We start from the raw sequence: 54,584 nt of genomic DNA, 5'->3' as shown, positions 1-54,584 counted from the left end.
CGACGGCGGCAGCGCGCGCAGCGCCGATCGCCTGCTCGGAGAAATCGTGCCCCGTGAACCGGCTCCGCGGGTACGCGCCCGCGAGCGCGACGAGCGCCCGTCCAGATCCGCAGCCCACGTCGAGGACGGAGATCCCGCTCCGCAGGTCCTCCTCGAGCCCGGGCACGAGGGCGACGATCGCTTCGAGCGCGCCCACGACGCTCTGCCCGCTGTCCTCCGCCATCACCTCGTGGAAGCGGTCGAACGCGGAGTACGGGACGCCGTTCCCCCTGCGGAAGCACTCGACGATCCTGTCCTCGACGGACCCGAGCAGCGCGACGTACTGCGCGTAGACCGCGACGTTGTTGGGCGTGGCGGCGCGCGTGAGGAGCGCCGCGTGCGCGGCGGGCAGGCGGTACCGGCCGCCTCGCGGCTCGTACTCGACCATCCTCGCCGTCGTCATCGCGCCGAGCCACTCGCGAACGTACCGCTCGTCCAGCCGCGCCTCGCGCGCGAGCTCCTCGCTCGTCGCGGGCGGCAGGCGCGCCATTGCGTCGAAGAGCCCCGTGCGGTGGCCGATCGAGGTCATGAGCGCCGTCCCGGCGTCGTCGAGCATGGCGACGAGCCGGCTCCCGAACGCCTCCACCGCCTGCGGGTCCGGTGTGGCCCGCGTGGACGCCGCGGCTCCATGCTGCTGCTCCATGGCCGCCCTCCTAGCCGCGGGATCTAGGCGCGGCGCAACGCCACAGCCATGACGGTGCAGGCAGGAGGTCGGTCGAGCGCCGCCTCGGACGCCATATCGAAGCCAACCAGGGCTTGACCCCGGTGCCACGTCGCCGCCCCGTTCGCGTTTGGGCCTACGAGCAGACCGGCGAGAGGTCGACGAGGGGGATCGCTGAGGTCCGGCAGGCACGTCGCGACCGGATCGTCGATCCAGGGGGTCAAGACCTTCCACTTGCCACTCGTTGACGACTACGTCGAGTTGTCCGTACGCCGCGATCCCTGCGCCACCGCGGGGGCGCACGGGGCGCAGCCGGCCACGTCGAGCAAGCGGCAGGATCCTGAGCCGAGTTGCGACAGAACGAGGCGTCGCGGGACCCGCTGGTAGGCTGGAACGCGTAGTCTCGCGGGTCGTCACCGGTCCTTCGCCGCGGTGTGCGGCGAATACGCTGACGGACAAGTGGAAAGTGGAAGGGCGTGACCCCGGTTCTCGCTGACGGACAAGTGGAAAGTGGAAGGGCTTGACCCCGGTTCTTTCCCACTCCGAGTTGTTGGGAGTGGGTGGTCGGTTGGCGAGGCGGGCGCGCCTACGAACATCGGTCGTATTTCGAAAAGTACCAGGGGACGCTGACATACGCGGCGTGGGCCCAAGTCAGCGAGGAGGGAGAGGAGAGGGCCCAGCGTGGTGGAACCTGCAGTACCCGAGCAGCACCGCGTTCACCGCGGATCGCAAGCGACGCCGCCCGGGCGCTTTGCGACTTCGACGACCGCAGCACCGGCCCGCCCGCAGCGCAGGTTGCGATCGTCAGTCGAGCAGTGCTCTGACAGCCTGCTCGAGCTCGTCGATCTGCGTCGTCGCCGTGTCCCAGACGACCTTCAGCGAGACGCCGAAGTACGCGTGCGCGAGGACGTTCCGCATGTCGCAGATCAGGCGCCACGGGATCTGTGGCGCCCTCGCCGTGACCTCGGCCGGCAGCTTCCCCGCGGCCTCGCCGATGATCTCGATGTTCCGGATCACCGCGTCGCGCGTGCGCTCGTCCACCGCGAACGTGTCGTAGGTCATGCCGGCTACGAAGCGGCGGACCTTGCCGCACGCCTCGATGATGTCGTCAGCGTAGAGACGCCAGTCGCGCTCAGCCTTGGGCGACATCGACCGCCTCGCGCTCGACGATGGGGCGCATTCGCGGCTTCAGGGCGTCGGGCGTGACGAGGTCGACCTTGTGGTCGAGGTGATCCTCAAGGAACGCCTTGAGCCCCATGAACGAGAGGAACGTGGGGTCCTTCTCGAACTCCACGAGGACATCGAGGTCGCTGTCCTCTCGAGCGTCGCCGCGCGCGGTGGACCCGAACAGCGCGATTCGGCGCACGCCGAAGTCGCGCCGGATCGCCGGCAAGTAGCCGCGCAAGGCCGAGATCGCATCTTCACGACGCATCGGCAGGATTATAGGGGCGCGACGCCGGCAGTGCCCATCTGACGTCCCGAAACCTTGTGAAAGGCGGGTCCCGGCTAAGGGCCGTGGTGGAACCCGAAGATCGCCCACATGGCCGGAACGAGCACCGCGGGCAAGAGCGTCACGCCGATCGAGAACCAGATACCGACGCGAAACACGCGTTTCCTGAGCGGAGCAGTGCGGGAAGTGTCTCCGCCGCTCCACAGCAGTTCGGTGACCCAGCCCAAGCAGTAGCAGGCGTTCGCAACGAACGCGTACGCGGCAACCCCGGCGAAGACAGCAACCGGCTCGATGACGTCCTCGCCTGGGTGAACGAGGCGGCCGCCGATGAGCAGAACAGTCAGACCTGACACGATCCCGGCTGCCAGCACGGCCAGGTTGAACGGGATCCGGCGCCGCTCCCACCACAAGACGACTTCCAAGGCGGGGCTCATGAACCGACGGTACAACGGAATGTCCCGGGTCCTCGCTTGTCACGTCACGCCCGCCACGGAGGAGGAGGCCCCTCATCGACGCCGCAGCGATGTCAGATACACGCCTACACTCCTACACAGGAGGCACGACCGGCCTGCGCGAGGCGAACACGTGGCAAACCGAAGGAACACTGCAGCACGCACAACCCGCGGCTCGAACGAAGACGGACGGCAGCTCTCGTTCGTCGTGCGCGAGCCCGAGGCGCGCATCGAATCTCACAAGCTCGCGCTTGTCATCCCACCGTCCCGAGACCCGGTCAGCGCCATCCGCCGCCTCGATCTCGCATCGCGGTGGGCGATGGACCTCGGCGAGCTCGCCGCCGAGCTCGTCGCCGAGGGTAAGCTCGCACTCGAGCAGGGCCGTCCCGCCCACACGACGAAGGAACGCACGCGATGAAACGCGTCATCCGTCAGGGCCCTGCCGCGGTCGCGATCTACGCCCGCTACTCCACGGACCGGCAGGACGCGCGATCCATCGACGACCAGGTGCGTCGCTGCCGAGCATTCGCGGAAGCTCGCGGCCTCGATATCGCCGGCGTCTTCAAGGACGCGGCAGAGAGCGGCGCTCACCTCGAGCGCGCCGACTTGCAGCGGCTCCTCACCGAAGCGCGCTCCCCTCGTTGCTCGTTCCAGACGGTTCTCGTGGACGACCTGTCGCGTCTCTCCCGCGACCTCGGGAACACATGGCAGATCGTATTCCGCGATCTTGCGACTGCCCACGTCCGCGTCATCGACGTAAGCACCGGGATCGCCTCCGACTCCGCCGGCGCCCGCATCCAGTTCGGGGCGCTCGCGCTCGTGAACGACACCATGCTCCAGATCGTCCGGAGCGAGACGCTGCGCGGACTAGAGGGTCGCGCGCTGGCCGGCTTCTCGGCCGGCGGCCGCGTTTACGGCTACAGGACGGTCCGCGAGGAGAACCCCCCCGACCCCGAGCACCCTCGCGCCATCCCGGTCATCGATGAGATCCAGGCGGCGGTCGTCCGCCGCATCTTCCAGCTGTACTCCGAGAACTACGGCCTGAAGCAGATCGCCTACGTCCTGAACGAGGAAGGCGTGCCTGCGCCGTACGACGACGCGTACCGCAAGCAGGGCGGCCGCGGCTGGGGACCCGGCACCATCCGGTTCATGCTGAAGAACGAGCGGTACGTCGGCCGGTCCGTCTGGAAGAAGCGCCAGTGGGTCACGGACCCGGCGACCGGCGCGCGAACGTACCGAATGCGCGGCGAGGACGAGTGGGTCACGACCGAGCAGCCGCAGCTCGCCATCGTCACGAAGGACCTCTGGGGGCGCGTCCAGGCTCGGTTCGCGGAGCGGAAGGGCGCGAAGGGGCGCGCCCGCGGCACCGGCAGCACCGGCCACCTGCTCACGGGACTCCTCCGCTGTGGCGAGTGCGGCGCGACGATGCGCGTCGTGAGCCTCAAGCGGAAGGCCGGACGCGCCTACGCGAACTTCGGCTGCTCCGCCCACCACGGGAAGGGCGCATCGATCTGCGGGAACGGCCTCGTCGTCTCCGAGCGGAAGCTGAACCGCGCCGTCATCGACGAGCTGCGGAAGCTCCTCGCCTCGAAGGAGATCCAGGCCCGGTTCATCGACGGGTTCACGAAGCGACTCCAGCACAAGGACCCGCGCGACGACCGCGAGCGGGCGGCGCTCGAAGCGGAGGTGAAGGCGCAGGAGGCACGGGTCCGCAACGTGACCGCCGCGATCGCCAGGTCCGGGTTCTCCGAGGCGCTCGCGGAACAGCTCGGCCTCGAGGAAGAGACGCTGCTTTCGCTGCGTCAGCGCCTTGCCGCGAAGACGCCGGCCGGCGAGCGGTCGGCCGCGGTGCTCGACCCGGACGCTGTGGCGCGGTTCCTTGAGAAGGTCCTCGAGATCGCGGAGACCGCCCCCAAGCGGGCGAGCCTGTCGCTCTCCCGCATCCTCGTGCCGATCACCCTCGTTCCCGTGCAGGATCGAAACGGAACGCGGCGCTACGAAGCGCGCGGAGCCCTGAATACGAACCCGGCCGTCCTTTCGGACGGCCGGGCCGGGTCTGCTAATGATGGTTGCGGGGGCGTGATGGAGGACTTCTCTCCTACTGAAAACGCCCTGTACACGCGAAGAATCAACCCCTCCGGCGCTTGCTCCTTCCCCGGGTGCGACCGCCCTCTCCATGGCGCCGGGTTATGCGACGGCCACCGGAACCAGGTGCGGCGCGGCGTGGCCCTGACGCCCCTCCGACCGCCTCGGCGGAGGCCGAAGAGGGCGGCGTGACGACGCTCTCCGGGGCATCGAACCCCTTCCTGTTCGGCGCGCGCTCCGCCGCCAAGAACGGCTGCAACCAGTCGTACAACGCCGGGAAGTCGAGGTGCTTCGGGAAGGGGTCCTGTTCCAGCCACTCGCACAGCATCGTGCGCCTGAACACCGCCTCCCCGCTTCGTCGTGGATGGGTTCCCAGCGTGGAGTCGTAGAAGCTGGAGTGGACCGAATAGTGGTGGGAGAAGAAGAAGGGCTCCCAGGTTGCCTCGACCTCCTCCTTCGGCTTCACGTCGATGACCTCGGTCTCCAGGAACTCCCTCGACGAGTTCGAGTCCCACGCGCCGTGGAGCAACGCGACCGCCTCCACGTCGGACTTCGGTGCGCTGTACCCGAACACCGTGAACATGTAGGCGTCCTTCAGGACCAACCTCACCGCCTCCCACTCGCGCGCGATGAACGGGCTCGCCGAGTACTCCTTCTTCTCGACCGGGAACAGCAGCGGCGTCCGAACGAAGCCGTTGCGGCACTCGGGGCACCGAAAGCCGACCGGTCCAACCTTCCCCAGGTGGTCTGGGCAGTGCCCAACGGCAACCGAGCCGTGCAGGAAGAGCATGGTCGGCAGTTCGCGTAGAACCTTCCGGTTTCGGATGTACGCCTGGACGAGCAACGGGTCCCAGTTGAACGTCGCGATGAAGTCCTGCTCTCGAAGGCTCAACAGGAGGTGGTCGTACAGCGTCGGGGTGTCCGGCAACTCGAACGCGGCGAAGTACTCATAGACTCTTTGCTCCAGTTCGGGGAGCAGCGACTGGTACTCGGGCTTGCCGTGGAGCGAACTGTAGAGGGCCTCGAAGTTGTCGGGGATGTGCTTCACCCCGTGGTCTCGGAGCAGCGGTTCCAGCCCGAGCGTCGAGATGAAGTTCGTCATGAGCGGTGGCTTCACGCCTCGCTTGTCGCCGTTCGGAAGCGCCGCGAGGCTTGCCCCTGCGCCGAGAAGCACGACGTGCGGCCGCCCGATGCCAACCCGCTCCCTCTGGTCCGAGACCAAAACGATGGTCAAGCTGTTCCTCCGTTCGTAGCGTAGCGCATCGGTGCGACGGGGAGGTGTTGGCACCGAACCAAGGTCCGCCCGGGAATCCCCTGACACCGGGCCACCCATGCAGCAGCCGAAGGCTGCCAGAAGACGAGTGGCTGGGTGGTCACCCGGCCAGAAAGAACTGTGCCAGCGTGCGGTCGAACGCGGGAACGTCGGGGTCGCTCGCCGTGATGAGCGCCCGTACCGGCGTCTTCAGCCCTTCGACATCGCTCATCGGGTGCATCGCGACGTACGCGCTGCCACCCTTCACGAAGCGCAGATAGTCTCGGTCCCAGTTCCCCGCCCGCAGGTAGTCATCTCCCTCGACGCCCGGCCTGGCCGCCCACGAGTAGCCGAGGTCGATGTCTCCGAGCGTCTCACCATCCGGGTCCAGGTAGCTGCTGAACACGCACAGGTTCGAGATGTACTTCACCGTAGCTCGACACCGCTCTTCATCGACTCGACAGGCGGAGAGCCGCTCGCGGATGACCCGAGTCTGGGCGTGTACCAACGGCGTGCCCAGGAGCAGGTCAGGAATGAGCAGAAGCGGTTCGACGACGCGAACAACCGCCTGATGACCGTGACCCCGGCAGAGCACGCGGAGGCGCTGCGTGAACTTGAAGCAACCAAGGAGGCGCTCCGCCAGACGGTAGAGAGGTCTGACGCCCTGACACGGCGGTGACGCTCACGGGAATGGCGTCTACACGGCCCGCCTGTTCCCGGACGCCTGCGCGCGAACGAACGTGAAGAATTTCTCGGCGGTGGCCGGACCAACGACCGCCGCGAGTTCCTCCAGCGTGGCGTTCACAACGGCAGCGGGCGTCCCGAAGTGCTCCAGCAGGTCCCGCGCGCGCCCCGGGCCGATGCCGTTGATGCCCTGGAGCATCCGCATCTGCTGGCCGGCGAGGTCCTTCGGCTTCGGCACGCGGGGCTCCTGCGCACCCTCCAGGACGTGGCGGGCGAGAGTCTTCAACCAGGCCGCCGTGTCCTTCGCGTCCTTGCTCTGGATGAACGACACGGTCCAGTAGCGCGCGACGAACAGCGCGGCGCCCCGCCTCGCCTCGTGCGCGATGAGGCGGTACTCGTAGAAGTCCCCCTCGACGATGAGGACGGGCCGGTGGCTGACGCGCCGGAGTTCATCCACCTGCGCGAAGAGCCGGCCGCTCCGGAGGGACCCGACGAAATCGGCCATGCTCTTCCGCTCGACGAGGACGTGGCCATCCGCGACCGCGTAGTCGCCCGGGTCGAGGCGCTCGCGGCGCATTACGACCTCGGGGTCGCTCTTCAGGAGAGCCGGGACCGCGCTCTTCTCGCGGTCGTCCACGATGATGGTGACCGGCGTGAACGCGCCCTCGGTGTGGGCGGGGTCCTTCAGAGTCGGCATGCTGACCTCGGTGTTCGGCGGCGTCTATTGCGGCGTCATCTTCGCCTGGAAGGTCTCGACGAGGAACATCGCGACGCTGCCGGCGAGGTTGACCGCGAGCGCGGCGTGACGCGCAGCGGGCGTCCCTTGCCCGGTGCCCGGCCGTGCGCGTCGCTCATCTTGTTCCGCAGGGTGCCGAGCCCCGTCACGACGGTCTGGCAGCCGCCCAGGATGCGCTTGAACAGGTCCTCGTGGTGCTGCTCGGGCGCGAGATTCAGCGTCATGGCCGCCGACCGGTAGAGTTCGGGAGGTCCGCCTCCTCGTCGAAGGTGACGCCCTGCTTGTGGAGGATGGACTTGCAGGTCGTCTCCAGCAGCGTCCGCGCCGCCGTGACGGCGCCCTCCGGGTCGGAGTGGCGGCGGTCCAGCGCCTTCTCCCAGGCCGCATGGACCTCGGCAGTGCCCCAGGTCTTCAGCGACGACGTGATGGGCTGGTCGGCCGGAGCGGTCTGCTTGGTTTCCAGGTGCTGGAGGACGGGGGTGAACTCGGTCCGCAGGAAGTCGCGGCGCTGCTGGTACGTGTCGAACCCCTTCAGCTTGATGAGCGCCCAGAAGTCGTCGAGCGTGAAAGTCGTCTGGATGAACGTCGGCAGCTTCTCCTTCAGACCGGGGATGGCGAGCAACTCCTGCCTCACCAACGTGTACTGCCGACCGTTCCAGGGCCCCGGCGTGGTCGCGCGCGAGACCAGCAGGTTCCGGAGCATCTCGACCTTCATGAACAGGTCGTTCGTTCCGTTCGACATCTGCCCAGGCTAGCCCTCGCGCCGCGCCGCCGTCGATGGCCTTGTAGATGCTCTCGCAGCCGATGCTACCCTCGATGGCACATCAGACCGGAGGGGCCATCCCGATGAAGCGGAGCCGCAAGCCGTCGCGAACCCGGCGAAGCCGCCGCCCGTCCTCGAAGGGCGAGTGCGTCATCCCTCCGCCGGTCCCGCTGGAGGTCCTGCCCCAGTTCGCCTTGAACACGCCGGACTACAAGGCGCGCGGCATCAGGGAGTACGTCGAGTCGCAGGCCAAGGACGAGAAGGTGAAGCACGCGGAGAGGGTCACGACGGAAGCCGTCTTCGGGCGCCGGCACGAGGTCTGGGATGTCCACACCGACAAGAACAGGTGGTGGGTCATCACGCAGCCGACGAACTTGTACTCCCAGGCCGTCTTCCCGAGCATGGACTACACGCTCTCGTTCCATATCGGCCTCATGGCCCGGGTCGAGGCGGCGGAGCGCGGCCGGGCACCCGGCGCGAATCGTGACACGCTCGCTCCGGGGCGGCGTTCGAGGCGTGCGTGACCCAGTTCGGGCGGTGCTGGCCGCGTTCGGGACCGCCTCGGTGCGAGACGAGTTGGGTCGACCGACGCGGTGCCCGAGGTGCAGGTCCTACGCCCTCATCCCCGATGAGACCGAGGACGGCCGGCCGGCGCTCGTCTGCGAGTCGTGCGGGCTCCGGGGGGAATGGGTGCCTGGGGTTGCCGTCCCGAAATCCTCCTCGTCCGGCGAGCCCTGATTCGCCAGTCCGAACGAGGTCGAGCCGGGGGCGGTCCGGTAGGATGCTTCCGGGACGTTTAGAATCGGTTCTCTGGAACCCACGGAGACTACGCATGCCCTACGCCATCGACGAGGTCCTGAACAAGCCCGGTGTTCACGTCGTCCAGCGCCCCACAACAGAACTCGGGACGTACGTGTTCAAGGTCGGCTCGCTCACTCCCAACATCACCGTCAGGCTGTACCCAGCGCCCCACGGTCACGGCGTCTCGTGGGAGCAGAGCCACTTCATCAAGACCCCGGTCCAGGGCTCGCCGTACGCAACGAGTCGTCCCTGGGGCGACGACGCCCCCTACGCGCTCCACCTGGCAGTCACCAGCATCACGCAGTACTACGACCAGGCCGTCCGCGAGCATCACACGCCCGAGGACTCCTGGTTGGTCCGGAACGAGGGGTTCACCCGCCCTGCCGACCCCGCGACGCTCGACGCCGTCGAGGCTCTCCTCTACGTGACGCTTCGCCTCGCCGCCGATGGCGGGGACCAGGTGAAGTTCGCGGACGTTGCCAAGGACATGAACGCCGACTTCGTCGGCCGCGATGACACCTGCCCGGAGTGGACAGCCATGGAAGTGCACGGCCTGTGCGAACAGGCCAAGCCGCTCATCGACCTGGCGCGGCGCCTGGTGCGGTCGCGGTAGCATGCTCCGGGAGGGCGCTCTCGCAGTGCGTCCCGTTGCGGTAGGAGTTGGAAGTGGCCACTCCGCTAGCACCAGGTGAACCGCTGGCCCTCGCGCGTGCGCTCTACGCCGAGGCCGGGGCGGTCGCCCGCTTCATCGACGAGAACGTCCGGACCCAAGTGGAAGCGCGCGTCCCCGCCATCCCGCACGGCGTGGTCTTCCAAGGGCAGCTACTTCGTGCCATCGCCTGGCTCAGAAGCATCGGGAAGCTGGACCACCCCGCCGACTTCCAGGCCGTCACGGCGGGCGCCAGGGCCATCTTCGAGGGCGCCGTGGACGTGACCCTGATGCACTTCGACACGGCCGCCAACGGGCCCGAGAAGATGGACGCCTGGGAGGAGTCGGCCAAGTTGAAGCACGCCCAGACCGCCGCCGGCTACATCGCGGCGGTAGGGCGCCAGCCCACCGAGGCCGAGCAGCACATGCTGACCTTCATCAGCAACAAGAAGGTCGGCATCGAGAAGCAGCGGCTAACGCTCTGGCCCAACCACAAGGGCAAGCACCCGCCGCGCTGGACCGGCCGTGACCTCGCCCGGGATGCGGAGGAAGCCGAGAAGGTCCTGGCGGAGGGCTTCGAGGAGTTCTACCGCCTGCGCTACCCGGAGTTGTGCTGGAACGTCCACGGCTCGGGACTAGCTGGCATCGCCAACGTTGCCGCCGAGGCCGTCCCGTACCTCGGTGGCCGCGCCGCCTCGGAGGCGGCGAAGTTCGCCTGGGTAGTGGCCGAGGTGGTCGCGAAGCACATGGGCTGCTGGGACGAGGAGAGGTTCAGGAACCTCCCGCAGCAGGTGAAGGAGGCGCGGGCACTGGCCTACGTGGCGGCGATGCACGGCGTGGGGGCGAGAACATGACCAGCGAGAACGCCCCCGCCATGAGCGAGGAGGTCCGGCGCATCGTGACGGCGGCCCACATGTTCCGAGGCTCCCGCGACTTCTTCCTCGCGTACGAAGTGCTGGGCGCGTTCATGCAGAGCCCCGAGGCTCGGGAGGGCCGCGCTCCGAACCCGATTCAGTCGCAGGCCACCTGCGCCGCCCTCGCGCTCGAACTCGCCTTGAAGGCCCGCATTGTCCTCGACGGCGGGGACCCGCCGTCGAAGGGGCCGGACGGCCACAAGTACGTCGCGATGTTCGGCCTGCTCTCCCGGGCCGCGCAGGAGGACATCGTAAGACCGCTGTTGCTGGACGGCGCCGCCGCCTCGGTCGAGGGCTTGGCGAAGGTCCTGGCGGAGTTCGAGGGCACCTTCCAGAAGTGGAGGTACATGCACGAGCACCGGGAGGTGGCGTTTCACGAGGGGAACATGGTCGCGGTCGTCCAGGCCGTGTACGAGTCCCTCGTGCGGCTCCGCCCCGACTTCGGCCCATGGCCGGGCGTCATCGTGGACCCTGACCGCCCGGTGCGTTGGCACATCACACCGCGACCTTGATGGCTAGAAGCACGAGAGCCGACCTCGCGGGCGACTCGCCATCGTCCGTAACGGCCGGCCGAGGGGAGGGGATTACGCCGCCGTCCTGGGCCTCGGGATGGCGGCGGAATTGTAGAACCTTTTCAGCGTCGCCACGTCGTGGTTCGTGTACGCGGCGACGGCCTCCAGCGGCGCGCCGTTCGCGACCATCCACGACACGAACGAGTGCCGCAGGCCGCCCGGGACCCAGCCGCATGCTGCCGACCACCAAGCGAACAGGATTCGCGCGCAGGCGTCGCCCCCCTCAGCCGCCCCCTCTCCGCGCTCTGTTACAGTAGTGGGTGAACATCGAGGACGACACGAACGCGCTCGACGTGCTCGCGAACATCCGCGACCTCGATGCGGCCGGCGTCCGCTTCCTTGCAGCGACTCAGGGCATCGACATCCGGCCGGGCGGCGACGCGATGTCGCGCCTCATGTTGACGATGCTCGCGGCCGTCGCGGAGTTCGAGCGCGACCTCATCCGCGAGCGCACGCGGCTCGGGATGGCGAAGGCCCGCGAGGCCGGAAAGCGCATCGGGCGCCCGCAGTCCGAGCGCCCTGAGCGCGCCGACGTGATGCGACTCCGCAAGGACGGTAAGTCGTGGCGCGCGGTCTCGAAGGCGTTGGGCTGCTCGACCTGGGCGGCGCGGCAGGTTGTGGAGGGGTGATGGTGTAGCAGCGCCCCTTTTTCGGCGGCAGGCACGCTCCCCGTCGCCCTTCCAATAGAACGTCACGAAGCTGCCGCCGCGCGCCATCCCCGAGAAAGCGCGGCCGGGCCCACGGCCGCCGTTCGGCTCGACAGGTCCGCCCCGTCCAAACGGTTCTGGTAGGCTGACGAGATGAAGCTCGTGGCCATCGTGCGCGCCGTAACGCGCCCCGACGAGGCCGCGCAAGCAGTGGCCGACGCCGCGGGTCTCACGCTGGCAGAAGCCCGCATGCGCCTTGCGCCTGAGCCGCCTGCTCTCCTGGCTCGACTCGAACCGGCCAAGGCCAACCTGCTCGTCGTCGCGCTGCGCAAGGCCGGGCTGGCCGCGCTCGCGGTCGATGCCCGTTGCCCGACCGACAAGGACCGCACTGTCGCCCACTCCTTTGCCATCGACGACGCGGGCATCACGTTCACGCCCCGCTTCGGGGACTCGATGGTGTTCGAGTGGACCAACGTGATGGCCATCCTGCGCGGCGTCCGCGCGTCGCGCTCCGAGGTCAAGCGCACCGAGAAGTCGAAGAGCTTCTCGGTCGGCACCGCGGTCATGACGGGCGGGCTCAGGATGACCCGCACCTCCACGAAGACGGTGCGCTCGTCGGAGGAGGCCATCGAGCAGGTGATTTTCGTCTACGCACGCGGTGGACGAGCAGCAACGCTCGCGGAAACCCAACTTGATTTCTCGCGCCTGGGGACGGGCATGCAACCATCCAGCACCGGGAACATGGTCGAGCTAGCGCGGCGACTGCGCCAGAAGGCGAAGAGCGCGTTCTACGACGAGCGACTGATGCGCCTCGGTCGTCGACCGCTGCCATTCGTGGTAGGCGGCGAGTCGCGCTCGCAGACGCCCACGATGGCGACGACCCACACCGACACGAGCGGCTCGCTCGATACGCTTGCCGAGGTGATGCGGCAGGGCCTGACCGAGGCACTGCTCCCGTGAGGATGCAGATAGCCGTCGTGGGGCATCGCCATCGGACCAAGCCATCGTCGCCCCGGGCGGCGCCTGCACTCGATGAGAGTCTCGCGACCGTGAAGCTGCGGGAGCGGCCCGCCGTACTCGATGAGCAGACGATGCGGAGCGTATGTCGCACGCTCGTCCCGTCCGCAGGTGACAAGTGGGAGCCAAGCTCAGGGGTCGAGTCGTCTCACCGCCGGCGACGCTGCGGCTCGTGGGGAGAACGGGACCAATCAGACTGAAGTGATAGGCTTCTCAACGCTGCCGCAGACCGCACCGCAGGAGACCGCTCTTGGCACGTTCCGCCGCACCTCAATCCATCGCCGATGCCATCCATGAAACTGTGCGTTCCGTCGTCGCGGGGGCGCTGCCCAGCCTACAGCGCGCCATCAACCAAGCCGTGGATGCGCGACTGCGGAGAGAGGTTGTTCCTACAGCCAAGCGGGGTCGCACCGCGGCAGGCCGGAAGACTACCCGCGAAGAAATCACACGCTGGGCCGGAGACAGGCGCGCTCGCCGCGTGCCGAACTTCGTCATCGAGGCGACCGGGCTCGATACGAAGAAGGCCATCGTTGCGAAGTTCGGTGCGAATGCAGCGTTCGCAAAACGCTGCCGGCCTTGAAGGCGGAAGCCGCTGTGACGGAGGCGCAGGTGCCGGCTACGCGCGTCAAGGCGAAGCCTCCCGTGGTCCGGAAGCGTGCGGCGGTGGGTAAGTAGCGCCTGAGAACGGCACGACGGTGTGCGGACCATACGAGTCGAGGTAGGTAATGGACTAGGAAGGACCGCAACGGGGCTTCGTCGACAACGCTGGTGGGCGGTTCACGTAATCCGAGCACCACCCGAACTATACCGAAGCCTTCCAAAGCGGCGCCCAGGCTCGCCGCATTCACGACGCGGAGGACACATGCTCGCGAGCGGTCCCCGATTCCAGGTTCTGCGGCACGTCACCATGGGCGCGCTTCTGCTCGTGGTTGCAGGCTGCAACGGTGCGCTGCTTGCGGGCGGGCGAAGCAGCTACTACGCGACAGTGCAAGCGTTCCACCGACTTGCCCCCGAGTCCCGGTTTCAGTTCGCGTTCTTGCCCATAAGAGACCAAGAAGACAGCCTCGAATATGCCACATACCAAGACATCGTCCGCTCTAAGCTGTGCGCACGCGGTTGGACTGAGGTCGCCCCGGAGCGTGCGGAGGTAGTAGTTGCATTCGATTACCTCATAGACGACGGCAAGCCGTATTCCGTTCAGATTCCGGTATTCGGGCAAACGGGTGTCCGCAGCGCGACAACGAATGGGTACGTGAACTCGTTCGGAGGTTTCTCAGCAACAACGACGTATTCGCCCCAGTTCGGCATCGTGGGATTCGCCTCGCGGTCATACACCGTATTCACTCACCGGCTGTACGTGATGGTTTTCGAGAACAGTTCAGGCGTGAACGGAAAGTTGAGACCTCTGTTTCAGGCCACTGCCGCGAGTGAGGGAAGGAGCCAACACCTCAGCCCCGTGATGCCATTCCTGATTTCTGCTGTCTTCCTCGACTTCCCCGGAGAGAGCGGGGCCATCAACAACTTCCACTCGCGTGAGTGAACTCGGACGTCTGCGCGCGAAAATCGACCGGTTGTCGCGCACCCGCTGACCGACGCGCAGGTAGCCTTCCCGAAGCGCGGAAGAGCAACCGTTTTCTACGCGGGTGCTGGAGCCGCTGCTGGGCTCGCCGCCGCACGCCTCTTGCCGCCGGGAGCCCAGCGGGTCAGAGTTCCACGGCGGGGTGGGGCCCAGCCCGCATCTGCTTCAGATACGCCCTCAGCGCCGCCTCAGAGATGCCCCGGTTCCGGGCCGCCGCACGCTGAGCCATGCCGGCCTCCACGTCCGCTGCGGCAGCGGCGAGTTTCACTGGCGAGAGCCGCGGCCGTCCGAGACGCTTCCCCTGCCGGCGCGCCCGCTCCAAGCCCGCCTTCGTCCGTTCGATGAGACGGGAGCGTTCCTGCTCCGCGACCCAGCCGAAGACGGCGACCAGCAGCGGTCGCACCGGACCGCCCGTGTCCAGCCAGGGCGCGTACTCCCTGAACGATTCCGTCTGCCAGGGTTGTCGAGCGACCGCCTCTGTACGCAGCCGAGAAGCCATTGCGGCGGCCATCCGTCGCGACGTGAACTAGGTGAACACCATGGCCCCGAAGAGTCAGAAGAAGCAAACCGTTCGCCACTTCCAGAATGGCCACTACAGCGTCACCCCGAAGCTCCTTCGGAAGTATCGAAAGGAACTGGGCCTCCCCATCACTACTGTGTTGGTGGTGGAGTCCATCTTCGCGTGCATCGGCGACGACGGAACCGCATGGCCCAGCCAGCAGACCATCGCTGACGAAATCGACAAGTCCGTAGATACGGTGCAGGAGCACATCTCTTACCTGAACGACCACTGCTACCTGCCGATTCGGAGCATAAAGCGCGGCAACGGGAGGGTCCACAACGTCTACGACCTTAAGCCCCTCATCGAGTTCAACGCCAAGCTCGCCTCCGTCGAGGAAGTGCCCTCAATGTTTCCGGTGAGCTTCACGGAGTGGAGGCAGGCGAAGCGGGCTGCTGGCAAGGGTGGGAAACGTGGCCGTCCGAAGAAGGAGGACTGCAGTCAGCCGCGGTTCGGCGAGCCGAAAATGTTGTTTCAAGAGAAGCCCCGCACCGGGTTCGGCAAGCCCAACCACGAGCACGTCCCTGATATCCCGGACTTCGTGGATGGGCACCTCGACTATGAACCGCTGTTCGCCGACAACATCGTGCGGAAACCGAGTGTCGGCGAGAGCATCGAGATGGCCGCGCAGCCCTCGGTGCAGCCGCTACTGGCTGTTCCGCGGTTCAACCCGAACGCATGGGAAGCTCTCAGGAAGGAATTCCACGTGAGCGACATTGTGAAGCTCGTTCGGCACATCCCCGAAGAGTGCGACTGGGTCCAGGCAAAGCTTCGCCTCAGTAACGAGGAGTTCGCGGTTGCCGTCGAGGCCGGTGAGGCGAGCAATAAACTCGTGCGCTTTGACATCGACGGCCACCAGTTCCTGCACACGCGTGTGCTCGGCGAATACGATGACGACGCCATCACTCTGCAGGTGCTACGAGACACGCTCCGGTGTGGCCCGGAAGACCTGCCCGAGGTGGTCAAGAACCCGAAGATGCTCGCTGCGGCTGTGCAGGAAGGCGTCTTCCAGAGCGTCTGCAGCGACTATGAGATTCTGCCTCAGCTTTTTGCGGAGGTGTGCCCGCCCCAGGACCTCATTGCCGCGCGCGACCGCCTCTGCGGAGAGGATGTACACCCCGAACACCTACTTAAGAGAATCATCCGAGAGATGGCCGCCCGTTACGTGCAAAGAGCGAAGAAAGTAGCTTAACTGCTACCGAGCCGTCGCGGCAGCTAGGGCGAAACTTCTGTTTCGGCCGGCAAGCATCGCGGGTATGCGACGGCGCCACTCTGCGCGGCGCCTCCACGCTAGCGGGAAGCGACTGCGTGCGGTGGAGCCCGCGGCTGAAGAACGCCTCGCACCCAGGGCAGCGCCGGCCTTTGGGCAGCAGGTGCGGTGGTGCTGACAGCATCACAAATCCGAGAAGTAGCTTCCGCTCTTCCGAGGGCCACCTGCCGCCGACAAGCGTCGCTCCCAGTCGTCCACATCGCCGATGATGTCGGGCGCAGGAGCCGCCGCTGCCGCGTGGAGCCGGACCTGCGAAACGTCCGCGTATCCTTCCGGCGCTCCCTCGTGGAGTCTCGCCGTCGCTGCCGCCTGAAGCAGGTCCTGCGGGACGGCGCCGCAGACGTCTGAGGGTTCGGCGGCGGTTGATACATAGGCTGCCGGTGGCGCCGATGGCGGCGGCGGTCTGCCGGGCGGCAGCCGGTCGAGGATGCCTCGAAGCTGGTCTATCGCGTTCTGGATAGACGCCCTGAGCCCCTCTACGGAGTCGGCTGGGATGTCGGCCGTGCCGCCCGGCTGCCGCGCGGAATGCCGACGGCGCCACGCGCGCAACGTGCGTGCGCTGATTCCATGCTGTTTCGCATAGGCGTCCTGGGTGAGGCCGGATGCAGCCCAGCCCCGAGCGACGCGCGCGCGATGTCCGTCGGCTCTGCCCATGACCTATAGATTGCCGCTGGCGTTTTGATAGCCGAAGCATTCCGAGGAGTCCGCCAGAAGCGACACGCCGTTGTGATATAGATTGGTATGAGCCCCAGCGAGAATGACGCGAAGGTCAAGGCAAGCGAAGGAAGCAGCGCCCGCACTTCCAATCGGGCGGGGCCCGTTGGGACCATCAAGGTTCGCATTGTGCCGCTCGAAACTCCCGAGGCCACCGCGGCCGCCATCGGTCACCTCGTGGAGGAGTGGGCGGCTCTCACGTATTCCTGCATGGTCGAAGCTGCGATGGTCGCACCGGCTGCGAACGAGCCGATGCACCCTCTCGATGACGCGGCTGCCGGTGCAGTCGAAGCCGATGTCGGACTGGAGTGAGACAATACGTCATGGGAGAACGCGAAAACCTCGACTGCGCTGTGGTGTATGCAAGGTTCTCGACGAAAAAGCAGGACCCCCGCTCGATTGATGACCAGTTCCGGAGGTGCGAGGAATACGCTGGCGCCGAGGGGCTGAAGGTCGTCTCCCACTTCAAAGACGAGGGCATCAGCGGGTCCCGACAGGACCGCCCTGGACTCGAACTGTTGCTGTCGTCCCTTCGGAAGCGCCCCCTCCCGTTCTGTCACGTTCTCGTCGACGACTCGTCCCGACTCTCCCGCGACGACATCGACGCCAAAACCATCGTCTTCCGGACCCTGCGAGGGGCTGGCGTGGTGGTCCACGATGTCTCCAGCCGAACGCGCTCGGATGACGACAACGCCGAGTTGCTCTGGGGCGTCAAGGGCCTCATCGACGCGCAGTACGTCCGCGACCTCCGCAAGAAGACGCATCGCGGGCTCGAAGGCCGGGCCTTGGCAGGGAAGCACACCGGCGGCCGGTGCTTCGGATACATCAGCATCGAAGAGGAAGCCCCCGCCGACCCCGAGCACGCTTGCTCCATTCTTCGCGTGGACGATGAGCAGGCAAAGCTCGTCCGGCGCATCTTCCAGATGTACGCCGATGGAGCCGCCCTCGGGACAATCGTCGAGACCCTGAACCGGGAGGGCATCCCGGCTCCATATGATGGCAAGGGATACTCGAAGCCGACCGGAGGCGGATGGTCGAAGAATCAGGTCTCGTCGATGCTACGGAACGAGCGGTACATCGGCGTCATCATCTGGAACAGGCGAGAGTTCTACCGCGACCCCGTAACGCGGAAACGTCGCGCCCGCTTGCGCGACGAGTCCGAGTGGAAGCGGCTGACGAATCCGGAACTACGTATCGTCTCCGACGACCTCTGGGACCGCGTCCAGACGCGACGAGGCATCCGTTCGAGCCCGAAAGGCGGACGCCCGCCGGGCACCGGTCGTCACGTCTCCATCCTCTCCGGGCTGCTGAGGTGCAGCGAGTGCGGCGGGCCGATGAGCATCGTCGGCGGAACAGTCCGCGGCGACAAGCGGCTCGTGAACTACGGCTGCTCAACGAACCATGCCAAGGGCACTACGGTGTGCTCGAACTCGAAGCGCATCTCCGAGCGAAAGGCGCGCCACTCCATCGTTCAGTTCGCCATCGAGTTCCTTCAGTCGGACGACTTCAGGACCTGGGTCGAGGCCGGACGCCGTCGCGCACAGGAGGCGCAGTCCGCCGCCGTTCGCGCGAACGACCACGTTGCGGCGCTGGAGGCGGAGGTGAAGGCGCAGGAACGCAAGGTCGACCGGCTCCTCGATGCCCTCCTGGGAGACCTGAAGGGCTCCGAGGGCGTCAACAAGCGCTTGAAGGCCGAGGAGGCGAAGCTGGTCGAAATGCGGGGGAAGCTCACTGCCCTGGCCCGCACCGGCAGGCCCAGGCAACCGCCAGTCATCAGCATCGACGCCCTCGTCGCGGACCTGCGGTCCCTCGGGACCCTCACCGAAAAGGACCCGACGGCTGCCCGGGACGCGCTACACCGAGTCGTCGAGAGCGTCACCCTGAAGCCCGTGGGCGACGAGTACGAGGCCACGCTGGCCTTCAGAAACACCACGGCCGCCATCGCTGGCGGCCGTGTAGGAGCTAAGGGAAGTTGCGGGGGCAGGATTTGAACCTGCGACCTTCGGGTTATGAGCCCGACGAGCTACCTGGCTGCTCCACCCCGCGTCAGTTGGGAAGGTCGAAACGAGGCGCGTTTCTACTGGCGAACCGGGGTGGGGTCAAGAGTTTTCGAGCGGCGTGCTCGCGGCGCTGCGCCCGCGGCTGCGGCGGAGAGAGCGGGCGCCCGCAGCGGGCGCTCTCTCGTCGAGCCCTGCGGGCGGCGCGATGATCTCGCTAGGCCTTCCCTTCGCGGCGGCGAAACGCGTCGAGGCTCCAGGGTCCGCCGCCGGCCGCGGAGAGGTACAGGAACAGGAACGCATACAGGGCTGCGGGCGCGCCCTGGTTGAGCACCGGCCAGAAGCCCTGCGGGGCGTGCGCGTAGAAGTACGCGACCGCCATCTCACCGGAGAGCAGGAACGCGACGGGCCGGGTGTAGAGCCCGACGAGCAGCAGGAGGCCGCCGAACGTCTCCAGCACGCCGGCGATGCCCGCCAGCGACGCGACCGGCGCCGTTCCCCCCTCCGGCATGATGGCGCCCGGGAACGCGAACAGCTTGGCCGTCCCCACCTGAATGAAGAGAAAGGCGGTGACGATCCTGAGGACGCTGAGCAACTGCGGCGTCCAGGATCGCCAGCGCGTGTCCGGACCGGGAACGTTCAAGGGGTCCTCCGCGGCTCACCGAGGTTCACCCTCGCGACGAACGCGAGGCCTGAAGATCGACACGGGCCGCCGGCGCCTCTCGATGAGCCGCATCGAGAGGATCACGCCCGGGCGGCGAAAGGTGGAGCCTCCGGTCCGCGGCGCCGTGCGCGCGAGGCGACGGCGCCGCGAACGACGGAGCTCACGCGCCGGGGCGCCGCCTCACTTCCAGCCCGGGAACGGGTAGACCGGCTTCGCCTTCGCGATCTGCGGCGGGTAGACCGTGACGGCCTTGCCGCCCTGGTACTGGATGACCGGCATCTTGTGCTGGTTCTGGTTCGTGAAGCCCTCGTACGTCTGGAACTTCACGTCGCCCATGATGCTCGACCAGGTGCCCGTCGCGAGGGCGTCGCGGATCTTCTTCCGGTCGGGTCCGACCTTCGCGACGGTCTCCGCCATGATGGTCATCGCTGCGTACGCGGTCGCCGCGTGGTAGGTCGGCCGCTTCTTGAACCGCGCCTCGTAGCGCTTCGCGAAGTCGGCGGCCCCCGGCCAGCCGGTGTCCGGCGTCCACTGCGTCACGGAGAACACGTTCGTCGAGATGTCCTTCTCGCTCTCGAACTGCGCGGTGTCGAACCCGGCGCCGCCGCCGAGGAACGCCTGGGGCTTCAGGCCCACCTCGCGCGACTGGCGCATGAGCAGGATGGCGTCGGCCACGTACGAGACCATGAAGACGAGGTCCGGGTTCTGCGCCCTGATCTTCGTGAGCGTGGAGCGGTAGTCGGGCGCGCCCTTCTGGTAGGCCTCGTCCGCCACGACCTTGAGCCCCTTCTTCTGCGCCAGGTCCTTGCCGAGCGTGCTCACGGACGTGCCGAAGTCGGTCGACTCGTAGATGAAGGCGATCGTCTTGGGCTTCCCGGCCGCGAGGACCGCGTCGAGGAGCGTCTCCGCGTACTCGTGCGCGGGGGCGCAGAGCCGGAACACCCAGTCGTACCCCTGCCGCGTGATGTCCTCCTTGGACGCCACCGGGATGAGGAGCGGAACCTTGTACTGCTGCGCGAGCTTCGCCATCGCGTTCGCGGGCGCCGACGAGTACGGGCCGACGATGGCGGGCACCTCGTCGCCGGACACGAGCTGCTCGGTCGCGCTCATCGCGACCTGAGGCTTCCCCGTGTCGTCCTGGCGGATGGCCTTCACGTCGATGCCCTTCGCCTTGAGGTCGGAGATCGCGAGGTCGGCGCCGTTCGTGAGCGCCTCGCCGATGGGTGCCTCAGGCCCGGTCACGGAGTTCACGAACCCGAGCGTCACCGAGTTCGCGGCCGCCGCGGGCGCGGCGGCGGTGAGCGCTGCGAGGAGCGGAACGACACGCTTCGTCATCACGAGGAACCTCCAGAGAGAGAGACCGACCAGGAGTCATGCGACGGACCGTGCGCGCGCGCCGCCCCACTCGCGAGGAGGGCCCCGCGCGGGATCTGCGTGGAGGCTGCCGGCCACCCACGGTTCGCTCCCGCCTCCTCGCTGCCCGCTCGGGCACGAGAGCGCCCGGGGGCGATGCATGCGGGGCCGCCGGGCCTTAGGACTCATGCGGTGGCCTCCCTGGACCTCGACACACCGCTCGTCCGCGCCCTCCTGCAAAACGCCCCCGTGGGGATCGCCATCCTCGACCGGGACGGGCGACACCGCGCGGTGAACGCGGAGTGGTGCCGTCAGACTCGCCGCTCGCCCTCGGAGGTCGTCGGGAAGACGGCCAGCGAGGTGTGGGGTACGCCCGAGAGCGTGGCTGCCGAGCGGGAGCAGCTGGAGCGCCTTCGCTCGGGCCGACCGGTCGAGTGGCAGGACTACACGCACCGGGAGGGCGAGGAGACCGTTCATTACCGCTGGGGCTTCACGCCGGTGATCGCGGACGACGGCAAGGTCGTCGGAGGGGTCGCGTTCACGCTGAAGGTCACGGACCAGGTGAACGTCGAGCGCGCGCTCGAGGCGCTCCAGCGCGCCGAGCAGGACCGCGACCTCTTCCTCGCCGCGCTGGGCCACGACCTGCGCGGCCCCCTCGGCGTCATCCGGACCGGCGCCGATCTCCTCCTCCGCTCGTCCGCGGCGCTGCAGCCCGACGTCCAGCGGATCGCCGCTCGGACCGTGCGGAGCGTGAGCCGGATGACACGCCTCATCTCGCAGCTCCTCGACTTCGCGCGGAGCCGGTCGGGGACGATGGCGCTCCACCCGAGCTCGTTCGACCTCCGCGAGGTGTGCGAGGAGGTCGCCACCGACGCCGCGGTCTCCGACACGCCGGCGACGCTCGAGCTCGCGCTCGGTCCGGCGTGCACGGGCTTCTGGGATCGCGACCGGCTCGAGCAGCTCGTCCACAACCTCGTGGCGAACGCGATCGAGCACGGCGCGCCCCCGGCGCGCGTGACGCTCCGCTCGGACGGCGGCGACGCCGTCCTGGTGGTGGCGAACGCGAACCGCGGTCCGCCGATCGCGCCCGAGACGCTCCCGCGCCTGTTCGAGCCGTTCCACCAGCCCGACCGCGAGCACCGCTCCGGCCTCGGGCTCGGCCTGTACATCGCGCGGTCGATCGCCGAGGCGCACCGCGGCGCGCTCACCGCGGAGTCCGACGCGCAGGGGACCCGCTTCACGCTCCGGCTGCCGCGATCGTGAGCGCGGTTGCGCGGCGCCCGGGTCGGGTGCGCCGCGCCGCGCTCGGACCATCGAGCGGCTCCGGGCGATCCGACGAACGTCAGCTCCTGCGAGCGGCGCTCGCCTCCTGCTCGGCCGCGGCGCGGAGCGGCTCGACCGCGTAGCGGCGCATCTGCGCGCGCATGACGGGCCGCAGGAACGGGGAGAGGAGGCGGTAGGCGCCCTTCATCCGCACCGCTCCGTGGAGCGTGTAGCGCATCCCGCCTGGCTCGGGGATGAACTCGCTCACGAAGGTCGCGTCGTAGCGGCGCTTGGACTCCTCGAGCGCGAGGCAGGTGGGGGAGACCTGGCGGAGCCGGTTCGGCACCTTGCCCTCGCGCCGGTGCTGAACCTCCACGACTAGCTCCCCGCCCTCGGCGCGCACCACGCGCGCCGCCACGATGGTCGCCGGGAAGATCGTCGGCCAGCGGGCGGGGTCCGCGTACAGCGCGAGCACCTGCTCGGCTGCAGCGTCGATGTGCGTCGAGATCGTGACCCGCACCGGCGAGCCCGAGCGCCCGGACCCGAGCTCGGGGTCGCCCTCGGCGGGCCGCTCGGAGCGCGCGCCGTTCGCGCGCGGGAACATCCGTCTCGGCATCGTCACGCCTCCCGCGCGCTCGGCGGCGCGCCCTCGGAGCGAGCCCGGCTGCGCGAGGGAGCCACGCTCGCGCCGCTCGAGACGTAACGGCGGGAGCGCGGGAAGCGAACGTCAGTCCCCGCTCGGCACGCACCGCGTCGAGTCGAGCGTCACCGCCTGCCCGGTGCCCTCGTGCACGAGCAGGCACGCGTCGCCGCGCATCACGAGGCGAAACCGTTCGGGCATCCCGAGCTCGCGTCCGGAGACCGGCAGGCCGCAGGGATCGCGCAACGGCGCTCGCTCGACGCTGAGGGCGCTCGACCGCGTGAGCGCGTCGTCCGCGAGCGTGACCGGCGCACCGTGGAGGGCGGCGCTCACGGCCGCGGCGAGCGCGGCGCGGCTCGCGGGGGTCGGCTCGACGATCACGGCCGGCACCTCGTGGGGCTCGGAGCGCACCGTCCGGCAGCCGGCCGCGAGGAGCGCGGGCGCGAGCACGAGGAGAGTCGTCAGGGCGCGCATCGCGCTCACCTCGTCACGATCCGGTTCTGGCGCCAGGGCGACTTGACCACCTCGCCCTCGCCCGCGAGCGCTTCCTGCGACACGAGCGCCCGCGCCGCGGCCGTCGTCGCAGCCGCCGTCAGCGGGCAGCTCCCGGTCGCGCGGTACGCGAGCGCCGCCGCGAGGCGACCCTCGCGGGCGTCGCCGAGCGCGTGGTCGAAGTCGTCCGACACCGCGCAGCCGGGCACGCCTGCGCCGCCGCTCCCGCCCGGCACGAAGCCGTCGCCGTAGCTCCCGAAGCCCTGGTCGTTCACGCCCTGGACCTGGATGGCGAAGTAGGTCGTGCCGCAGTTGTCCTGCGGCGAGAAGCTGTACGGCTTGCCGCAGGTCGTGGCGCCGATCTGGATCACGCTCACGCCGATGCCGCGGAGGCCGTTGATGATGGACTCGCTCGCCGAGCACGTCCCCGAGCCGGTGAGGACGAAGACGCGGTCGAGCCCGAGGAAGGGCAGGGCGGCGCCAGGCGCGCTCGAGAAGCCCTGCGTCGCGTCGAGGAACGGCATGGGGGGGAACGGCAGCCCCGTGGCCGGATCCCGCGTGGCGATCTTGTCGTTGAACACGAGGCGCTCGAACGCCTTTCCGGACGTCGCGGTGGGACCCGCGATCATGTAGGCGAGCTCGCTCGCGATGGCGAGATAGCCGCCGCCGTTGTACCGGAGGTCGAGCACGAGATCGGCCACCCCCGCGCCCCGGAGCTGCTCGATCGCCGCGACGAGCTGCGACTCGGCGGTCGCGAAGTGGTCGTTGAAGAGGACGTACCCGACGGTGCCGCCGCTGGTCGGGATCGTGAGGGTGGTGGGGACGGGCGCGCTCTCGACGTTCGCCGAGGTGATCCACACCGTGCGCGTGCCGAGCGCGTCGGCGAACGTCAGGCTGTGGGTCTCGCCCGCCGCCGCCGGGAACAGGCCGGCGTTCAGCGTGGCGACGTCGCTGCCGTTGACGAGATCCACGCCGTCCACATCGAGGACCTCGGCGCCGCGCGCGATGCCGGCCAGCGCGGCGGGCGAGCCCGGCTCCACGTACGCGGCCACGATCCGGCGCGGCGGGGCGGGCGCCAGGACCACCCACTGCACGCCGTAACCCGCCTCCACGCCGGACTGGGAGAGCGCCACCCAGGCGTCGGTCGGATAGGTGAAGTGGAACCGGTCCTTCGGGCGCCCCGACTCGGTCAACGCGGGCGTCTTCAGCACGTCGAAGTAGCTCACGGCCGTCGCGTAGTGCGCGGGATCCGCGTCCGGGACCTCGCGGTACCAGAGGTAGAGCTCGTCGATCCAGGAGCGGAGCCAGGCCTTCTCGTCGGCGAGCGTCCCCTGCCGGTCGGCGTACGGCGCGCCGGTGGAGGGGTCGATTCCGGCTCGCGGCGCGGCACATCGCGCCGCGAACTCCGTGGAGGGCGGAAGCGAGGCGCCATCGCCGGACGAGTGGCACGCCGCGGTCGCCGCGAGGATCGCAATCGCGATCGGCAGGAGAGCAGGGAGGCGCGGCGCGCGGGCCAGGGAGCTGGGCATGGGAGGTCTCCTCCGGAGGTGCTCGAGCGGCGGAATGCTTGCACGGAGCGTGCGGAGCCCGCAAGCGAGGTGACCCCACCGGATTCCACGTACCGTGGGTCCTGCCCGCCCTCTGCTGCGCTCGTGACGGGGGCGCGCAACTCCTCACGCGCCACGCGCCGTCGGCCATCTCTTCGCGGGTGTACCATCCCACCGGAACGGGTCGGCGGACGGCCCGGCGACGAGGGGGCAACGTGAAGATCGTTCTCTTCGGGGCGACCGGGATGGTAGGGCAGGGTGCGCTCCGGGAGTGCCTGCGCGATCCCGACGTCGAGCGCGTCCTCGCGATCGGGCGCAGCCCGACCGGTCGGCGTGACGCGAAGCTCCGCGAGGTCGTCCGGGCGGATCCTTCGGATCTCTCCGGTCTCGAGGGCGAGCTCGCCGCCTGCGACGCCTGCTTCTTCTGTCTCGGCGTGTCGTCGGCGGGGATGTCGGAGCGCGACTACCGGCGCGTCACCAAGGAGCTCACCCTCGCGGTCGCGCGGACGCTCGTGGCGTGCAATCCCCGCATGACGTTCGTCTACGTTTCGGGGGCGGGGACGGACAGCACCGAGCGCGGGCGGTCGATGTGGGCGCGGGTGAAGGGGGAGACCGAGAACGCGCTGCTGCGGCTCCCGTTCGCGTCGGCGTACATGTTCCGGCCGGGCTTCATCCAGGCGCTGCACGGCATCACCTCGCGGACGAGGCTCTACCGTGCGCTCTACCCGCTGCTGTCGCCGCTCTTCCCGGTGATGAACGCGCTCTTCCCGGACCTCGTGACGACCACGGAGCGGCTCGGGCGGGCGATGCTCGCCGTCGCGAAGGGCGGGGCGAAGAGCCCGGTGCTCGAGACCCGCGACATCAACGCGCTCGCGCGCGGAGCGGCGTCTCCCTCGACGCGCTGAGCGGGGGCGTGGGCGCCGCGCCGCTCGTGGACCGGACGCTCCGACGGCGCGCGGTCCTCCCGGCGCCGGCATCGCCGCTCGCGCACCGTCGCCGCGCGCGATGGGCCCGGCTTCACGAGGCAGGCCCCGCGAAGCGTCGGCGTGATCGCGCCACCGCACATACAAGGCGCCGGAGAGGAGGACACCGCGATGGGAAACCCGTTCGTACACGTCGAGCTGAACACGACCGATCCCGAGAAGGCGAAGGCGTTCTACGGCAGGCTGTTCGACTGGAAGCTGGAAGACGTCCCGATGGGACACGGTGGGTCGTACACGATGATCAACGTGGGTGAGGGGACGGGCGGCGGGCTCATGAAGCACCCGATGCCCGGGGCGCCCTCGTCCTGGCTCGCCTACGTCCTCGTGGACGACGTCGCCGCGGCGACGAAGAAGGCTCAGTCGCTCGGCGCCACCATCCTGAAGGACGTCACCGAGGTGCCCGGCGCCGGCTGGTTCAGCCTGATCGTCGATCCGACCGGCGCCGCCCTGGGCCTGTGGAAGTCGAAGTAGAGGACCGATCCCAACTTCCCGGACCCGACTCCCGTCCTCGCCGCGCCCCGCCGCGGGCGCCCCTGGCGCGGGATTCGCCGGGAGCGCACATTCACTCTGGGGCGCCTCGCTTCGCGGGGCTGCAGGAGGCTCGGGCGAGGGGGCGCAGGCATGGCGAGGGGCACGGCGAGCGTCGGGCTTTGGGCAGTCGTTCTCCTCCTCGCCGCGTGCGGCGGCGGTCCCTCGACACGCGAGCCCACGCCTGAGCCGACTCCGTCCCCGGATCCGACCGCGCCCGGCCCGAGCGCAACGCCGGAGCCGCCGGCGTCGCAGCCGTCGCCGCCTCCCGCCGCGACGCCGCCGTCGTCTCCGGAGTCGCCCCCTCCGCCGGCGCCGGCCGCCGACGCGTGCGCGGGCCTCGTGCCCGCCGCGCTGGGCGAGGCCGTCGAGCACAGCCTGCCGCTCGACGGCTTCTACTTCTGCCGCGAGCCGATCACCGACGGGACGGGGGACTGGATCGGCGTCGGCACCGGCTACAAGCAGAGCGCGTACCGGTTCCTCGACGCCGCGACCGGCGCGGGAGACGACACCGTCGCCTTCCAGGTGTCGCTGCTCGCAGAGGGCTTCCCCATCGCGCCGCAGCCGCACGGCTATCACCTGAACCACGGCGGCGATTACCTGCCGGGCCTCTTCGAGCGTCGTGACGCGCGCGGAGCCCTCCTCGGCGGGGACGGGCCGCTCGGCCGCGTGCGCCAGCTCCACCCGGTCCCGGGAGGCGGGAGCGCGCTCCTCACGACCACGGAGGGCATGATCACGAACGACCGCCACCCGGACGGGAGCCCCATCCTGCGGCTCGAGTACGTGCGCGAGGACGGGTCGCGCGCCGGAGCGGCGGAGCTCGATCGCGCTCCCTATCAGCTCGGCGTCGCCCGCACCGGCGAGGCGCTCGTCGTCGCTCTCGACGGCGCGCGCTGGTTCGGGCGGGACGCCGCCCCGCTCACGGGCTGGTTCCCGCTCACGCCGCCGCTCGGAGCGACGAGCGTCGGCGACGACACCGCTTCGCTCGCGGACGGGACGGTGGCGCTGCGCGTGAGCGGGGTCTGGACGCACGTCTTCGCGCCGGGGAACGCGGCGGCGTCTCCTGCCCCGCAGTGGCTCGCGGATCGGCCGGGGACGCGGGTGTACGTGGTGCGGGGAGGGCGCGCGAACGCGGTGGTCGGGCCCCAGCTCGCGTGTCCCTCCACCGCCGAGATCGAGATCCTGACGCCGTCCGGCACGTCGTGCGGGAAGATCCAGCTGCCGCTCGAAGGCTGCGCCTGGGCGTTCGTCGGGGCGGACGGCACCGCGATGGCGATGAGCCACGAGGCGAACGTCTGCGCGTGGCGCTGGTGGCGCGGGCTCCTGAGGTAGCCGGACCGCCGCCCCCCTCTGTCACCGCGCCGCGCGCTCACACGCCGCCGCGCGCTCGAGCAGCAGCTTGCGCTCACAGGTGAACGGTTTTTTGCGGCGGCACGCCCCGACAGGCTTGCGGGCGTCGGGCCGCGCGTCTCCCGGTGGGCTCCTATATTCGGCCGCGATGCGGGTACACCTCGTCGACGGCACCTTCGAGCTCTTCCGGGCGCACTACTCGAAGCGGCCCGGCCACGTCGCGCCGGCGGGCTGGGACGCGAAGGCCACCGTCGGGCTCGCGAGCTCGCTCCTGGCCCTCCTGCACGACGAGGGCGAGGCGGTCACCCACGTCGCGGTCGCGTTCGACAATCCCATCCGCTCTTTCCGGAACGACCTCTGGCCGGGGTACAAGACCGACGACGGGGTGCCGCGGGAGCTGCTCGCGCAATTCGACGCCGCCGAGGCGGCGGTCCGTGCGCTGGGCGTGACCGTCTGGTCGATGCGCGAGTTCGAGGCCGACGACGCGCTGGCCACCGGCGCCGCCCGCTTCCGCGACGCGGCGGTCCAGGTGCGCATCCTCACGCCCGACAAGGACCTGGGGCAGTGCCTGTGGGGACGCCAGGTCGTGCAGGTCGACCGCATCCGCAAGCGCGAGATCGACGAGGAGGCGCTCCTCGCCCGTCGCGGCATCCGGCCCGAGAGCGTCCCCGACTACCTGGCGCTCGTGGGCGACGAGGCGGACGGGATCCCCGGGCTCGCCGGGTTCGGGGCGAGGACCGCCTCGGCGCTGCTCGCACGGTTCGTCCACCTCGAGGACATCCCCCTCGACCCGGGGCGCTGGCCCGCCGGTATCCGCGGCGCGGCGACGCTCGTGCGCGCGCTGGACGCGGGACGGGAGGCGGCCATCCTCTACCGGCGGCTCGCCACGCTCGTCCGCGACGTGCCGCTCGCAGAGTCGCTCGAGGACGTGCGCTGGCAGGGCATCCCGCGGGCGCGCTTCGAGGCGTGGTGCGACGAGCTCGGCGCTCGCTCGCTCGTCCCGGCGCTGGACGCGCGCCGCGCACGCTGGGACGGCGGCTGATCGCCGCCGCGCCGGGGCAGGGGGCGCCGCGGGCGTAACGGGACGCCACACCCGAGAGGGCGGATTATTCCGGGTCGGCGGCCCGTTCCCGATCGGCGGCCGGTGCGGGGTCGAGGAGCAGTCCTCGCCCCCGGCACCGGTGTGTCCATCGCGCAGAAGCTGCGCTCGCCGCGGCGCCCGGGCACCTCGGATCGGCTCCATCCGGCGGTCGTCGGGGAGATCGACGGCCTCGGCGGGCAGCGTCGGCGGCGCATCCCCTGCGCGCTGGCGCTCGCGGACGCGCGAAGTCCACATCCGCCGGCCGACGTGAAGACAGTCGCCTGACACATCGTGTAATTTCCACGGCTTCCAGGAACTGTCCGGCGCAGACGTGAAAGCAGCCCAGGGGCGGGTGCCGGAGCCTCAGCTCTCTGGGCCGAAGAATCGCCCCGGGCGAAGATCAGAAGCAGTCGAGTACGAACAGTGAAGGTTCCCCGCTCGTGAGATGCAGGGGCACCAAGGAAGAGGACATGACGACGAAGACCTCCACGATCATCTGGACGGATATTGACGAAGCGCCTGCGCTGGCCACGTACTCGCTGCTCCCCATCGTCCAGGCCTTCACCCAGGGTACCGGCGTCGCCGTCGAGACGCGGGACATCTCGCTCTCCGGCCGGATCATCGCGAACTTCCCGGAGAACCTGACCGAGAGCCAGCGCATCCCCGACTACCTGGCCCAGCTCGGCGAGCTCGCGCGGACGCCCGAGGCCAACATCATCAAGCTGCCGAACATCAGCGCCTCGATCCCCCAGCTCAAGGAGGCGATCAAGGAGCTGCAGGGGAAGGGCTACAAGCTCCCGGACTACCCCGAGAACCCCAAGGACGACGCCGAGAAGGCGATCCAGGCGCGCTACGCGAAGTGCCTCGGCAGCGCCGTGAACCCGGTGCTCCGTGAGGGCAACTCCGATCGCCGCTCGCCGCTGTCCGTGAAGGCGTTCTCGAAGAAGCACCCGCACAAGCTCGGCGCCTGGACGTCCGACTCGAAGGCCCACGTCGCGCACATGACGAGCGACGACTTCTACGGCCACGAGACCTCGATGACCGTCCAGCAGGCGATGGACTACCGGATCGAGTTCGTCTCCGCGGACGGCAAGGCCACCGTCCTCAAGAAGAAGGCGCCGCTCAAGGCGGGCGAGATCATCGACTCGACCGTCATGAGCATTCGCGCGCTGCGCAAGTTCTACGAGGAGCAGATCGAGGACGCGAAGAAGAACGACGTCCTCTTCTCGCTGCACCTCAAGGCCACCATGATGAAGGTCTCCGACCCCGTCATGTTCGGCCACGCCGTGACCGTCTTCTTCAAGGACGTGTTCGAGAAGCACGCGGCCGCGCTCAAGCAGGCGGGCGTCAACCCGAACCTCGGCCTCGGCGACCTCTACAAGAAGATCCAGGCGCTGCCGGCGGAGACGCGGGCGGAGATCGAGGCCGACATCAAGGCCGTCTACGCGAAGCGCCCGGCGCTCGCGATGGTCGACTCCGACAAGGGCATCACGAACCTCCACGCGCCGAACGACATCATCGTCGACGCGTCGATGCCGGTCGTGGTCCGTGAGTCCGGCAAGATGTGGGGCCCGGACGGCAAGCTCAAGGAGACGAAGGCCGTCATCCCGGATCGCTGCTACGCGACGATGTACCGGGAGATCATGGAGGACTGCCGGAAGAACGGGGCGTTCGACCCGGCGACCATGGGCAGCGTGCCGAACGTCGGCCTCATGGCGCAGCAGGCCGAGGAGTACGGCTCGCACGACAAGACCTTCATCGCCCAGGGCAACGGCACCGTCCGCGTCGTGAACGACGAGACGGGCGCGACGCTGCTCCAGCAGTCGGTCGAGGAGGGCGACATCTTCCGCATGTGCCAGGCGAAGGACGCCGCGATCCGTGACTGGGTGAAGCTCGCGGTCACCCGCGCCCGGGCCACCGGCGCGCCGGCGGTGTTCTGGCTCGACAAGGCTCGCGCGCACGACGCGCAGGTCATCGCGAAGGTCGAGAAGTACCTGAAGGACCACGACACGGTCGGCCTCGAGATCCGCATCCTCGAGCCCGTCGAGGCGATGCGCTTCTCGGTGAAGCGGATCCGCCAGGGCCAGGACACGATCTCGGTCACGGGCAACGCCCTCCGCGACTACCTCACGGACCTGTTCCCGATCCTCGAGATCGGCACCAGCGCGAAGATGCTCTCGATCGTCCCGCTCCTCGCCGGTGGCGGCCTGTTCGAGACCGGGGCGGGCGGCTCGGCGCCGAAGCACGTGCAGCAGTTCGTGAAGGAGGGCTACCTGCGCTGGGACTCGCTCGGCGAGTTCTCCGCGCTGGGCGCCTCGCTGGAGCACGTCGCGGCGACGTCGAAGAACGAGAAGGCCGCTGTCCTCGCCGAGGCGCTCGACAAGGCGATCGGCAAGTTCCTCGACAACAACAAGTCGCCGGCCCGCAAGGTGGGGCAGATCGACAACCGCGGCAGCCACTTCTACCTCGCCCTGTACTGGGCGGAGGCGCTCGCGGAGCAGACGAAGGACAAGGACCTCCAGGCGCGCTTCGCCAAGCTGGCGAAGCAGCTCGGGGAGAACGCCGCGAAGATCGACGCGGAGCTGATCGCGGCCCAGGGGAAGCCGGTGGACACGGGCGGCTACTACCGGCCGGATCCCAAGAAGACGGCTGCGGCGATGCGCCCCAGCCCGACGTTGAATGCAATCGTTGACGCTATGGCGTAGTAGCAGGGAATCGAACCAGATCTTCTCGAGGAGATAGAAATGGCTAGACCGAAGATTGCATTGATTGGTGGCGGTCAGATCGGCGGCGTGCTGGCGCAGCTCGCCGCGCTGCGCGAGCTGGGCGACGTGGTCCTCTTCGACATCGTCGAGGGGCTGCCCCAGGGCAAGACGCTCGACATCGCCGAGGCGGCGCCGGTCGACGGCTTCGACGTGAGCCTCAAGGGCACGAACAGCTACGAGGACATCAAGGGCTCGAACGTCGTCATCGTGACGGCCGGCCTGCCGCGCAAGCCGGGCATGAGCCGCGACGACCTCATCGCCGTGAACTCGAAGATCATGACGTCGGTGGCCGAGGGCATCAAGCAGTACGCCCCGGACGCCTTCGTCATCGTGATCTCGAACCCGCTCGACGCGATGGTGACGCTCTGCCAGCGCATCACCGGGTTCCCGCACCACCGCGTGGTCGGCCAGGCCGGCGTGCTCGACTCGGCGCGCTTCGCGGCGTTCATCGCCTGGGAGCTCGGCGTCTCCGTGAAGGACGTCACGGCGGTCACGCTGGGCGGCCACGGCGACGACATGGTGCCGCTCGTCCGGTACACCAGCGTCTGCGGCATCCCGGTGATGGAGCTCCTCGAGCAGAAGTACGGCGCCGCCAAGGCCGCCGAGGTCATGGCCGCGATGGTGAAGCGGACCCGTGGCGCGGGCGGTGAGGTCGTCGCCCTGCTCAAGACGGGCAGCGCCTTCTACTCGCCGGCCTCCAGCGCCATCGCGATGGCCGAGTCGTTCCTCAAGGACCAGAAGCGGGTCCTCCCGACCTGCGCGTTCCTCAAGGGCGAGTTCGGCGTCGACGGGCTCTACGTCGGCGTTCCGGTCGTCATCGGCGCGGGCGGCGCCGAGCGCATCCTCCAGCTGAAGCTCAACGCGGAGGAGCAGGCGATGATGGACAAGTCGGTGAAGGCGGTCCGGGATCTCGTCGGCAGCATGAAGTAGCGCGCTCCCGCGACGAACGAAGCTCGAGGCCCCGGTCGCCGAAAGGCGGCCGGGGCCTCTTCGCTTCAGGCCGGGCCTGCGCGGGAGAGGGCAGGGCGGCTTCAGGGCGAGGTCGCGCCGGAGCTTGCCGCGCGCGGGGCGTCGGAGAGCCCCGCCTCCTCCGCGGAGATCCGGGCGAAGACCGACCAGTCGAGGTCGCCCCAGCCGCGCGCGAGCGCCGCCAGCATGCGATCGCGCACGAGGCTCGCGAGGGGGAGGGGGACCGCGAGCCGCTCGCCGGCCTCGAGCAGCAGCCGGTTGTCCTTGATGCCGAGCGGCAGGGCGAACCCCGGCGGCGAGAACCGCTCCTCCACGAGGAGGCTGCCGTACCCGCGGTAGACCGGCGCATCGAAGAGCGTGCCGAGCAGGACCTCCAGGAACTTGCGCCGATCGACGCCCCCCTTCGCGACGACGGCGGTCGCCTCCGCCAGCCCCTCGATGGCGGCGGTGATGAGGAAGTTCCCCGCGAGCTTCACGAGGTTCGCCTCGGGCGGGCGCGCGCCGACCACGAGCACCTGCCGGCCCATCGCCTCGAACAGCGGCCTGGCGAGGGTGATGTCTGCCTCGCGGCCCGCGGCGACGATGGACAGCTTCGCCGCCGCGGCGGCGTCGGGTCGGCCGAACACCGGCGCCGACACGAGCCGCCGGCCCGCCTCCTCGTGCCCGCGCAAAAGCCGCTCCGCCGTGGCGACGCCGATCGTGCTCATCGACACGTGGAGCCCGCCGCGGGGGAGCCCGGCGAGGAGTCCGTCCGGGCCGGAGACCACCGCCTCGAGCGCGCGGTCGTCGGAGACCATCGTGAGCACCACGCCGCCGCGGGCGGCCTCGGCGGGCGTGCCCGCGACGGTCGCCCCGTCGCCCGCGAGCGCCTCGGCGCGCGCGCGGGTCCTGTTCCAGACCGTCACGTGGTGACCGGCGCGCAGGAGGTTGCGCGCCATGGGCTGCCCCATCGAGCCCAGCCCGACGAATCCGACGTCCATGACATTGCCCCGGCGCTCACCCTAACCACCGGCACCGGCCCCGGCCCGCGCGACCCTGAGCGAAAGGCGCGTCGCCGGACGCTCGCCCGGAGGGATGGCGCCGGAGCGCCGCGCTACGGCCCGACCGTGCCCGCGCCGGCACGATCCGGGACGAGCCCGGCCCCGCGCGCCTCCTCCTCGAGGAACGCCCACAGCGCCGCGATGCGCGGGACGTCGCGCAAGGCGCGGTGCGCCACGAGCCAGAGCGCGCCCCCGCGCAGCGGCGGCAGCGAGCGCCGGAGCGCCGGCGCGAGCGGGATCTCCACGAGGCCGCAGACCTTCGCCGTGTGCGGATCGGACAGGAGGACCCCGGCGCCAGCGGCCGCGGCCGCGAGCTGCGCCCCCATGTGGCTGGTCCTGAGCACGATCGCCGCCGGCGGCACCCGCTGCGTGACGAGCTGGGCGGGCGGCAGGTGGCCGAGGTCGTCGCCCCAGGTGATCCAGCGGGCCTCGTCGAGCCGGCGCAGCACGCCCAGCTCGACCGCGTAGGCGGGGGCGCCGTACACGCCTCCCCGCGTCTCGCCGAGCTTCTTCACGACGAGGTCCCCCGACGCCGGGCGGGTCGTCCGCAGCGCCAGGTCGGCCTCGCGGCGGGTCAGGTCCGCGTACGTCACGCTCGCGTCGACGGAGAGCCGCAGGCGCGGGTGACGGCGCAGCAGCCGCGGCAGCGCGGGCGCGACGAGGAACTCCACGACGCCGGGCGGCGCGGTCAGCCGCACCTCGCCTTCCGCCAGCGCCTCGCGCCCCTGCGCGGCGAGCGCGAGCCCGGTGGCGGCCCGCTCCATCGCCTCCGCGTGTGGCCCCAGCTCCTCTGCGAGCGCGGTGGGGAGGACGCCGTCCGGCGTCCGATCGAACAGGTGGGCGCCCAGGGCCGCCTCGAGCGCGTCGAGCCGGCGCGAGGCGGTGGAGGCGTTCACGCCGAGGCGCGCGCCGGCGCCGGAGAAGGAGCGCGCCTGCAGGAGCGCGAGCAGGACCTGCGCGTTGTCCCAGCGGAGCCTTTGCATGGATGCAGAGGTAGCCCGCAGGACTGCGCGTTGCCATGCGTTCGCGCGGAGGTCAGATCGGAGACGAAAGGACCTCGAAAGGACCTCCACCCATGACGCTCCTCCGGAACCCCTCGCAGTCCCCCCTTCACGCCGACGGCCCCGTGGAGCTCGCCCCGCCCCCGCTGCACGTCGTCTTCGGCGCGGGCCAGATCGGTACGCGCCTCGCGATGGAGCTCCTCTCCCGCGGCCTGCGGGTCCGGATGGTGCGGCGTGGCCAGCCCGGTCGCGCGCTCCCTGGCGTGGAGTGGCGGCGCGCCGACGCCGCCGATCGCGAGGCCGCGACCGAGGCCGCCCGCGGCGCGGCGGTGGTCTACGACTGCGCCAACCCCGCGGACTACCACCGCTGGGACGAGGTGCTCCCCCCGCTGAAGCGCGGCGTGCGCGACGCCGCCGCCCGGGCCGGCGCGCGGCTCGTCGTGCTCGACTGCCTGTACATGTACGGTCGGCCGGACCGAGCGCCCTTCGACGAAGACACGCCCATGAACCCCTGCAGCCACAAGGGCGAGCTGCGGGCGATGCTGGCGCGCGAGCTCGTCGAGGCGCACGCGCGCGGCGAGGTCCGGGCGACGACCGGGCGCGCCTCCGACTACTTCGGGCCGGAGGTGCCGACGGCGCTCCTCGGCGCCCGGTTCGCCGAGCGGATCCTCGCGGGGAAGCCCATCGAGATGGGCGGCGACCCCGACCAGCCCCACGGATACAGCTACGGACCCGACGTGGCCCGGGGCCTCGCGGTGCTCGGAACGAGCCCGGCGGCGGACGGCCGGGTGTGGCACCTGCCGCTGGCCTGGACCGGCACCACGCGCGGCCTCGTCGAGGCGATCGGGGCGGCGCTGGGCCGGCGCGGCCGGGTGCGGGCAGTGCCGGACTGGGTCATGCGCGCAGCGGGCCTCGTGAGCCCCGTGCTCGGCGCCGCCGCCGAGATGACCTACCAGTGGAAGGTGCCCTACGTCATCGACGACCGGCGCTTCCGCGAGGCCTTCGGGGTCGAGCCGACCGCTCGAGAGCAGGCGGTGGCCGAGACCGCGAGCTGGATCCGCTCGCTCGCTGGCGCGAAAGCGGCCTGAGCGGCGACCGGGCGCGGCGCGCGCTATGCTGGAGGCCCGCCGCGCTTCCGAGCTCGCTCATGACCCTCGACGAGACCACGCGTTACCTGCACGACCACATCCCCCTCACGCGCCACCTCGGGGCCGTGGTCGAGGCGTACGACCGGACCTCCGTCCGCCTCGCGGCGCCGCTCGCGCCGAACCTGAACCACCGGAGCACCGCGTTCGGCGGCAGCCTCTCGGCGCTCGCCATCCTCGCGGGCTGGACGCTGCTGCACCTCGCCCTCCGCGAGCGCGGCATCGAGGCGCGCCTCGTCATCCAGCGCAGCGAGGTGGACTTCGACGAGCCCGTCGGCGGCGACTTCACCGCGACGGCGTCCCTGCCGGGCTACGCCGACTGGGAGCGCTTCCTCGCGACGCTCGCGCGGCGGCGGAAGGCGCGCGTGCGCGTCCGCGGCGCCATTCACTCGCAGTCGGGGGTCGGCGGTACGTACGAGGGGGTGTACGTGGCGGCGCGGCTCGACGGCGCTCCCGCCGCGTAGGCCGCCCGAGCGTCTCGCCGTCGGAGCCGGGAGGCTCAGGCGGCGAAGACCATCTCCTCCGCGGGGCAGGGCGCGAGGACCGCCTCGGTGCCCTTGTAGAGCGGCGTGAGGTCGGGGAAGGGCGCCGGGACGTGCGGGGCGGCGGGGTCGAAGGCGTGCCGCAGCGTCTCCTTGCCGTGCGCGAGCGCGGTGAAGACGAGGCCGTGTCCGAACGGAAGGTCGTAGGCGGGCAGCTCGACGACCGCCCCGTGCCAGATCGCCTCCTCGAGCGCGTCGAACGCAGCCTGGACGTCGGAGAGCTCGAAGCCCGCCGCGGACCGCTCGCGCGCGATCCGCCGCACGTAGGCGAGCAGCTCGCTCACGTCACGCGCGCGCACGGCGGCGGTCAGCCGGTGATAGAGCTCCTCGATGCGCCGCCGCGTCGCCTCGTCGCCGTCGCGCCCGTAGCGCTCGTTCTCCTCGGTCGCGTGCACAGCCTCGTCCACGATCGCGGGCTCGTACGCGATCAGCAGGTCCTCGACGTTCATGGCGACCGTTCTCCTCGGCGCGGGTCCACCCGCGACAGGCGCAACATAGCGACCAGCGCCCGATAAGGAAAAGTCATTCTGGCTATGGCGACGATAACCGCGACGCATGAGTCGCGCAGAGACTGCGCGACGCCGTGATTCCGACCCGAGCACGCAGGCCCGCAGTGTCATTCCAGCCGTACGGAGCGCGCCGACGTGGCTTGCGAAGCGGCGTCCCGGGGTGCGACTGTGGCGCCTCGCCACGCCCATGGAGAGCCGGTGAACGTACTCGTCCTGAACTGCGGCAGCACCTCGGTGAGGTTCGCCGTCGTCCACTCGTCGAACGGCCACGAGCACGTCTCGGGCACGGCGCAGCACCTGGGGACCCCTCAGGCGATGCTCGAGCTCCAGCACGAGGGGCGCAAGCGGTCGCGGCCTCTCGCCGGCGGCGACCACGAGGCGGCCCTGCGCGCGGTGGTGGACGTCCTGCGCGAGGTGGGGCTCGCCGACCGGATGCTCGGCATCGGACACCGGGTCGTGCATGGGGGGGCGAGGTTCTCGGGGTCGAGGTTCATCACCCCCGAGGTCGTCGCCAAGATCGAGGAGTGCGTCCACCTCGGACCTCTCCACAACCCGCCCAACCTGCTCGGCATCCGCCTCGCGCAGCAGCTCTTCCCGGGGGTGCCGCAGGTCGCGGTGTTCGACACCGCGTTCCACCAGACGATGCCGCCGCGCGCGTACCTCTACGCGGTCCCGTACGAGTGGTTCGAGCAGCACGAGGTGAGGCGCTACGGGTTCCACGGCACGAGCCACCACTACGTGTCGCTGCGAGCGGTGTCGCAGCTCGGCCTGGATCCGGACGACCACGCCATCGTCACCGCGCACCTCGGCAACGGCTGCTCGCTCGCGGCGGTCCGCAACGGCAAGAGCCTCGACACGACGATGGGGCTCACGCCGCTCGACGGCGTGGTCATGGACACGCGCAGCGGCTCCATCGACCCGTCGATCATCGCGCACATGAAGACGTCGCTCGGGTGCGACGCCGACCACGTGATGGACGAGCTGAACAAGAGCTCCGGCCTGCTCGGCCTCTCGGGGCTCAGCGCGGACATGCTGACCCTGCAGCGCGCCGCCGAGGGCGGGCACGCCCGCGCAGCGCTCGCCATCGACAAGTTCTGCCACTCCGTCGCGAAGGCGGCGGCGGGGATGACCGTGGCGCTCGGCCGGCTCGATGCGCTCGTCTTCACGGGGGGCATCGGCGAGAACGCCGCGCAGGTGCGCGCCCAGGTGGTCGAGCTGCTCGGCTTCACCGGCCTCGTGCTCGACCCCGACGCGAACGCGTCCCATGGCAAGGCGCTGTGCGGCCGGATCACGCGGACCACGCGGCCCATGGCGGCCGTCGTCGCGACGAACGAGGAGCTCATGATCGCGATGGACACCGCCGAGGTCATCGAGCGGACGCAGGCCTCCGGCGGACGCCGGGCGAGCTGACGTCCCCGGCGCGCCGGGAGCTCCGGAGGGTGCGCGCCGGTGGGTCCGGGTGGGATCGCGTGCGCTCCGCGCGCGGAGCCGTTTGCTCGCCGAGCCCGGACCGGCTCGGCTACGATGCACGGGCGGTCGAAAGCAACCGTCCGTGCGCGGAACGCCCGACGCGTTGAGCCGCGCATCCCCTGGGAGAGAACATGAACGTCACGTGTCGCGGCGCCGCCGCCCTCGCGCTCTGCACGCTCGTCGCCTGCAGCAGCAGCGACAGCAAGCCCGCCCCCGTCGTCCCGGGGAACCAGCCGCCGATCGCGCAGGCCGGCTTCGATCGCTCGGTCGGCAAGAACGCCGTCGTCACGCTCGACGGCTCGGCGAGCGTGGACCCCGAGGGGTTCCCGATCGCGCACCTCTGGACGATGGTCTCGCGGCCGGCGGGGAGCAGCGCGCGCCTGCAGAGCCCCACCTCCGACGTCACCCAGTTCACGGCGGACGTCCCGGGCGCGTACGTCGTGCGCCTGCAGGTCTCGGACGGCGTGAACCCGCCCGTGAACGACGAGGTGACCATTACCTGCGAGAACCAGGCGCCGGTCGCCAGCGCCGGCGCGGACCGCGAGGGCAGCCGCGGCCTCGAGCTGTCGCTCTCAGGCTCGGCGAGCTACGACCCCGACGGCGATCCCCTCGTCCTCGGGTGGACCCTCGTGACGCGGCCGATCGGCAGCGCGGCCGCCCTGTCCGCCCAGGCCGCCGCCACCACCTCGCTCACCCCCGACGTCTTCGGTACCTACGTGGTCCGGCTGACGGTGAGCGACGGCGTGGTGTCCTCCTTCGACGACGTGACCATCACGGTGCGCAACCACGCCCCCGTGGCGAACGCCGGCCCGGACCTGGAGTCGAACGAAGACGCCACGCTGGCCCTCTCCGCCGCGGCCTCGTCAGACCCGGACGGCGACACGTTCACCTGCGCCTGGACCCTCACCGCGCGCCCGACCGGCAGCGCCGCCGTGCTCTCCGATCCGACCGCGTGCGCCCCGACCGTCACCTTCGACGCGGAGGGCGTCTACGCCTTCTCGCTCCTCGTGAGCGACGGCTCGCTCCAGAGCGTGGCCGCCGACGCCGTCCAGGTCACGGTGCACAAGAAGGTCTGGCTGCTGGGCCACTCGGTCGTGGACGCCGAGTACTCGCGGCCGCTCGATCGGGTGGTGACGGTGGGCACCACGCCCAACCGCCTCTACGTCGCCGATCCGGTCGCAGGGACCGAGCAGTCCGTGGATCTCTCGCTCGCGCCCACCTCGGTGAGCGTCTCGCCGGACGGGCTCCACGCCGCCGTCGGCCACAACGGCTACGTCTCGTACGTGCGGCTCTCCCCCGCGCCGCTCGCGGTGGAGAAGGTCATCCCCACCACCTCGGACGTCCTCGACGTGGTGCTCGCGGGGAACGGCTTCGTCTACGCCTTCCCGCGCGTCGATCAGTGGGTCGAGATCCACTGCCTGAACGTCTCGACCGGAGCCGAGACGCTGAGCTCGAGCTGGTCCATCCGTGCCGGCACCAAGGCGAAGCTGCACCCCGGGGGAACGTTCATCTACGGCGCCGACAACGGCCTCTCCCCCGCGGACATCGAGAAGTACGACATCGCCGCGGGCACCGCGAAGTACCTCTACGACTCGCCGTACCACGGCGACTACGCCATGTGCGGCGACCTCTGGATCTCCGAGGACGGGCTGCGGATCTTCACCGCCTGCGGGAACACCTTCCACTCGAACACGACGACCGGCTCGACGTCGGGCGCGGACATGACCTACGCCGGCGCGCTGGAGGCCACCACGCGCGTGCGCTGGGTGGACCACTCGCTCGCCGCGGGCCAGGTCCTCGCCATCCCCGCCGTCGACTCGTGGACGTATCCTCCGCAGCCGGCGGGCGATACGGAGCTCCGCGTCTTCGGCGACGACTTCCTCGCGAGGCAGGACACCGTCGCGTTCCCGCGCGTCGGCGTGGGCGGCAAGGGCTTCCTCGCGCACGGCCGGTTCGCGTTCTTCTCCAGGGACGGCACCCGGCGCTTCGTCCTCTTCGAGGTGGACGCCAGCTCGGGGCTGCTCGCGCCGTACGGCGTCGTCGCGTACTGACGCGCCCGCTCGCCCGGGACGGCCTCGTCCAGCTTCAGCGGACGGGGCCGTCGCCGGCCGGGTACCGGAACTCCATCGGCACCTTCACGTCCGGGTGGAGGCTCCGCGCCACCGGGCAGGTGCGCGCGATCTCCTCGAGCCGCGCCCGCTCCTCGGGGCGCGCCTCCCGAGGCATGTCGATGACGAGCACGAGCTCGCCGATGCGCCGCGGCGGGGGCGTCATGCGCTTCTCCACCGCGGCGCGGGCGTCGCCCCACGCGAGCCCCTCGCGCTTTGCCACGAGCGCCATCGTGCTGAGGGCGCACGCGGCGAGCGCCGCGCCCACGAGGTCCGTCGGCGAGAAGCTCGAGCCGTCGCCGCCGTTGTCGCGGGGCGGCACGGTGGTGAGGCTCGAGCCGGAAGGGCCGTGGGCGAGCTGGCAGGTGAGGCCCTGGATCGCTGCGGTCATCGGTACGCCGGACATGGGCGCTCCTCGGTAGGAAGCCTGGAAACAGAAGGCGAGTCTAACCGGCGCGAGCGCCGCGCGCGGCGGGGTTTCCCCGCTCGAGGTCGCCGGTGTATGGCAGAGGGATGCTCGACGCCCGCGTCCTCGCGTTCACCGGCATCGCCGCGCTCGTCACCCTCACCCCGGGCGCCGACACCCTGCTCGTCGTCCGCAGCGCGCTCGTCCGCGGGCGCCGCGCCGGCATGCTCACGGTGCTGGGCGTCTGCGCCGGCCTGTTCGTTCACGCGACCCTCTCCGCGCTCGGGCTCTCCGTGATCCTCGTGCGCTCGGCGAGGGCCTTCGAGCTCGTGAAGCTCGCCGGCGCCGCCTACCTCGTCTTCCTGGGGCTCCAGGCGATCTGGAGCGCCGTGCGCGGCGTCCCCGCGGCGGCGCCCGGCCTCGAGCCCGTCGGCGCCCACCGCGCCTTCGTCGAGGGGATGCTCAACAACGTCCTCAACCCCAAGGTCGCGGTCTTCTACCTCGCGTTCCTGCCCCAGTTCATCGGCCCGGGCGACCCGGTGCTGGCGAAGTCGATCCTCCTCGCCGGCATCCACTTCACGGAAGGGATGATCTGGCTGTCGCTCGTCACCCTGTTCGTCGGCCGCATGCGCGGCGCGCTCGCGCACCCGAGGGCGACCCGCGCCCTGGAGAGCCTCACCGGGCTCGTGCTCATCGGGTTCGGCGTGCGTCTGGCCATGGCTCGGCGCTGAGCGCGCGCGCCTCCGCCGCCCCCGCCGGCCCCTCGCTCGCGAGGACGAGCGCCTCGAGCCAGCGCAGCACCGTCGCCACGCGCGCGGTGGATCGCAGCTCGGGGTGTGTCACCGCCCAGATCTCGTTCGCCGGGGGCCGGAGGGAGGGCAGCACCGGCGCGAACGCCGGGTCGTCCCGCACCGTGCTCACCGTGAGGAGCGCGATGCCAGCGCCCGCGGCGCAGGCGGCGTGCATCATGGTGGTCGTGCTGGCGCGGACGGCGACGCGCGCGCCGGCCGCGGTCTGGCGCACCCAGGCCTGCGTGCGCATCCGGTCGAAGTCCTGGTCATAAAGGATGAGATCGTGCCGCGCGAGGTCGCGCGGGTGGCGCGGCGTGCCGCGCCGGGCGAGGTAGGCGGGCGCGGCGAAGAAGGCGTAGCGCTCGAGCCCGAGGCGGCGCGCCACGAGCGATCGCTCCCGCGGGCGGAAGAGGCGGACCGCGACGTCCGCCTCGCCGCGGGTGAGATCCAGGGCGCGGACGTCGGCCCGGATCTCGATGGTGAGGCCGGGGTGGGCCTCGAGGAAGGCCGGCAGCGCGGGCGCGAGGACGAAGGAGGCGAAGCCGTCGCCGGTCGTGACGCGCACCGAGCCCGTCGGGCGCGAGTCGGCGCCGGAGAGCGCGCGCTCCGCCTCGAGGAGCTCCGCCTCGACGCGTTCCGCGTAGGGCAGGAGCCGCTGCGCGGCGGCGCTCGGCGCGAGCCCCTCCGGCGTCCGCGTGAAGAGGCGCGCCCCGACGGCGGCCTCCATGGCCGAGAGGCGCCGGCCGACGGTGGTGGAGGCGGTGCGCAGCACGCGCGCGGCGCCGGCGTGGCTGCGCGCGCGGTGCACGGCGAGGAAGATGCGGAGGTCGTCCCAGGCGAACATGAGCCCATCCTGTCCAAAGCCGTGCATCCGTGCACGCCCGGAGTGCACAAACGTGCAGATACGCCGCCAGTCGGGGAGAGCAAGATCAGGCTCGACGGGGAAGGGAGATCCGCCCCGGAAGCGAGGAAGGCGTCATGTTCGGAGCTTGGCCGTTCGGGTGGAGCGTTCGAGAGACGGGGAGCCGGGAGCTTCCGGCGGAGGCGACCACGCGGGTGCGCCCGGGCCGCCGCGGGGTGGTGCTGCGCGCCGAGGCGGGGCTCGTCCACGTCACGCAGTCCGGCGATCTCGAGGACCACGTCCTCGCGGCCGGCGAGGAGCTCAGGCTCCCGGCCGGCGGGCTGGTCGTGGCCTTCGCGCTCGCTCCTTCGCGCCTCGCGGTCCGCGAGCCGCGGCGGGAGCGGTCCGTGACCATCCCGTGCCCTGCTATCCTCCCGGCCTCCCACCAGCGAGGGTGAACCGCGTGCTCGAGATCGTCATCGGCAACAAGAACTACTCGTCCTGGTCGATGCGGGGCTGGCTCGCGCTCGAGCTGACGGGGGCGCCGTACCGGGAGCTGCTCGTCCCGCTCGACCGGCCCGACACGGCGCGGCGGATCCGCGAGATCTCGCCGGCCGGCCGCGTGCCGGTGCTCCGCGACGAGGGGCTCCTCGTCTGGGACTCGCTCGCCATCTGCGAGTACCTCGCCGAGAAGTTCCCCGCGGCGGGGCTCTGGCCCGCGGAGCCGGGCGCGCGGGCGGTGGCGCGAGCGGTGTCCGCCGAGATGCACTCGGGCTTCCAGGCGCTGCGCTCGAGCCTGCCGATGAACCTCCGGCTCCGGCGGACGATCGCGTCGCCGGCGGAGGACGTGCTCGCCGACGTTTCCCGCGTCCGCGCGATCTGGCGCGAGCTCCGCGCCGGCGCGCGGGGCGGCGAGTTCCTGTTCGGCGGGTTCGGCATCGCCGACGTCATGTTCGCCCCGGTCGTCGGGCGCTTCCGCACCTACGGCATCGCGCTGGACGGGCCGGAGGCCGAGTACGCCGAGGCGGTCTGGCGCCACCCCGCGGTGGTGAAGTGGGTCGCGGGCGCCGCGGCCGAGCAGGACGCCATCCCGAAGTACGACCTGGCCTGACGCTGGGCCGGATCGATCCCGAGGTGCGGCCGGGCGAATCGCCCGGGCGGCGGCCGTCTGCCCGCCGCGCGAGGACGAGGTGACCAGGATGCGGCGGCTCCATCACGGTTGGTACGTCTTCGGCGCGACGTTCGGCGTGCTCCTCGTCGCCGCCGCCATCCGCGCGACGCCCGGCGTGGTGATCGTGCCGCTCGAGCACGACCTCGGGTGGTCGCGCGCGACGATCTCCGGCGCGATCGGCGTGAACCTCCTGCTGTACGGCCTCATGGGCCCGTTCACCGCCGCGATCGCCGAGCGGATCGGCCTCCGCCGGACCATGGCCGTCGCGATGACGCTCCTCGCGGGCGCCCTCCTGCTCGCCACGGAGATGCGGGCGGCGTGGCAGCTCGTGGTCCTGTGGGGCGTCCTGGTCGGCGTCGGCTCGGGGATGGCGGCCACCGTGCTCGGCGCGGTCGTGGTGGCGCGCTGGTTCCACGCCCGCCGCGGGCTCGTGATGGGGGCGCTGACCGCCAGCACCGCCACCGGGCAGCTCCTGTTCCTGCCGCTCCTCGCCCACCTGACGGAGGCGGAGGGGTGGCGCTGGGCCGTCCGCGCCGTGGCGGTCGCCGCCCTGGCGATGGTGCCGCTCGTCCTCGCCGTGGTGCGCGAGTCGCCCGCCGCGGTGGGGCTCCTGCCCGTCGGCGCGACGGAGGCGCCGCCGCCCCCCTCGCGGCGTGGCAACCCCGCGGTGCTCGCGGTCACCACGCTCGGCCGGGCGATGCGGCACCGCGACTTCTGGCTGCTCGCCGCGACGTTCTTCGTCTGCGGCGCGAGCACGAACGGCCTCGTCGGCACGCACCTCATCCCCGCCTGCCTCGACCACGGGATCCCCGAGGTCCGCGCGGCGAGCCTGCTCGCGACGATGGGGCTCTTCGATCTCGTGGGCACCACCGCCTCGGGCTGGCTCACGGACAGGTGGGACAGCAGGCGCCTCTTGTTCACCTACTACGCGCTGCGCGGGCTCTCGCTCGTCTTCCTCCCCGGCGCGCTCCACCACGGCGACGGGCTCGGCCTGTTCAGCGTGTTCTACGGGCTCGACTGGATCGCGACGGTGCCGCCGACCGTGAGGCTCGCGACCGACGCGTTCGGCAAGGACGACGCGCCCATCGTGTACGGCTGGGTGTTCGCGTCCCACCAGGTGGGCGCCGCGCTGGCCGCGCTGGGCGCCGGCCTCGTCCGGACGGAGCTCGGCGACTACCGCCTGGCGTTCCTCGCCTCCGGCGCGATCTGCATGGCCGCCGCGCTGCTGGCGCTCGCGATCGGGCGCGGCCGCGCCCGGCCCGAGGTCGAGCTCTCCCCCGTGCGCACGGCGTGACCGAAGCGGCCCGGCCGCCCGCCGCCGACCGCCCGCGGCCGCCTCGTCCGGCTCGACGCGCCGGGCCGGGCGTCCGGCGTCCCGCGACCGATTGACAAGCGCGCCCCACGCGGGCTACCACCCCGCGCCGAGGTCCAGGGGCGCGCCCCGCTCGCCCCCCACCGAGACCTCGTGTGCGTCCGGCGCGGAGGGTCCGCGCAACTCCGACTCCAGGGAACCGCGCGATGAAGACCCCCATGAAGCTCCTCGCCCTCACGCTGACCCTCGCCGCGCTGCCCGCCCAGGCCCGCACCTTCGAGGAGATCAAGGCGTCGGGGACGATGGTCGTCGCCTCGGAGGGCGCGTTCCCTCCTTTCAACTTCTTCCGCGGGCCGACCCTCACCGGCTTCGAGATCGACGTCGCGGAGGCCCTCGCGAAGAAGCTGGGCGTCGCGATCGAGTGGCGGGCCCTGTCGTTCGACGCGCTGCTCGCCGGGCTCCGGCAGGATCGCTGGGACATGGTGATCGCCTCGTTCGGCGTGAGCGAGGAGCGCGCCAAGGCGGTCACGTTCACCGATCCGCACTACTGCTCGGGCGGCGTCATCGTCGCGAAGGACCCCGCGATCCGCACGGTGAAGGATCTCGCCGGGAAGGTCGTCGCCGTGCAGACCGGCACGACCTACCTCGCGCACGTCCAGAAGATCCCCGGCCTCAAGGAGGTCAAGAACTTCCCCAAGGACACCGACGCCCGCTCCGCGCTCGCGGCCGGGCGGGTCGACGCATGGGTGACCGATCGCTTCGTGGCCAAGGCGGCGGTCGAGTCCGCCGGCGGCGCGGGGCTGAAGATCGGCGACTTCGTCTTCGTGGAGCGCATCGCCATGGCCGTGAAGAAGGGCAACGGCTCGCTCCAGGCGGCGCTGAACAAGGCCCTCGCGGACATCATGGCCGACGGGACGTACGAGAAGATCTCCAGGAAGTATCTGAACGAGGACGTCCGCTGCCGGTGAGCCGGCGTCGCTCCGACGGCACCGCCCTCGAGCCGGTCCCATGAACGTCGCACTCGGCGTCTGGCCCGCGCGCTGGACGCGCCAGCAGCGCAGCACCGCGACCATCGCCGCGTCGGCGGTGGTGCTCGTGCTGTTCATGTGGGGCGTGGCGAAGCCGCTCTCGTGGATGCCGGACCCCGTCGGCCCGGTCGCCGACGAGTTCGCGAGCGGCACGCGCGTCACCGTCTGGCTGACGCTCGCCTCCGGCCTCGCCGGGATCGCCATCGGCGTCCTCACCGCCGTGGCGAAGCTCGCGCCGTTCCCGCCGATCCGCTGGGCGGCCGACCTGTACGTCTGGGCCGTGCGCGGCACGCCGCTCCTCGTGCAGGTGCTGTTCGTGTACTTCGCGCTGCCGGCGATCGTCCCGGGCCTCCAGCTCTCCGACTTCACCTCGGCGGTGGTCGCGCTGGCGGTGAACGTCGGCGCCTACAACGCGGAGGCGATCCGCGCCGGCATCGTCGCGGTGCCGAAGGGGCAGACCGAGGCCGCCCGCGCGCTGGGCCTGTCCCCCTTGCAGACCTTCCGCGACGTGGTCTTCCCCCAGGCGTTCAAGATCGCGCTCCCGCCGCTCGTGAACAACGTGGTGGCCCTGCTCAAGGACTCGTCGCTCGCCTACGTGATCGGGGTGGTGGAGCTCTCGAACGTGGGCAACCGGCTCCAGGCCGCCACCTTCGAGCCGGTGCCGACGCTCGCCACGACCGCCACGATCTACCTCGTCCTCACCACCGTGCTCACCCGGATCTCCGGGGCGATCGAGCAGCGGCTCGACCTCGAGCAGCGGCGCTGAGCGGCAGGACGGACCTCATGTCGCTCGTACACTCCGCTCCTTCGCTCGCCACCGACCGGCCGCCGCTCATCGTCGCCGAGGGCGTGAACAAGCACTTCGGCCCGGCTCACGTGCTGCGCGGCGTGACGACGCGCTTCTTCGAGGGCGAGGTGGCCGTGATCATCGGCGCCTCCGGCTCCGGCAAGTCCACCTTCCTCCGGACGCTGAACCGCCTCGAGAAGCACGACTCCGGGCGCATCGTGGTGGACGGGATCGAGCTCGACGACAACGTCCGCAACCTCGACGCCATCCGCCGCGAGGTCGGCATGGTGTTCCAGCAGTTCAACCTGTTCCCGCACCTCACGGCGCTCGAGAACGTGGCGCTCGCGCCGCGGCGGGTCCGGGGCACGCCGCGCGCCGAGGCGACCCGCGCCGCGCTCGAGCTGCTCACGCGCGTCGGCCTCGCCGACCACGTCCACAAGTACCCCTTCCAGCTCTCCGGCGGCCAGCAGCAGCGCGTGGCCATCGCCCGCGCGCTCGCGATGAACCCGAAGGTGCTGCTCTTCGACGAGCCGACGAGCGCGCTCGATCCCGAGATGATCAACGAGGTCCTCGACGTGATGAAGGACCTGGCGCGGTCCGGCATGACGATGATCGTCGTCACGCACGAGATGCGGTTCGCGCGCGAGGTCGGGGACCGGATCCTCTTCTTCGACCACGGGGAGCTCCTGCAGGACGCCCCCGCGGACGAGTTCTTCGAGCGCCAGCGCAACGACCGGATCCGGGCGTTCCTGGGCCAGATATCTCACTGACAGTGACATCTCCACTCGGGCGCTTCGCCCGCGAGCGGGAGCTTTCGCAGAGGACACGGATGAGCACGCGCAACACGATCTTCGGCATCTCCCTCCTGACCCTGCTGCTCGGCGGCGCCGCCCGCGCCGAGGAGGCGGCCCGGCCGGACGACGTCCAGGCCCTGCGGGCCGAGGTGAAGCGGCTCGCGGAGGAGCTCGAGGCCCTGAAGGCGAGGGCGGCCGCGCCCACGCCCGCCTCCTACACCCCGCCGCCCGCCCCGGCGGCGGAGCAGGTGGCCGCGCTCGCGGAGCGCGTGGACGTGGTCGAGATCCAGCAGAAGGACGCGGTGGTCGCGGGGGACGTCCCCGGCTCGTTCCGGGTGCCCGGCACGGAGCTCTCGCTCCGGCTGTACGGGTTCGCGGAGCTGAACTGGGTGCACGCGTTCGGCCCCGACAACTCGGACATCGACTACGCGACCTTCGCTCCGTACCTGCCGCTCGAGGGGACGGCCGCGGGGCGGCGCACGAACCGGGACTACCTCACCGCCCGCACCTCCCGGCTCGGCATCGACGCGGCCACGCCGACGCGGTACGGCGTCCTCGGCGTCAAGATCGAGGGCGACTTCAACAACGAGCCGCGCACCGGGAACACCGCCCAGTACGGCGCGCCGGAGAACCTCTTCACCCAGCAGCAGACGAGCAGCTACGGCTTCCGGGTCCGCCACCTCTACGGCGTCTTCGGCGGCCTCCTCGTCGGCCAGACGTGGTCCACGTTCATGGACGTGGACAACTACCCGGAGACCGTCGACTACAACGGCCCCACGGGCGCCACCTTCATCCGCCAGCCGGTCATCCGCTACACCTACGCGACGCAGTCGGCCGGCGGCTTCACCGTCGCGCTCGAGAACTCCTCGAGCTACGTGCTCGACTCCCGCGCCGGCCCCGCCGACAGCCCGAACCCGGACTACGGCCTCCCCATCCCCACGAGCCTCTCGCGCGTGCCGGACGTGGTGGTCCGCTGGGACAAGGGGTTCCAGTGGGGCGCGCTCGGCGCCCGCGCGATGACGCAGGAGCTCCGCTTCGACGACGGCGACGGCACGAAGGCCGCGGCGCGCGGCTGGGGCGCGGCGGCGAGCGCCTCGTTCAAGGTGCGCGGCTCCGACTGGCTCGCGCTGCAGGTCACGGGCGGCGACGGCATCGGCCGCTACCTCAACTACATCGAGGGGGCCCTCTACGACGCGGCGGCCGGCCGGATCCGGACCGAGCGCGCCGTCGGCGTCATCGCCGGCTACCAGCTCAAGCCCGCGGGCTGGGTGCGCGTGAACTTCGTCTACGGCGCTACGCGGGACCTCGACGGCTCCTACACCGACGTGGCGAAGGCGACCGGCCTCGACGGCGGCCGGTACGGCGTGAACCGCTCGGTGCAGCAGCTCCACGTCGGCCCGATCTTCACGCCGGTGAAGGGCGTGGACGTCGGCGTGGAGGGCATCTGGGCGCAGCGGAGGACGCTCGCCGGCGAGCGGGGCGAGGATCAGCGCCTCGACTTCTCGGTGAAGTACTACGTGAACTGACGCGCGGTCCCGCGCGCCTTGCCCGCCATGAGCCGGCGTGCAACCCTGCGCGGGTCCTCATCCCGGCGGTACCCAACCGAGACCCGAGCAGCGGCGTCTCGACTTCGGCAGGAGGCAACAACATGCGCACCCTCGGTCTCGTCCTCGGCGCCCTCGCGCTCGTCTCGCTCGGCGCCTGCCAGAAGAAGTCCTCGACGCCCACCACCGTCAAGATCGGCGTGTTCGAGCCGATGACCGGCGCGAACGCGGCCGGCGGGGCGATGGAGGTGGAGGGGATCAAGCTCGCGAACGAGATGTTCCCCACCGTGAAGGTCGGCGACAAGGAGCTCAAGATCGAGCTCGTCGTCTCGGACAACAAGTCCGACAAGGTCGAGGCGGCCAACGCCGCCCAGCGGCTGGTCGATCAGGACAAGGTCGCCGCCGTCCTGGGCTCGTGGGGCTCGTCGCTGTCCATGGCGGCCGGCCCGATCGTCAAGGACAAGAAGGTACCCGCCATCGCGCTCTCCGCGACGAACCCGCTCGTCACGAAGGGCAACGAGTACTACTTCCGCGTCTGCTTCATCGACCCGTTCCAGGGCACGGTGATGGCGAACTACGCCTTCAAGGACCTCAAGGCCAAGAAGGCGGTCATCATCCGCGAGGTCTCGAACGACTACTCGGTGGGCCTCGCCCGGTTCTTCTCCGACAGCTTCAAGAAGCTCACCGGCGACGAGGGCGCGATCCTCTCGGAGCTCAACTACAACACGAACGACCAGGACTTCACGGCCCAGCTCACCACCGCGAAGTCCATGAACCCCGACGTGATCTTCGCCCCGGGCAACTACACGGAGAGCGCGCTCGTCATCAAGCAGGCGCGCGAGCTCGGGATCACCGCGCCCTTCCTCGGCGGCGACACCTGGGAGACCCCCGAGTTCGTGGACGTCGGCAAGCAGGCGGTCGAGGGCGCGGTGTTCTCGACGTTCTTCGCGACCGAGGTGCCCATCACCGAGACCAGCAAGACGTTCCTCGACGCGTACCGCAAGCAGTACAACAAGGAGCCCGCCGCGGTGACCGCGCTCGGCTTCGACGGCTACCTCGTGGTGCGCTCGGCCATCGAGAAGGCGGGCAGCCTCGACGGCGTGAAGATCCGCGACGCGCTCGCCGCCACGCAGCGCTTCCCGGGCGCGGCCGGCCACATCACGTTCGACCAGAACCGCGACGCCACGAAGAGCGCGGTCATCAAGGTCGTCAAGGGCGGGAAGTTCACCTACCTGACCACGGTTCAGCCGTAGGGCCAGGAGCTCATCGCGGCGGCCGGGGGGCGGGTGCAGCCCCCCGCGCCCGCCGCAGAGGCCCCGAGGCGTCATGACACTCGCGCTCTTCCTGCAGCACCTGGCGAATGCCCTGTCCCTGGGCAGCCTCTACGCCCTCATCGCCATCGGCTACACGATGGTGTACGGCATCCTGCGGCTCATCAACTTCGCCCACGGCGACGTCTTCATGCTGGGCGCCTACCTGGCGTTCTACGCCGTGGCGACGTTCCTCCTTCCCTGGTGGGCGGCCTTCCTCCTCGCCATCCTGGTCACCGCGCTCTTCGGCGTGGTGCTCGAGCGCGTCGCGTACCGCCCGCTGCGGGACTCCCCGCGCATCTCGGTGATGATCAGCGCCATCGGCGCCTCGTTCCTCATCGAGAACGTCGGCATCGTGGTGTTCGGCGGCCGCCCCAAGGGCGTCCTGGTCCCCGACGTCATGAACGTCAAGCTCGGGCTGGGCGGTGTCTCGGTCATGTCGGTGAGCGTCGTCATCCCGGTCCTCACCTTCGTGGTGCTGGCGATCCTCCTCTGGGTCGTGCACCGGACGAAGACCGGGATGGCGATGCGCGCCGTCTCGACCGATCTCGACGCCGCGCGCCTGCAGGCGATCGACGTGAACCGCATCATCTCGTTCACGTTCGGCGCCGGCTCGCTGCTCGCCGCGGTCGGCGGCATCATGTGGTCCTACAAGTACCCGCAGCTGAACCCGCTCATGGGCACGATGCCGGGCCTCAAGTGCTTCATCGCGGCGGTCATCGGCGGGATCGGCAGCATCCAGGGGGCGGTGCTGGGCGGCTTCCTGCTCGGCGGGATCGAGCTCCTCACCGTCGCGTTCCTGCCGACGCTCACCGGCTACCGCGACGCGTTCGCGTTCGTGCTCCTCATCGTCGTCCTCCTGGTGAAGCCCTCGGGCCTCCTCGGCGGGCGCCACGTCGAGAAGGTGTGACGCCATGAAGCCGAAGCGCACGCACCTCTACACGCTCGCGGCCGTCGCCGCCTTCGCCGTGTTCCTCGGCGTCGCCGACGCCACCTTCGACGCCTTCGCCCTGCGCGTCCTCGACCTGTGCGGCATCTACGTCGTGCTGGCGCTCTCCCTGAACCTCGTGAACGGGTTCACCGGCCTCTTCTCGCTGGGCCACGCGGGCTTCATGGCGGTCGGCGCCTACACGAGCGCCCTGCTCACGATGACCGCCGAGCAGAAGGAGATGAACTTCTTCCTCGAGCCCATCGCGCCGTGGCTCGCGCACCTCTCGATCCCCTTCATCCCGGCGCTCGTGGTGGCGGGGCTCGTCGCGGCGGGGCTCGGGTTCGTCATCGCGGCGCCGGCGCTGCGCCTCCGGGACGACTACCTCGCCATCGCCACCCTCGGCTTCGCCGAGATCATCCGCGTCGTCCTCACCAACGCGCAGCCGATCACGAACGGCGCCCTGGGGCTCAAGGGGCTGCCCAAGTTCGCCGGGACCTGGGAGGTCTGGGGCTGCGCCGCGCTGTCCGTCCTCTTCATGATCCTCCTCACGCGCTCGGCCTACGGGCGGGCGCTCAAGGCGGTGCGGGACGACGAGATCGCCGCCGGGGCGATGGGCGTGAACGTGTTCCGCACGAAGGTGGTGAGCTTCACCGTCTCGAGCTTCATGGCGGGAGTCGGCGGCGCGCTCCTCGGCCACCTGCTCACCACCATCGACCCGAAGATGTTCACGTTCATGCTGACGTTCAACATCCTGCTCGTGGTCGTGCTCGGCGGGATGGCCTCCATCACCGGCTCGGTGATCGCCTCCATCGCGGTGACGATCCTCATGGAGGCGCTCCGCTTCCTGGACGGCCCCCTCGACCTCGGCGTCTTCCAGCTCGACGCGCGCCCGGGCCTGCGCATGGTGGTGTTCTCGGCGCTGCTGATGGCGGTCGTGATCTTCCGGCAGCGCGGGCTCATGGGCAGCCGCGAGTTCTCGTGGGCGATGCTGTCGAGGGCGAGGCTGCCGTGGCGGAGGAGCGGGCCGGCCGGCACCGACGGGGGGACGCATGGCGTTGCTTAGCACCGAGCGCGTCACCATGCGGTTCGGCGGCCTCACCGCCGTCTCCCGCCTCGAGGTCCGCATCGAGAAGGACGAGATCGTCGGCCTCATCGGGCCGAACGGCGCCGGGAAGACCACCGCCTTCAACGTGATCACCGGGATGAACACGCCCACGGAGGGGAGGGTGCTCTTCGCCGGCGAGGACATCACCGGCATGCCGCGCCACGAGATCGCCAGGCGCGGGGTCGCGCGGACGTTCCAGAACATCCGGCTCTTCAAGGAGATGTCGGTCCTCGAGAACGTCCTCGTCGGCTGCCACCTGCGGCTCCGCCCCAACGTCTTCGAGGCGACGCTCCACCTGCCGGGCTATCGCCGCCGGGACGCCGAGGCCCGCGCGTTCGCCCTCGACCTGCTGCGCGAGGTGGGCCTCGAGTCGAACGCGGACGAGCTCGCCACGAGCCTCCCCTACGGGAAGCAGCGGCGCCTCGAGATCGTGCGCGCCCTCGCGACGCGGCCGACGATGCTGCTGCTCGACGAGCCCGCGGCCGGCATGAACCCGCAGGAGTCCCTCGAGCTCATGCACTTCATCCGGCGGATCCGCGATCAGTTCGGCCTGACCATCCTCCTCATCGAGCACCACATGCAGGTGGTGATGGGGGTCTGCCACCGCATCTACGTCCTCGAGTACGGGCAGACGATCGCCCAGGGCGATCCGGCCGCGATCCAGAACGACCCCAAGGTCATCGAAGCGTACCTGGGAGCCCAGTGATGCTGAAGGTCGAGCAGCTCTCCGCTCATTACGGCGGCATCCACGCGCTCCAGGGCATCGCGCTCGACGTGCCCGACGGCTCCATCGTGAGCCTCATCGGCGCGAACGGCGCGGGCAAGAGCACCACCCTCAAGTCCATCGTCGGGCTCGTGAAGCCGTCGCGCGGGACCGTCACCTGGAACGGCGAGGTGCTCACCGGGCTCCCCACCAAGGACATCGTGTCCCGCGGCGTGTGCCTCGTCCCCGAGGGCCGCCACGTCTTCCCGAACCTCACGGTGGACGAGAACCTGACGCTCGGCGCCTACTCGCGGTCCGACAAGCCGGGCATCGCCGCCGACCGCGAGAAGGTGTTCGGGCTGTTTCCGCGCCTGAAGGAGCGGGTGAGCCAGAAGGCCGGCACGCTCTCCGGCGGCGAGCAGCAGATGCTCGCGGTGGGGCGCGCGCTCATGACCCGTCCCCGGCTCCTGATGATGGACGAGCCGTCGCTCGGCCTCGCCCCGCTCATCGTGAAGATGATCTTCGACATCGTGAAGGCCATCAACGCGGAGGGGGTCACCGTGTTGCTCGTCGAGCAGAACGCGAAGGCGGCGCTCGAGATTGCCGACTACGGCTACGTCCTCGAGACGGGCCGCATCACCTTCCACGGGCCGGGCAAGGACCTCCTGAAGGACGATCGCGTGCGCCACGCGTACCTCGGCGAGGCGCACGCGTGAGGTGGCTCGCGGCCTGCGCCCCCGCGCGCGGGATCCGCTTCACTCGCTGACGTCTCGCCATCGGCGCCGGCGCGCCGCTGGGCTACATTGCCGGGCCATGCGCTTCCTCCGCGATCTCTCGGCGTCCGCCGTCGTGGCGGGCTTCGTCACGGTCCTCGTCGGCTACACCAGCTCCGCGGTGATCGTGTTCCAGGCGGCGAGGGCCTGCGGGGCCGGCCCCGCGGAGATCGCCTCCTGGATGTGGGCGCTCGGGCTGGGGATGGGGCTCACCTGCATCGGCCTGTCGCTGCGCTACCGCGTGCCGGTGGTCACCGCCTGGTCCACGCCCGGGGCGGCGCTCCTCGCGACCAGCGCGGCCGGCCTGCCGATGTCGGCCGCCGTCGGCGCCTTCCTCGTCTGCGGGGCGCTCCTGCTCCTCTTCGGCGTCACCGGCTGGTTCGAGCGCGGCATGTCGCGCATCCCGATGCCGATCGCCGCCGGGATGCTGGCCGGGGTCCTGCTCCGGTTCGGGATGGACACCTTCGTGGCGATGAGGACGCAGCTCGGCCTCGCGCTCGCCATGGTCGCGGCCTACCTCGTCGGCCGCAGGCTCTGGCCCCGCTACGCGGTGGTGGGCGTGCTCGCGGTGGGCGTCGCCGTGGCGGCGGCCCTGGGGCTGCTCGGGCTGTCGGGCGTGCACCTCGAGCTCACGCGCCCGGTGCTCACGGCGCCGACCTTCAGCACGAGCGCCCTCGTCGGCGTGGCGATCCCGCTCTTCGTCGTCACCATGGCCTCGCAGAACGTGACGGGGGTCGCCGTGATGCGCGCGGCCGGGTACGGCGACACGCCGGTGTCGCCCCTCATCGGCTGGACCG

The 54,584-nt window shown here is 70.4% G+C and carries 56 protein-coding genes, 1 tRNA gene and 1 pseudogene (2 of these 58 running past the window's edge); 37 read left to right on the top strand and 21 right to left on the bottom strand.

Annotated features, from left to right (window positions below):
- The 4 genes from MLV88_RS02060 to MLV88_RS02045 form a co-directional block, all read right to left on the bottom strand.
- Positions 1–682 carry the 5' portion of a class I SAM-dependent methyltransferase gene (locus tag MLV88_RS02060; protein WP_243336702.1) on the bottom strand. The gene continues 419 nt to the left of window position 1, outside the view, so the window shows 682 of its 1,101 coding nt (coding positions 1–682); its start codon is at positions 680–682; its stop codon lies beyond the left edge, outside the window.
- 822 nt (positions 683–1,504) lie between these two features.
- Positions 1,505–1,849 (bottom strand): HepT-like ribonuclease domain-containing protein, encoded by a 345-nt coding sequence (locus tag MLV88_RS02055; protein ID WP_243336700.1) that lies wholly within the window; start codon positions 1,847–1,849, stop codon positions 1,505–1,507.
- Complete coding sequence (locus tag MLV88_RS02050) at positions 1,833–2,132, bottom strand: nucleotidyltransferase family protein (protein WP_243336698.1); 300 nt, start codon at positions 2,130–2,132, stop codon at positions 1,833–1,835. The genes MLV88_RS02055 and MLV88_RS02050 overlap by 17 nt, the downstream gene beginning before the upstream one ends.
- A gap of 74 nt (positions 2,133–2,206) precedes the next feature.
- On the bottom strand, positions 2,207–2,584 hold the full coding sequence (locus MLV88_RS02045; RefSeq protein WP_243336697.1) for a hypothetical protein: 378 nt from the start codon (positions 2,582–2,584) through the stop codon (positions 2,207–2,209).
- 151 nt (positions 2,585–2,735) lie between these two features.
- On the opposite strand from MLV88_RS02045, the gene MLV88_RS02040 reads away from it, so the two are divergent.
- Both MLV88_RS02040 and MLV88_RS02035 read left to right on the top strand, forming a co-directional pair.
- Positions 2,736–3,020, top strand: coding sequence for a hypothetical protein (locus MLV88_RS02040; protein WP_243336694.1), 285 nt, complete (start codon positions 2,736–2,738; stop codon positions 3,018–3,020).
- Entirely contained in the window at positions 3,017–4,879 is a 1,863-nt protein-coding gene (locus tag MLV88_RS02035) for a recombinase family protein (RefSeq protein WP_243336693.1), read from the top strand. Before MLV88_RS02040 ends, MLV88_RS02035 begins: the two co-directional genes overlap by 4 nt.
- Before the next feature lie 1,181 nt (positions 4,880–6,060).
- On the opposite strand, the gene MLV88_RS02030 is transcribed toward MLV88_RS02035, so the two are convergent.
- The 4 genes and pseudogenes from MLV88_RS02030 to MLV88_RS02020 form a co-directional block, all read right to left on the bottom strand.
- Entirely contained in the window at positions 6,061–6,369 is a 309-nt protein-coding gene (locus MLV88_RS02030; protein ID WP_243336691.1) for a hypothetical protein, read from the bottom strand.
- A 267-nt stretch (positions 6,370–6,636) separates the two neighbouring features.
- Positions 6,637–7,320, bottom strand: coding sequence for an ERCC4 domain-containing protein (locus tag MLV88_RS02025; protein WP_243336689.1), 684 nt, complete (start codon positions 7,318–7,320; stop codon positions 6,637–6,639).
- 185 nt (positions 7,321–7,505) lie between these two features.
- Positions 7,506–7,583, bottom strand: a pseudogene (locus MLV88_RS24770) (hypothetical protein); the annotation flags it as partial.
- Positions 7,580–8,101: a hypothetical protein gene (locus MLV88_RS02020; protein ID WP_243336687.1), complete on the bottom strand. Its 522-nt coding sequence runs from the start codon at positions 8,099–8,101 to the stop codon at positions 7,580–7,582. The gene MLV88_RS02020 and the pseudogene MLV88_RS24770, both read right to left, overlap by 4 nt.
- Positions 8,102–8,175: 74 nt before the next feature.
- Here MLV88_RS02020 and MLV88_RS02015 point away from each other — a divergent pair, with 74 nt between their 5' ends.
- The 7 genes from MLV88_RS02015 (at position 8,176) to MLV88_RS01985 (ending at position 14,262) form a co-directional block, all read left to right on the top strand.
- The gene (locus MLV88_RS02015; protein WP_243336685.1) at positions 8,176–8,646 is read left to right on the top strand and encodes a hypothetical protein; all 471 of its coding nucleotides are present in this window, start codon (positions 8,176–8,178) and stop codon (positions 8,644–8,646) included.
- 308 nt (positions 8,647–8,954) lie between these two features.
- Positions 8,955–9,536 carry a hypothetical protein gene (locus MLV88_RS02010; protein ID WP_243336683.1) on the top strand — a complete coding sequence of 194 codons (582 nt, stop codon included), beginning with the start codon at positions 8,955–8,957 and terminating at the stop codon, positions 9,534–9,536.
- A gap of 53 nt (positions 9,537–9,589) precedes the next feature.
- Entirely contained in the window at positions 9,590–10,426 is an 837-nt protein-coding gene (locus MLV88_RS02005) for a hypothetical protein (RefSeq protein WP_243336681.1), read from the top strand.
- A gap of 20 nt (positions 10,427–10,446) precedes the next feature.
- Positions 10,447–10,998, top strand: a complete 552-nt coding sequence (locus MLV88_RS02000; protein WP_243336679.1) for a hypothetical protein — start codon at positions 10,447–10,449, stop codon at positions 10,996–10,998.
- Between the two features lie 320 nt (positions 10,999–11,318).
- Entirely contained in the window at positions 11,319–11,687 is a 369-nt protein-coding gene (locus MLV88_RS01995; protein WP_243336677.1) for a recombinase family protein, read from the top strand.
- A gap of 171 nt (positions 11,688–11,858) precedes the next feature.
- Positions 11,859–12,665: a hypothetical protein gene (locus MLV88_RS01990; protein ID WP_243336675.1), complete on the top strand. Its 807-nt coding sequence runs from the start codon at positions 11,859–11,861 to the stop codon at positions 12,663–12,665.
- 919 nt (positions 12,666–13,584) lie between these two features.
- Positions 13,585–14,262, top strand: a complete 678-nt coding sequence (locus MLV88_RS01985; protein ID WP_243336673.1) for a DUF4136 domain-containing protein — start codon at positions 13,585–13,587, stop codon at positions 14,260–14,262.
- A gap of 163 nt (positions 14,263–14,425) precedes the next feature.
- Here MLV88_RS01985 and MLV88_RS01980 read toward each other — a convergent pair whose 3' ends face one another.
- Positions 14,426–14,800: a recombinase family protein gene (locus MLV88_RS01980; protein WP_279324176.1), complete on the bottom strand. Its 375-nt coding sequence runs from the start codon at positions 14,798–14,800 to the stop codon at positions 14,426–14,428.
- A gap of 40 nt (positions 14,801–14,840) precedes the next feature.
- Here MLV88_RS01980 and MLV88_RS01975 point away from each other — a divergent pair, with 40 nt between their 5' ends.
- Positions 14,841–16,052, top strand: a complete 1,212-nt coding sequence (locus tag MLV88_RS01975) for a helix-turn-helix domain-containing protein (protein ID WP_243336670.1) — start codon at positions 14,841–14,843, stop codon at positions 16,050–16,052.
- Between the two features lie 201 nt (positions 16,053–16,253).
- Here the strand turns inward: MLV88_RS01975 and tnpA are convergent, their stop codons facing one another.
- Positions 16,254–16,784, bottom strand: coding sequence for an IS66 family insertion sequence element accessory protein TnpA (tnpA, locus tag MLV88_RS24765; RefSeq protein WP_408628790.1), 531 nt, complete (start codon positions 16,782–16,784; stop codon positions 16,254–16,256).
- Between the two features lie 87 nt (positions 16,785–16,871).
- Here tnpA and MLV88_RS01970 point away from each other — a divergent pair, with 87 nt between their 5' ends.
- A complete protein-coding gene (locus tag MLV88_RS01970; protein ID WP_243336667.1) occupies positions 16,872–17,156 on the top strand; it encodes a hypothetical protein in 285 nt (94 codons plus the stop codon).
- Positions 17,157–17,167: 11 nt separating this feature from the next.
- Positions 17,168–18,835, top strand: coding sequence for a recombinase family protein (locus MLV88_RS01965; RefSeq protein WP_243336665.1), 1,668 nt, complete (start codon positions 17,168–17,170; stop codon positions 18,833–18,835).
- Here MLV88_RS01965 and MLV88_RS01960 read toward each other — a convergent pair.
- The 3 genes from MLV88_RS01960 to MLV88_RS01950 form a co-directional block, all read right to left on the bottom strand.
- A tRNA-Met gene (locus MLV88_RS01960) sits at positions 18,817–18,890 on the bottom strand. The two genes, MLV88_RS01965 and MLV88_RS01960, sit on opposite strands and share 19 nt — an antisense overlap.
- Before the next feature lie 168 nt (positions 18,891–19,058).
- Complete coding sequence (locus MLV88_RS01955) at positions 19,059–19,484, bottom strand: DoxX family protein (protein WP_242333823.1); 426 nt, start codon at positions 19,482–19,484, stop codon at positions 19,059–19,061.
- Positions 19,485–19,685: 201 nt separating this feature from the next.
- Positions 19,686–20,840 carry an ABC transporter substrate-binding protein gene (locus MLV88_RS01950; RefSeq protein ID WP_242333820.1) on the bottom strand — a complete coding sequence of 385 codons (1,155 nt, stop codon included), beginning with the start codon at positions 20,838–20,840 and terminating at the stop codon, positions 19,686–19,688.
- 210 nt (positions 20,841–21,050) lie between these two features.
- On the opposite strand from MLV88_RS01950, the gene MLV88_RS01945 reads away from it, so the two are divergent.
- Positions 21,051–22,121 carry a PAS domain-containing sensor histidine kinase gene (locus MLV88_RS01945; RefSeq protein WP_242333817.1) on the top strand — a complete coding sequence of 357 codons (1,071 nt, stop codon included), beginning with the start codon at positions 21,051–21,053 and terminating at the stop codon, positions 22,119–22,121.
- Between the two features lie 79 nt (positions 22,122–22,200).
- Here MLV88_RS01945 and MLV88_RS01940 read toward each other — a convergent pair whose 3' ends face one another.
- From MLV88_RS01940 to MLV88_RS01930, 3 genes are all read right to left on the bottom strand, one after another.
- Positions 22,201–22,737, bottom strand: coding sequence for an SRPBCC family protein (locus tag MLV88_RS01940; protein ID WP_242353496.1), 537 nt, complete (start codon positions 22,735–22,737; stop codon positions 22,201–22,203).
- A 111-nt stretch (positions 22,738–22,848) separates the two neighbouring features.
- A complete protein-coding gene (locus MLV88_RS01935; protein ID WP_242333811.1) occupies positions 22,849–23,235 on the bottom strand; it encodes a hypothetical protein in 387 nt (128 codons plus the stop codon).
- Between the two features lie 5 nt (positions 23,236–23,240).
- A complete protein-coding gene (locus tag MLV88_RS01930) occupies positions 23,241–24,782 on the bottom strand; it encodes a S41 family peptidase (protein ID WP_242333808.1) in 1,542 nt (513 codons plus the stop codon).
- A gap of 233 nt (positions 24,783–25,015) precedes the next feature.
- Here MLV88_RS01930 and MLV88_RS01925 point away from each other — a divergent pair, with 233 nt between their 5' ends.
- From MLV88_RS01925 to mdh, 6 genes are all read left to right on the top strand, one after another.
- Positions 25,016–25,705, top strand: a complete 690-nt coding sequence (locus MLV88_RS01925) for an NAD-dependent epimerase/dehydratase family protein (RefSeq protein WP_242333805.1) — start codon at positions 25,016–25,018, stop codon at positions 25,703–25,705.
- A gap of 189 nt (positions 25,706–25,894) precedes the next feature.
- Positions 25,895–26,254: a VOC family protein gene (locus MLV88_RS01920; protein WP_242333802.1), complete on the top strand. Its 360-nt coding sequence runs from the start codon at positions 25,895–25,897 to the stop codon at positions 26,252–26,254.
- 399 nt (positions 26,255–26,653) lie between these two features.
- Complete coding sequence (locus tag MLV88_RS01915; protein WP_242333799.1) at positions 26,654–27,643, top strand: hypothetical protein; 990 nt, start codon at positions 26,654–26,656, stop codon at positions 27,641–27,643.
- Between the two features lie 166 nt (positions 27,644–27,809).
- On the top strand, positions 27,810–28,703 hold the full coding sequence (locus MLV88_RS01910; protein ID WP_242333796.1) for a 5'-3' exonuclease: 894 nt from the start codon (positions 27,810–27,812) through the stop codon (positions 28,701–28,703).
- A 509-nt stretch (positions 28,704–29,212) separates the two neighbouring features.
- The gene (locus tag MLV88_RS01905; RefSeq protein ID WP_242333793.1) at positions 29,213–31,447 is read left to right on the top strand and encodes an NADP-dependent isocitrate dehydrogenase; all 2,235 of its coding nucleotides are present in this window, start codon (positions 29,213–29,215) and stop codon (positions 31,445–31,447) included.
- A gap of 39 nt (positions 31,448–31,486) precedes the next feature.
- On the top strand, positions 31,487–32,437 hold the full coding sequence (gene mdh, locus MLV88_RS01900) for a malate dehydrogenase (RefSeq protein ID WP_242333790.1): 951 nt from the start codon (positions 31,487–31,489) through the stop codon (positions 32,435–32,437).
- Between the two features lie 101 nt (positions 32,438–32,538).
- Here the strand turns inward: mdh and MLV88_RS01895 are convergent, their stop codons facing one another.
- Positions 32,539–33,456, bottom strand: coding sequence for an NAD(P)-dependent oxidoreductase (locus MLV88_RS01895; RefSeq protein WP_242333787.1), 918 nt, complete (start codon positions 33,454–33,456; stop codon positions 32,539–32,541).
- A 113-nt stretch (positions 33,457–33,569) separates the two neighbouring features.
- Positions 33,570–34,499: a LysR family transcriptional regulator gene (locus tag MLV88_RS01890; RefSeq protein ID WP_242333784.1), complete on the bottom strand. Its 930-nt coding sequence runs from the start codon at positions 34,497–34,499 to the stop codon at positions 33,570–33,572.
- A gap of 92 nt (positions 34,500–34,591) precedes the next feature.
- Between MLV88_RS01890 and MLV88_RS01885 the strand changes: the two genes are divergently transcribed.
- The gene (locus MLV88_RS01885) at positions 34,592–35,605 is read left to right on the top strand and encodes an NAD-dependent epimerase/dehydratase family protein (protein WP_242333781.1); all 1,014 of its coding nucleotides are present in this window, start codon (positions 34,592–34,594) and stop codon (positions 35,603–35,605) included.
- Positions 35,606–35,664: 59 nt separating this feature from the next.
- Positions 35,665–36,126: a YiiD C-terminal domain-containing protein gene (locus MLV88_RS01880; protein WP_243336663.1), complete on the top strand. Its 462-nt coding sequence runs from the start codon at positions 35,665–35,667 to the stop codon at positions 36,124–36,126.
- Between the two features lie 35 nt (positions 36,127–36,161).
- On the opposite strand, the gene MLV88_RS01875 is transcribed toward MLV88_RS01880, so the two are convergent.
- The gene (locus MLV88_RS01875) at positions 36,162–36,653 is read right to left on the bottom strand and encodes an RsbRD N-terminal domain-containing protein (protein ID WP_242333775.1); all 492 of its coding nucleotides are present in this window, start codon (positions 36,651–36,653) and stop codon (positions 36,162–36,164) included.
- 258 nt (positions 36,654–36,911) lie between these two features.
- On the opposite strand from MLV88_RS01875, the gene MLV88_RS01870 reads away from it, so the two are divergent.
- On the top strand, positions 36,912–38,123 hold the full coding sequence (locus MLV88_RS01870) for an acetate/propionate family kinase (protein ID WP_242333772.1): 1,212 nt from the start codon (positions 36,912–36,914) through the stop codon (positions 38,121–38,123).
- A 191-nt stretch (positions 38,124–38,314) separates the two neighbouring features.
- On the top strand, positions 38,315–40,234 hold the full coding sequence (locus MLV88_RS01865) for a PKD domain-containing protein (RefSeq protein ID WP_242333769.1): 1,920 nt from the start codon (positions 38,315–38,317) through the stop codon (positions 40,232–40,234).
- 34 nt (positions 40,235–40,268) lie between these two features.
- On the opposite strand, the gene MLV88_RS01860 is transcribed toward MLV88_RS01865, so the two are convergent.
- Positions 40,269–40,697 carry an OsmC family protein gene (locus MLV88_RS01860; RefSeq protein WP_242333767.1) on the bottom strand — a complete coding sequence of 143 codons (429 nt, stop codon included), beginning with the start codon at positions 40,695–40,697 and terminating at the stop codon, positions 40,269–40,271.
- A gap of 107 nt (positions 40,698–40,804) precedes the next feature.
- On the opposite strand from MLV88_RS01860, the gene MLV88_RS01855 reads away from it, so the two are divergent.
- Entirely contained in the window at positions 40,805–41,428 is a 624-nt protein-coding gene (locus MLV88_RS01855) for a LysE family translocator (RefSeq protein ID WP_242333764.1), read from the top strand.
- Here the strand turns inward: MLV88_RS01855 and MLV88_RS01850 are convergent.
- On the bottom strand, positions 41,388–42,332 hold the full coding sequence (locus tag MLV88_RS01850; RefSeq protein WP_242353503.1) for a LysR family transcriptional regulator: 945 nt from the start codon (positions 42,330–42,332) through the stop codon (positions 41,388–41,390). The genes MLV88_RS01855 and MLV88_RS01850 overlap by 41 nt on opposite strands.
- Before the next feature lie 134 nt (positions 42,333–42,466).
- Between MLV88_RS01850 and MLV88_RS01845 the strand changes: the two genes are divergently transcribed.
- The 13 genes from MLV88_RS01845 to MLV88_RS01785 all read left to right on the top strand — a co-directional run.
- Positions 42,467–42,787, top strand: a complete 321-nt coding sequence (locus tag MLV88_RS01845) for a DUF2917 domain-containing protein (protein WP_242333758.1) — start codon at positions 42,467–42,469, stop codon at positions 42,785–42,787.
- A gap of 5 nt (positions 42,788–42,792) precedes the next feature.
- Positions 42,793–43,440 (top strand): glutathione S-transferase, encoded by a 648-nt coding sequence (locus tag MLV88_RS01840; protein WP_242333755.1) that lies wholly within the window; start codon positions 42,793–42,795, stop codon positions 43,438–43,440.
- A gap of 88 nt (positions 43,441–43,528) precedes the next feature.
- A complete protein-coding gene (locus MLV88_RS01835) occupies positions 43,529–44,794 on the top strand; it encodes an MFS transporter (RefSeq protein WP_242333752.1) in 1,266 nt (421 codons plus the stop codon).
- 236 nt (positions 44,795–45,030) lie between these two features.
- Positions 45,031–45,780: an ABC transporter substrate-binding protein gene (locus tag MLV88_RS01830; protein ID WP_242370598.1), complete on the top strand. Its 750-nt coding sequence runs from the start codon at positions 45,031–45,033 to the stop codon at positions 45,778–45,780.
- 40 nt (positions 45,781–45,820) lie between these two features.
- Positions 45,821–46,606, top strand: a complete 786-nt coding sequence (locus MLV88_RS01825) for an amino acid ABC transporter permease (protein ID WP_242333746.1) — start codon at positions 45,821–45,823, stop codon at positions 46,604–46,606.
- Positions 46,607–46,623: 17 nt separating this feature from the next.
- Positions 46,624–47,397 carry an amino acid ABC transporter ATP-binding protein gene (locus MLV88_RS01820; protein WP_242333744.1) on the top strand — a complete coding sequence of 258 codons (774 nt, stop codon included), beginning with the start codon at positions 46,624–46,626 and terminating at the stop codon, positions 47,395–47,397.
- A 59-nt stretch (positions 47,398–47,456) separates the two neighbouring features.
- A complete protein-coding gene (locus MLV88_RS01815) occupies positions 47,457–48,947 on the top strand; it encodes a DcaP family trimeric outer membrane transporter (protein WP_242333741.1) in 1,491 nt (496 codons plus the stop codon).
- Between the two features lie 122 nt (positions 48,948–49,069).
- A complete protein-coding gene (locus MLV88_RS01810; protein WP_242360018.1) occupies positions 49,070–50,218 on the top strand; it encodes an ABC transporter substrate-binding protein in 1,149 nt (382 codons plus the stop codon).
- A 73-nt stretch (positions 50,219–50,291) separates the two neighbouring features.
- A complete protein-coding gene (locus MLV88_RS01805; protein WP_242333735.1) occupies positions 50,292–51,185 on the top strand; it encodes a branched-chain amino acid ABC transporter permease in 894 nt (297 codons plus the stop codon).
- Positions 51,186–51,189: 4 nt separating this feature from the next.
- Positions 51,190–52,269, top strand: coding sequence for a branched-chain amino acid ABC transporter permease (locus MLV88_RS01800; RefSeq protein ID WP_242360019.1), 1,080 nt, complete (start codon positions 51,190–51,192; stop codon positions 52,267–52,269).
- Entirely contained in the window at positions 52,256–53,017 is a 762-nt protein-coding gene (locus MLV88_RS01795; RefSeq protein ID WP_242333729.1) for an ABC transporter ATP-binding protein, read from the top strand. The genes MLV88_RS01800 and MLV88_RS01795 overlap by 14 nt, the downstream gene beginning before the upstream one ends.
- Positions 53,017–53,730: an ABC transporter ATP-binding protein gene (locus MLV88_RS01790; RefSeq protein ID WP_242333726.1), complete on the top strand. Its 714-nt coding sequence runs from the start codon at positions 53,017–53,019 to the stop codon at positions 53,728–53,730. The genes MLV88_RS01795 and MLV88_RS01790 overlap by 1 nt, the downstream gene beginning before the upstream one ends.
- A gap of 97 nt (positions 53,731–53,827) precedes the next feature.
- Positions 53,828–54,584: the 5' portion of a benzoate/H(+) symporter BenE family transporter gene (locus MLV88_RS01785; protein ID WP_242360020.1), read on the top strand. 404 nt of this gene lie beyond the right edge of the window; only the first 757 of its 1,161 coding nucleotides appear in the window; the start codon lies at positions 53,828–53,830; the stop codon falls past the right edge of the window.

This window comes from Anaeromyxobacter soli, assembly GCF_022808855.1.
GTDB classification, from domain to species: Bacteria; Myxococcota; Myxococcia; order Myxococcales; family Anaeromyxobacteraceae; genus Anaeromyxobacter; species Anaeromyxobacter soli.
Note: the sequence above shows the minus strand (reverse complement) of the source record. Positions and strands in the feature narration are given on the sequence as shown.

What these genes read in the sequence shown, in the direction of transcription:
- MLV88_RS02055 (WP_243336700.1), bottom strand. Translation starts at nt 1,849, where the DNA reads ATGTCGCCCAAGGCTGAGCGCGACTGGCGTCTCTACGCTGACGACATC.
- MLV88_RS02050 (WP_243336698.1), bottom strand. Translation starts at nt 2,132, where the DNA reads ATGCGTCGTGAAGATGCGATCTCGGCCTTGCGCGGCTACTTGCCGGCG.
- MLV88_RS02045 (WP_243336697.1), bottom strand. Translation starts at nt 2,584, where the DNA reads ATGAGCCCCGCCTTGGAAGTCGTCTTGTGGTGGGAGCGGCGCCGGATC.
- MLV88_RS02035 (WP_243336693.1), top strand. Translation starts at nt 3,017, where the DNA reads ATGAAACGCGTCATCCGTCAGGGCCCTGCCGCGGTCGCGATCTACGCC.
- MLV88_RS02025 (WP_243336689.1), bottom strand. Translation starts at nt 7,320, where the DNA reads ATGCCGACTCTGAAGGACCCCGCCCACACCGAGGGCGCGTTCACGCCG.
- MLV88_RS02020 (WP_243336687.1), bottom strand. Translation starts at nt 8,101, where the DNA reads ATGTCGAACGGAACGAACGACCTGTTCATGAAGGTCGAGATGCTCCGG.
- MLV88_RS02015 (WP_243336685.1), top strand. Translation starts at nt 8,176, where the DNA reads ATGGCACATCAGACCGGAGGGGCCATCCCGATGAAGCGGAGCCGCAAG.
- MLV88_RS02010 (WP_243336683.1), top strand. Translation starts at nt 8,955, where the DNA reads ATGCCCTACGCCATCGACGAGGTCCTGAACAAGCCCGGTGTTCACGTC.
- MLV88_RS02000 (WP_243336679.1), top strand. Translation starts at nt 10,447, where the DNA reads ATGAGCGAGGAGGTCCGGCGCATCGTGACGGCGGCCCACATGTTCCGA.
- MLV88_RS01990 (WP_243336675.1), top strand. Translation starts at nt 11,859, where the DNA reads ATGAAGCTCGTGGCCATCGTGCGCGCCGTAACGCGCCCCGACGAGGCC.
- MLV88_RS01985 (WP_243336673.1), top strand. Translation starts at nt 13,585, where the DNA reads ATGCTCGCGAGCGGTCCCCGATTCCAGGTTCTGCGGCACGTCACCATG.
- MLV88_RS01980 (WP_279324176.1), bottom strand. Translation starts at nt 14,800, where the DNA reads ATGGCTTCTCGGCTGCGTACAGAGGCGGTCGCTCGACAACCCTGGCAG.
- MLV88_RS01975 (WP_243336670.1), top strand. Translation starts at nt 14,841, where the DNA reads ATGGCCCCGAAGAGTCAGAAGAAGCAAACCGTTCGCCACTTCCAGAAT.
- tnpA (WP_408628790.1), bottom strand. Translation starts at nt 16,784, where the DNA reads ATGGGCAGAGCCGACGGACATCGCGCGCGCGTCGCTCGGGGCTGGGCT.
- MLV88_RS01970 (WP_243336667.1), top strand. Translation starts at nt 16,872, where the DNA reads ATGAGCCCCAGCGAGAATGACGCGAAGGTCAAGGCAAGCGAAGGAAGC.
- MLV88_RS01965 (WP_243336665.1), top strand. Translation starts at nt 17,168, where the DNA reads ATGGGAGAACGCGAAAACCTCGACTGCGCTGTGGTGTATGCAAGGTTC.
- MLV88_RS01950 (WP_242333820.1), bottom strand. Translation starts at nt 20,840, where the DNA reads ATGACGAAGCGTGTCGTTCCGCTCCTCGCAGCGCTCACCGCCGCCGCG.
- MLV88_RS01940 (WP_242353496.1), bottom strand. Translation starts at nt 22,737, where the DNA reads ATGCCGAGACGGATGTTCCCGCGCGCGAACGGCGCGCGCTCCGAGCGG.
- MLV88_RS01935 (WP_242333811.1), bottom strand. Translation starts at nt 23,235, where the DNA reads ATGCGCGCCCTGACGACTCTCCTCGTGCTCGCGCCCGCGCTCCTCGCG.
- MLV88_RS01930 (WP_242333808.1), bottom strand. Translation starts at nt 24,782, where the DNA reads ATGCCCAGCTCCCTGGCCCGCGCGCCGCGCCTCCCTGCTCTCCTGCCG.
- MLV88_RS01920 (WP_242333802.1), top strand. Translation starts at nt 25,895, where the DNA reads ATGGGAAACCCGTTCGTACACGTCGAGCTGAACACGACCGATCCCGAG.
- MLV88_RS01910 (WP_242333796.1), top strand. Translation starts at nt 27,810, where the DNA reads ATGCGGGTACACCTCGTCGACGGCACCTTCGAGCTCTTCCGGGCGCAC.
- MLV88_RS01905 (WP_242333793.1), top strand. Translation starts at nt 29,213, where the DNA reads ATGACGACGAAGACCTCCACGATCATCTGGACGGATATTGACGAAGCG.
- mdh (WP_242333790.1), top strand. Translation starts at nt 31,487, where the DNA reads ATGGCTAGACCGAAGATTGCATTGATTGGTGGCGGTCAGATCGGCGGC.
- MLV88_RS01895 (WP_242333787.1), bottom strand. Translation starts at nt 33,456, where the DNA reads ATGGACGTCGGATTCGTCGGGCTGGGCTCGATGGGGCAGCCCATGGCG.
- MLV88_RS01890 (WP_242333784.1), bottom strand. Translation starts at nt 34,499, where the DNA reads ATGCAAAGGCTCCGCTGGGACAACGCGCAGGTCCTGCTCGCGCTCCTG.
- MLV88_RS01885 (WP_242333781.1), top strand. Translation starts at nt 34,592, where the DNA reads ATGACGCTCCTCCGGAACCCCTCGCAGTCCCCCCTTCACGCCGACGGC.
- MLV88_RS01880 (WP_243336663.1), top strand. Translation starts at nt 35,665, where the DNA reads ATGACCCTCGACGAGACCACGCGTTACCTGCACGACCACATCCCCCTC.
- MLV88_RS01875 (WP_242333775.1), bottom strand. Translation starts at nt 36,653, where the DNA reads ATGAACGTCGAGGACCTGCTGATCGCGTACGAGCCCGCGATCGTGGAC.
- MLV88_RS01865 (WP_242333769.1), top strand. Translation starts at nt 38,315, where the DNA reads ATGAACGTCACGTGTCGCGGCGCCGCCGCCCTCGCGCTCTGCACGCTC.
- MLV88_RS01860 (WP_242333767.1), bottom strand. Translation starts at nt 40,697, where the DNA reads ATGTCCGGCGTACCGATGACCGCAGCGATCCAGGGCCTCACCTGCCAG.
- MLV88_RS01855 (WP_242333764.1), top strand. Translation starts at nt 40,805, where the DNA reads ATGCTCGACGCCCGCGTCCTCGCGTTCACCGGCATCGCCGCGCTCGTC.
- MLV88_RS01850 (WP_242353503.1), bottom strand. Translation starts at nt 42,332, where the DNA reads ATGTTCGCCTGGGACGACCTCCGCATCTTCCTCGCCGTGCACCGCGCG.
- MLV88_RS01845 (WP_242333758.1), top strand. Translation starts at nt 42,467, where the DNA reads ATGTTCGGAGCTTGGCCGTTCGGGTGGAGCGTTCGAGAGACGGGGAGC.
- MLV88_RS01835 (WP_242333752.1), top strand. Translation starts at nt 43,529, where the DNA reads ATGCGGCGGCTCCATCACGGTTGGTACGTCTTCGGCGCGACGTTCGGC.
- MLV88_RS01830 (WP_242370598.1), top strand. Translation starts at nt 45,031, where the DNA reads ATGAAGCTCCTCGCCCTCACGCTGACCCTCGCCGCGCTGCCCGCCCAG.
- MLV88_RS01825 (WP_242333746.1), top strand. Translation starts at nt 45,821, where the DNA reads ATGAACGTCGCACTCGGCGTCTGGCCCGCGCGCTGGACGCGCCAGCAG.
- MLV88_RS01820 (WP_242333744.1), top strand. Translation starts at nt 46,624, where the DNA reads ATGTCGCTCGTACACTCCGCTCCTTCGCTCGCCACCGACCGGCCGCCG.
- MLV88_RS01815 (WP_242333741.1), top strand. Translation starts at nt 47,457, where the DNA reads ATGAGCACGCGCAACACGATCTTCGGCATCTCCCTCCTGACCCTGCTG.
- MLV88_RS01810 (WP_242360018.1), top strand. Translation starts at nt 49,070, where the DNA reads ATGCGCACCCTCGGTCTCGTCCTCGGCGCCCTCGCGCTCGTCTCGCTC.
- MLV88_RS01805 (WP_242333735.1), top strand. Translation starts at nt 50,292, where the DNA reads ATGACACTCGCGCTCTTCCTGCAGCACCTGGCGAATGCCCTGTCCCTG.
- MLV88_RS01800 (WP_242360019.1), top strand. Translation starts at nt 51,190, where the DNA reads ATGAAGCCGAAGCGCACGCACCTCTACACGCTCGCGGCCGTCGCCGCC.
- MLV88_RS01795 (WP_242333729.1), top strand. Translation starts at nt 52,256, where the DNA reads ATGGCGTTGCTTAGCACCGAGCGCGTCACCATGCGGTTCGGCGGCCTC.
- MLV88_RS01790 (WP_242333726.1), top strand. Translation starts at nt 53,017, where the DNA reads ATGCTGAAGGTCGAGCAGCTCTCCGCTCATTACGGCGGCATCCACGCG.